The organism is Sphingobium sp. MP9-4 (assembly GCF_005281675.1).
In the GTDB taxonomy this organism is placed as follows: domain Bacteria; phylum Pseudomonadota; class Alphaproteobacteria; order Sphingomonadales; family Sphingomonadaceae; genus Sphingobium; species Sphingobium yanoikuyae.
The window spans coordinates 111628-169298 of the sequence record NZ_LUFI01000001.1; the positions used below are offsets into that span (position 1 = coordinate 111628).

45 protein-coding genes and 1 tRNA gene (2 of these 46 only partly in view) are annotated in these 57671 nt (G+C 64.4%); 24 read left to right on the forward strand and 22 right to left on the reverse strand.

Features of this window, described 5'->3' with window-relative positions:
• A protein-coding gene (gene topA, locus A0U87_RS00565; protein WP_137405174.1) for a type I DNA topoisomerase crosses the window boundary here: on the forward strand, positions 1 to 2502 show its 3' portion. It extends 81 nt beyond the left edge of the window; only the last 2502 of its 2583 coding nucleotides appear in the window; the start codon falls outside the window, past its left edge; it ends in the stop codon at positions 2500 to 2502.
• A 31-nt stretch (positions 2503 to 2533) separates the two neighbouring features.
• Here topA and A0U87_RS00570 read toward each other — a convergent pair whose 3' ends face one another.
• The 4 genes from A0U87_RS00570 to lepB form a co-directional block, all read right to left on the reverse strand.
• Positions 2534 to 4033, reverse strand: coding sequence for an AarF/UbiB family protein (locus tag A0U87_RS00570; RefSeq protein ID WP_048937134.1), 1500 nt, complete (start codon positions 4031 to 4033; stop codon positions 2534 to 2536).
• A 53-nt stretch (positions 4034 to 4086) separates the two neighbouring features.
• Positions 4087 to 4995, reverse strand: coding sequence for a GTPase Era (gene era, locus A0U87_RS00575; protein ID WP_048937133.1), 909 nt, complete (start codon positions 4993 to 4995; stop codon positions 4087 to 4089).
• A gap of 73 nt (positions 4996 to 5068) precedes the next feature.
• Positions 5069 to 5749, reverse strand: coding sequence for a ribonuclease III (rnc, locus tag A0U87_RS00580; protein ID WP_048937132.1), 681 nt, complete (start codon positions 5747 to 5749; stop codon positions 5069 to 5071).
• The gene (lepB, locus tag A0U87_RS00585) at positions 5749 to 6573 is read right to left on the reverse strand and encodes a signal peptidase I (protein WP_048937131.1); all 825 of its coding nucleotides are present in this window, start codon (positions 6571 to 6573) and stop codon (positions 5749 to 5751) included. Before lepB ends, rnc begins: the two co-directional genes overlap by 1 nt.
• Before the next feature lie 189 nt (positions 6574 to 6762).
• On the opposite strand from lepB, the gene pgi reads away from it, so the two are divergent.
• Both pgi and gor read left to right on the forward strand, forming a co-directional pair.
• The gene (gene pgi, locus A0U87_RS00590) at positions 6763 to 8262 is read left to right on the forward strand and encodes a glucose-6-phosphate isomerase (protein WP_004207241.1); all 1500 of its coding nucleotides are present in this window, start codon (positions 6763 to 6765) and stop codon (positions 8260 to 8262) included.
• A 197-nt stretch (positions 8263 to 8459) separates the two neighbouring features.
• Positions 8460 to 9806, forward strand: coding sequence for a glutathione-disulfide reductase (gene gor, locus A0U87_RS00595; RefSeq protein WP_048937130.1), 1347 nt, complete (start codon positions 8460 to 8462; stop codon positions 9804 to 9806).
• Between the two features lie 94 nt (positions 9807 to 9900).
• Here gor and A0U87_RS00600 read toward each other — a convergent pair whose 3' ends face one another.
• Positions 9901 to 10614, reverse strand: a complete 714-nt coding sequence (locus A0U87_RS00600; protein WP_048937248.1) for a 2OG-Fe dioxygenase family protein — start codon at positions 10612 to 10614, stop codon at positions 9901 to 9903.
• A 151-nt stretch (positions 10615 to 10765) separates the two neighbouring features.
• The gene (locus A0U87_RS00605; protein ID WP_048937129.1) at positions 10766 to 11551 is read right to left on the reverse strand and encodes an SDR family oxidoreductase; all 786 of its coding nucleotides are present in this window, start codon (positions 11549 to 11551) and stop codon (positions 10766 to 10768) included.
• Positions 11552 to 11652: 101 nt separating this feature from the next.
• Here A0U87_RS00605 and A0U87_RS00610 point away from each other — a divergent pair, with 101 nt between their 5' ends.
• Positions 11653 to 12549, forward strand: a complete 897-nt coding sequence (locus A0U87_RS00610; RefSeq protein ID WP_137405175.1) for a LysR family transcriptional regulator — start codon at positions 11653 to 11655, stop codon at positions 12547 to 12549.
• A 36-nt stretch (positions 12550 to 12585) separates the two neighbouring features.
• Here the strand turns inward: A0U87_RS00610 and A0U87_RS00615 are convergent, their stop codons facing one another.
• Positions 12586 to 15042: a TonB-dependent receptor gene (locus A0U87_RS00615; protein ID WP_048937127.1), complete on the reverse strand. Its 2457-nt coding sequence runs from the start codon at positions 15040 to 15042 to the stop codon at positions 12586 to 12588.
• Between the two features lie 245 nt (positions 15043 to 15287).
• Positions 15288 to 16703, reverse strand: a complete 1416-nt coding sequence (locus A0U87_RS00620) for a helix-turn-helix transcriptional regulator (RefSeq protein WP_137405176.1) — start codon at positions 16701 to 16703, stop codon at positions 15288 to 15290.
• A gap of 140 nt (positions 16704 to 16843) precedes the next feature.
• Here A0U87_RS00620 and A0U87_RS00625 point away from each other — a divergent pair, with 140 nt between their 5' ends.
• The 10 genes from A0U87_RS00625 to alr all read left to right on the forward strand — a co-directional run bounded on the left by A0U87_RS00625 (position 16844) and on the right by alr (position 28455).
• Complete coding sequence (locus tag A0U87_RS00625) at positions 16844 to 18376, forward strand: acyl-CoA carboxylase subunit beta (RefSeq protein ID WP_048937126.1); 1533 nt, start codon at positions 16844 to 16846, stop codon at positions 18374 to 18376.
• A gap of 114 nt (positions 18377 to 18490) precedes the next feature.
• Positions 18491 to 18931: a methylmalonyl-CoA epimerase gene (mce, locus tag A0U87_RS00630; protein ID WP_048937125.1), complete on the forward strand. Its 441-nt coding sequence runs from the start codon at positions 18491 to 18493 to the stop codon at positions 18929 to 18931.
• 166 nt (positions 18932 to 19097) lie between these two features.
• Positions 19098 to 21251, forward strand: a complete 2154-nt coding sequence (scpA, locus tag A0U87_RS00635) for a methylmalonyl-CoA mutase (protein WP_122928060.1) — start codon at positions 19098 to 19100, stop codon at positions 21249 to 21251.
• Complete coding sequence (bioB, locus tag A0U87_RS00640) at positions 21252 to 22265, forward strand: biotin synthase BioB (protein WP_004207227.1); 1014 nt, start codon at positions 21252 to 21254, stop codon at positions 22263 to 22265.
• Positions 22262 to 22498, forward strand: a complete 237-nt coding sequence (locus A0U87_RS00645; protein WP_048937123.1) for a hypothetical protein — start codon at positions 22262 to 22264, stop codon at positions 22496 to 22498. Before bioB ends, A0U87_RS00645 begins: the two co-directional genes overlap by 4 nt.
• Positions 22499 to 22631: 133 nt before the next feature.
• Positions 22632 to 23168 (forward strand): hypothetical protein, encoded by a 537-nt coding sequence (locus A0U87_RS00650; protein ID WP_137405177.1) that lies wholly within the window; start codon positions 22632 to 22634, stop codon positions 23166 to 23168.
• Entirely contained in the window at positions 23169 to 25169 is a 2001-nt protein-coding gene (locus A0U87_RS00655) for an acetyl/propionyl/methylcrotonyl-CoA carboxylase subunit alpha (RefSeq protein WP_048937121.1), read from the forward strand.
• Between the two features lie 119 nt (positions 25170 to 25288).
• On the forward strand, positions 25289 to 25660 hold the full coding sequence (locus A0U87_RS00660; RefSeq protein WP_048937120.1) for a tRNA-binding protein: 372 nt from the start codon (positions 25289 to 25291) through the stop codon (positions 25658 to 25660).
• A 134-nt stretch (positions 25661 to 25794) separates the two neighbouring features.
• The gene (locus tag A0U87_RS00665) at positions 25795 to 27384 is read left to right on the forward strand and encodes an MFS transporter (RefSeq protein ID WP_137405178.1); all 1590 of its coding nucleotides are present in this window, start codon (positions 25795 to 25797) and stop codon (positions 27382 to 27384) included.
• Positions 27385 to 27411: 27 nt separating this feature from the next.
• Entirely contained in the window at positions 27412 to 28455 is a 1044-nt protein-coding gene (alr, locus tag A0U87_RS00670; RefSeq protein WP_048937118.1) for an alanine racemase, read from the forward strand.
• Between the two features lie 201 nt (positions 28456 to 28656).
• On the opposite strand, the gene A0U87_RS00680 is transcribed toward alr, so the two are convergent.
• A complete protein-coding gene (locus A0U87_RS00680; RefSeq protein ID WP_048937117.1) occupies positions 28657 to 29829 on the reverse strand; it encodes an acetyl-CoA C-acetyltransferase in 1173 nt (390 codons plus the stop codon).
• Positions 29830 to 29879: 50 nt separating this feature from the next.
• Entirely contained in the window at positions 29880 to 30854 is a 975-nt protein-coding gene (locus A0U87_RS00685) for an alpha/beta fold hydrolase (RefSeq protein ID WP_048937116.1), read from the reverse strand.
• A gap of 124 nt (positions 30855 to 30978) precedes the next feature.
• On the opposite strand from A0U87_RS00685, the gene phaR reads away from it, so the two are divergent.
• From phaR to proS, 3 genes are all read left to right on the forward strand, one after another.
• Positions 30979 to 31557, forward strand: coding sequence for a polyhydroxyalkanoate synthesis repressor PhaR (phaR, locus tag A0U87_RS00690; RefSeq protein ID WP_017502180.1), 579 nt, complete (start codon positions 30979 to 30981; stop codon positions 31555 to 31557).
• Between the two features lie 6 nt (positions 31558 to 31563).
• Entirely contained in the window at positions 31564 to 31908 is a 345-nt protein-coding gene (locus tag A0U87_RS00695) for a hypothetical protein (RefSeq protein ID WP_010338802.1), read from the forward strand.
• 89 nt (positions 31909 to 31997) lie between these two features.
• A complete protein-coding gene (proS, locus tag A0U87_RS00700; RefSeq protein WP_048937115.1) occupies positions 31998 to 33524 on the forward strand; it encodes a proline--tRNA ligase in 1527 nt (508 codons plus the stop codon).
• Positions 33525 to 33596: 72 nt separating this feature from the next.
• On the opposite strand, the gene A0U87_RS00705 is transcribed toward proS, so the two are convergent.
• The 3 genes from A0U87_RS00705 to hslV all read right to left on the reverse strand — a co-directional run bounded on the left by A0U87_RS00705 (position 33597) and on the right by hslV (position 37703).
• Positions 33597 to 35705: a S9 family peptidase gene (locus A0U87_RS00705; RefSeq protein WP_240700487.1), complete on the reverse strand. Its 2109-nt coding sequence runs from the start codon at positions 35703 to 35705 to the stop codon at positions 33597 to 33599.
• A 112-nt stretch (positions 35706 to 35817) separates the two neighbouring features.
• Positions 35818 to 37119 (reverse strand): ATP-dependent protease ATPase subunit HslU, encoded by a 1302-nt coding sequence (gene hslU, locus A0U87_RS00710; RefSeq protein WP_004207215.1) that lies wholly within the window; start codon positions 37117 to 37119, stop codon positions 35818 to 35820.
• Positions 37120 to 37136: 17 nt separating this feature from the next.
• Complete coding sequence (gene hslV / locus A0U87_RS00715) at positions 37137 to 37703, reverse strand: ATP-dependent protease subunit HslV (protein WP_004207214.1); 567 nt, start codon at positions 37701 to 37703, stop codon at positions 37137 to 37139.
• A gap of 183 nt (positions 37704 to 37886) precedes the next feature.
• Here hslV and A0U87_RS00720 point away from each other — a divergent pair, with 183 nt between their 5' ends.
• Complete coding sequence (locus tag A0U87_RS00720; RefSeq protein ID WP_004207213.1) at positions 37887 to 38072, forward strand: hypothetical protein; 186 nt, start codon at positions 37887 to 37889, stop codon at positions 38070 to 38072.
• Between the two features lie 34 nt (positions 38073 to 38106).
• Here the strand turns inward: A0U87_RS00720 and A0U87_RS00725 are convergent, their stop codons facing one another.
• Positions 38107 to 38235, reverse strand: coding sequence for an entericidin A/B family lipoprotein (locus A0U87_RS00725; protein WP_004207212.1), 129 nt, complete (start codon positions 38233 to 38235; stop codon positions 38107 to 38109).
• Between the two features lie 142 nt (positions 38236 to 38377).
• On the opposite strand from A0U87_RS00725, the gene A0U87_RS00730 reads away from it, so the two are divergent.
• Positions 38378 to 38452 (forward strand) — tRNA-Val (locus A0U87_RS00730).
• Positions 38453 to 38625: 173 nt separating this feature from the next.
• Here the strand turns inward: A0U87_RS00730 and A0U87_RS00735 are convergent.
• From A0U87_RS00735 to A0U87_RS00745, 3 genes are read right to left on the reverse strand one after another with little or no spacing between them, the layout of a single operon-like run.
• Complete coding sequence (locus tag A0U87_RS00735; protein WP_048937113.1) at positions 38626 to 39879, reverse strand: DUF3526 domain-containing protein; 1254 nt, start codon at positions 39877 to 39879, stop codon at positions 38626 to 38628.
• On the reverse strand, positions 39876 to 41318 hold the full coding sequence (locus A0U87_RS00740) for a DUF3526 domain-containing protein (RefSeq protein ID WP_048937112.1): 1443 nt from the start codon (positions 41316 to 41318) through the stop codon (positions 39876 to 39878). The genes A0U87_RS00735 and A0U87_RS00740 overlap by 4 nt, the downstream gene beginning before the upstream one ends.
• On the reverse strand, positions 41315 to 42052 hold the full coding sequence (locus tag A0U87_RS00745; protein ID WP_048937111.1) for an ABC transporter ATP-binding protein: 738 nt from the start codon (positions 42050 to 42052) through the stop codon (positions 41315 to 41317). Before A0U87_RS00745 ends, A0U87_RS00740 begins: the two co-directional genes overlap by 4 nt.
• 153 nt (positions 42053 to 42205) lie before the next feature.
• On the opposite strand from A0U87_RS00745, the gene A0U87_RS00750 reads away from it, so the two are divergent.
• Both A0U87_RS00750 and A0U87_RS00755 read left to right on the forward strand, forming a co-directional pair.
• A complete protein-coding gene (locus tag A0U87_RS00750; RefSeq protein WP_048937110.1) occupies positions 42206 to 44410 on the forward strand; it encodes a TonB-dependent receptor in 2205 nt (734 codons plus the stop codon).
• Positions 44411 to 44426: 16 nt separating this feature from the next.
• Positions 44427 to 46235, forward strand: coding sequence for a M14 family metallopeptidase (locus tag A0U87_RS00755; RefSeq protein WP_048937109.1), 1809 nt, complete (start codon positions 44427 to 44429; stop codon positions 46233 to 46235).
• Here the strand turns inward: A0U87_RS00755 and A0U87_RS00760 are convergent.
• From A0U87_RS00760 to A0U87_RS00775, 4 genes are all read right to left on the reverse strand, one after another.
• Entirely contained in the window at positions 46222 to 46680 is a 459-nt protein-coding gene (locus A0U87_RS00760) for a transcriptional repressor (RefSeq protein ID WP_137405179.1), read from the reverse strand. The genes A0U87_RS00755 and A0U87_RS00760 overlap by 14 nt on opposite strands.
• A gap of 19 nt (positions 46681 to 46699) precedes the next feature.
• Entirely contained in the window at positions 46700 to 48811 is a 2112-nt protein-coding gene (locus A0U87_RS00765; protein WP_137405180.1) for a TonB-dependent receptor, read from the reverse strand.
• A 149-nt stretch (positions 48812 to 48960) separates the two neighbouring features.
• Positions 48961 to 50277: a sigma-54 dependent transcriptional regulator gene (locus tag A0U87_RS00770; protein ID WP_048937106.1), complete on the reverse strand. Its 1317-nt coding sequence runs from the start codon at positions 50275 to 50277 to the stop codon at positions 48961 to 48963.
• Complete coding sequence (locus A0U87_RS00775) at positions 50274 to 52031, reverse strand: ATP-binding protein (RefSeq protein WP_048937105.1); 1758 nt, start codon at positions 52029 to 52031, stop codon at positions 50274 to 50276. Before A0U87_RS00775 ends, A0U87_RS00770 begins: the two co-directional genes overlap by 4 nt.
• A 256-nt stretch (positions 52032 to 52287) precedes the next feature.
• On the opposite strand from A0U87_RS00775, the gene A0U87_RS00780 reads away from it, so the two are divergent.
• The 3 genes from A0U87_RS00780 to mqo all read left to right on the forward strand — a co-directional run bounded on the left by A0U87_RS00780 (position 52288) and on the right by mqo (position 56944).
• Positions 52288 to 53628: a dicarboxylate/amino acid:cation symporter gene (locus A0U87_RS00780; protein ID WP_048937104.1), complete on the forward strand. Its 1341-nt coding sequence runs from the start codon at positions 52288 to 52290 to the stop codon at positions 53626 to 53628.
• A gap of 12 nt (positions 53629 to 53640) precedes the next feature.
• Complete coding sequence (locus A0U87_RS00785) at positions 53641 to 55122, forward strand: alginate export family protein (protein WP_122928054.1); 1482 nt, start codon at positions 53641 to 53643, stop codon at positions 55120 to 55122.
• Positions 55123 to 55219: 97 nt separating this feature from the next.
• Positions 55220 to 56944: a malate dehydrogenase (quinone) gene (gene mqo / locus A0U87_RS00790; RefSeq protein ID WP_122928767.1), complete on the forward strand. Its 1725-nt coding sequence runs from the start codon at positions 55220 to 55222 to the stop codon at positions 56942 to 56944.
• 57 nt (positions 56945 to 57001) lie between these two features.
• On the opposite strand, the gene A0U87_RS00795 is transcribed toward mqo, so the two are convergent.
• Positions 57002 to 57671, reverse strand: partial view of an SDR family oxidoreductase gene (locus A0U87_RS00795; protein ID WP_048937102.1) — the 3' portion only. The gene runs 65 nt beyond the window's last position; only the last 670 of its 735 coding nucleotides appear in the window; its start codon lies beyond the right edge, outside the window; it ends in the stop codon at positions 57002 to 57004.

Sequence of the window (57671 nt, forward strand, 5' to 3'; positions counted from 1 at the left end):
AGCTACGGCCATATCCGCGACCTGCCGCCCAAGGATGGGTCGGTCGATCCCGACAATGGCTTTGCCATGTCGTGGGAAAATTATGGCGACAAGGGCAAGCAGCTCAAGGCCATCGCCGACGAGGCGAAGAAGGCCACGCGATTGATCCTGGCGACTGACCCTGATCGCGAAGGGGAAGCGATCAGCTGGCATGTGCAGGAAGTGCTGCGCGCCAAGAAGGCGCTGCCGCAGACGGTGGACCGGGTGACGTTCAACGCCATCACCAAGGCGGCGGTACTGGACGCGATGGCCAAGCCGCGCGCGCTGGACGAGGATCTGATCGACGCCTATCGCGCGCGCCGCGCGCTCGACTATCTGGTGGGCTTCACCCTGTCGCCGGTGCTGTGGCGCAAGCTGCCCGGCGCCAAGTCGGTCGGCCGCGTCCAGTCGGTCGCGCTGCGCCTGGTGGTGGAGCGCGAGCGCGAGATCGAAAGCTTCGTGCCGCAGGAATATTGGTCGATCTCGGCCGAGATGGAGCAGGGCGGGCAGGGCTTCACCGCGCGCCTGGTCCGCTGGAAGGGCGAGAAGATCGACCGCCTGACCATCGGCAAGGAAGGCGATGCCATGGCCGCCAAGGCGGACGTGGAGGCCGGCCGCTTCACCGTCGACAAGGTCGAGACGAAGCCGCTCACCCGCAATCCGCCGCCGCCCTTCACCACATCGACCCTGCAGCAGGAAGCCGCGCGCAAGCTGGGCTTTTCCGCCAGCCACACGATGCGGATCGCGCAGCAGCTCTACGAGGACGGCGCGATCACCTATATGCGTACCGATGGCGTGCAGATGGACGGCAGCGCCATCTCGGCCGCGCGCAAGGCGATCGCGGAACGCTATGACGGCGGTTATCTGCCCGAAAAGCCGCGCCAATATCAGACCAAGGCGAAGAATGCGCAGGAAGCGCACGAAGCCATTCGTCCGACCGAATTCCATCGCGACAAGGTCGGCGGCGGCGATCATGCGCGCCTCTATGACCTGATCTTCAAGCGCGCGCTGGCGAGCCAGATGGCTTCGGCCCGGCTGGAACGCACCACCATCGACATGGTCGACGGCAGCGGCAGCCATACGCTGCGCGCCACCGGCCAGGTGGTGATCTTCCCCGGTTTCCTCGCCCTCTATGAGGAAGGTCGCGACGACGCCGAGGATGATGATAGCAAGCTGCTGCCGCGCCTGAGCGAAGGCGATGCGCCGGCCAAGAAGAAGGTGAGCGCCGAGCAGCATTTCACCCAGCCGCCGCCGCGCTATTCCGAAGCCTCGCTGGTCAAGAAATTGGAAGAGCTGGGCATCGGTCGCCCGTCGACCTATGCCTCGACCCTGCAGGTTCTGAAGGATCGCGACTATGTCCGCGTCGAGAAGAACCGCTTCTTTGCCGAGGAAAGCGGGCGTCTCGTCACGGCCTTCCTGGAGCGCTTCTTCGAGCGCTATGTCTCCTATGATTTCACCGCTGGTCTTGAGGACGAGCTGGACGAGATTTCCGGCGGCCGTGCCCAGTGGCAGGAAGTGCTCGAAGCCTTCTGGAAGGACTTCAAGCCCAAGACCGCCGAGATCATGGAGCAGAAGCCGTCGGACATCACGGCGGAGCTGGACAAGTTCCTGGAGCCGATGCTGTTCCCGCCCAAGGCGGACGGCAGCAATCCGCGCGCCTGCCCGCTCTGCGCCGATGGCCAATTGTCGCTGCGCGGTGGCCGTTTTGGTGCGTTCATTGCCTGCTCCAACTATCCCGAGTGCAAATATACCCGCAAGTTCGGCCAGCCGGGCGGCAGCGATGGCGCCGATACCGGTCCCGAAATCCTGGGTCAGCATCCCGAGACCGGGCAGGACATCGTCAAGAAGTCCGGCCGTTTCGGCCCCTATATCGAGATGGGCGAGGGCAAGGAGGCCAAGCGCGGGTCGATCCCCAAGGATCTGCCCGATGGCGAGATGACGCTCGACTGGGCGATCAAGCTGCTGAGCCTGCCGCGCGAGGTTGGTCTGCACCCGGAAACCGGACTGCCGATCGTTGCCAATATCGGCCGTTTCGGTCCCTATCTGCTGCATGACGGCAAATATGGCCGCCTGTCCTCGACCGCCGAGATTTTCGAGGTGGGCATGAACATGGCCGTCGCCAAGCTCGCCGATGCGGCGAACAAGGGCGGGCGTGGCGGTTCGTCGCGCGAGCCGCTCAAGGTGTTGGGCAAGCATCCGCGCACCGAGGCGGAGATCAAGCTGATGGCGGGCCGCTATGGCCCCTATGTCACTGACGGCACCACCAACGCGACCCTGCCCAAGACGATCGAGCAGGACGCGCTGACCTTGGAGGAAGCGGCCCAACTGATCGACGCGCGCGCGGCGGCGGCCCCGGCCAAGAAGGGCAAGAAGGCGCCGGCGAAGAAGGCGGCCGCCAAGAAGCCGGCGGCAAAGAAGGAAGCGGGGGAGAAGAAGCCCGCCGCCAAGAAGGCACCGGCCAAGAAGAAGGCGGCGGCGGAATAATACGCCATCGCCCTGGTCGCTTGCTGCGGGGTTAGCCCCAATAATGTGCGGCAGCGATCAGGGCGCCGGCGGCGAGGATGGCCGCGGCGATCCAGTCACTGCCTTGGTATGATGGGGACGGCGTGGCTTGTGTTGCGTCTGCCTCCAGCCGCCGCGTCAGCGCGCGCAACAGGCGCGGGGCGTCGTCGGCGATGCGCGAGAGTTCGAGCAGCAGCGCGACGGTCTTTTCCGGGGCATGGGCCGCCGCGACCTGGCTCATCACCAGCCGGCCGCGCGCCTTTTGCAGCGCCTGCGACAGGTCGAAGCCGGGCTGGATCGCGCCCAGCACCCCGTCCATCGTGATCAGCGCCTTGAAGATGAGGGCGAGGTCGGGCGGCAGCACCAGCCCCTCCTTGCGCAGCAGCGGAAAGAAGTCGGCGACCATGCGGGTGAGGACCAGCGGGCCGCTGCCATGGCGCGCGACCAGTTGCTCGGCGGCGTCCAGCACCCGGCCGGGATCGGGCGCGCTGGCCTTTGACCAGAGCAGCAGCGTGTCGGCCAGGGTGCGCGCGTCGCCGGAGCGGAGCGAGAGGATGAAGGAAAGAAATTCCTGCCGCCGCCGCGCACTGACATGCCCGATCAGGCCCAGGTCGAGCAAGGCGAGCCGGTCACCGGGCAGGCAGAGAAGGTTGCCGGGATGGGGATCGCCATGGAAGCGACCATGGACCAGCACCATGTCGAGCACCAGCGCAGCGCCAAGGTCGGCGATCGCGACCGGATCGATGCCGGCAGCGCGCAAGGTGTCGCCGTCGCGCGGCGGCACACCGTCGATATAGTCCATGACCAGCACGGTTTCCGCGCAATAGGTCCAGTGGATCGCCGGAATGACCACGGCCGGGTTGTCGGCCAGGTCTTCGCGCAGCCGGTCGGCATTGCGACCTTCCTGGGTGAAATCCAGTTCCTCCAGCAAGGTATCGAGCAATTGCTGCACCAGCGCCTGCGGCTGGAAACGGCGCGCCTCGCGACTGCTGGCCTCGACGATGCCGGCCAGATGGGTGATGAGGCGCAGGTCCGCCTCCATCGCCTTGCGGATGCCCGGCCGGCGGATCTTGACCACCACCTCCTGCCCGTCGGTCAGCGTGGCGCGATGGACCTGTGCCATGGAGGCGGCTGCGAGCGGGGCCGTATCGAAGCGGGCAAAGGCGGTCTCGACCGGTTCGCCCAGCACCGCTTCGAGGCGCGGGCGAAGCTGGTCGAAGGGCAATGTGGGCGCGTCGCTGTGCAGCTTGCCGAATTCGGCGATCCACGCTTCGGGCAGCAGATCCTGCCGCGTGGCGAGGATCTGGCCGAGCTTCACATAGGTCGGGCCGAGCGCCTCCATCGCCTGCCGGGTGCGGCGGGGCAGGTCGGGCGGATCGGCGGCGGCGCTGTCATCGCCTTTCGCCAGTCCCAGCCGGGCGAGCAGCATGTCGAGGCCGAAGCGGGTCGCGACGCTGGTAATCTCGGCCAGTCGTGCGCGATCCCGCGTGGCCACCATGATGGTCTTGAGCATGAAGGCTCAACGACCGGGGTGGCGATTATGTTTCGCTTGTGCAGCGAAGTGGATCAGTCGACCCAGTCGAGGCCGATGTCGCGATAGATGAAGCGGTCTTCTTCCCAGTCTTCCTTCACCTTGACGTGGAGGTAGAGATGGACCTTGACGCCCAGGAGGTTGGCCAGTTCGGCGCGCGCCTTGGACCCGATTTCCTTGAGGCGCTGGCCACCCTTGCCCAGCACGATCGCGCGCTGGCTGGAGCGGCCGACCAGGATCTGCTGGTGGATTTCGACCGAACCGTCGTCGCGTTCCTTATACTGCTCGGTATCGACCGCGGCGGCATAGGGCAGTTCGGCGTGGAGCTGGTGATAAAGCTGCTCGCGGGTGATTTCGGCCGCCAGCATGCGGTCGGTCGCATCCGACACCTGATCCTCGGGGAAATGCCAGGGGCCTTGGGGCATGGCGTTCGCAAAGGCGGTCTTGAGTTCGGGCAAGCCATCGCCGGTCGCGGCGGAAACGAAGAAGGTCTCCTCGAACTCCAGTTCCTCATAGAGGCGCTGGGTATGGACCAGCAGCTTCTCCTTGACCGCGATGTCGACCTTGTTGAGCACCAGCCATTTGCGTTCCGGCCGGGCCTTCAGCGCAGCGATGATCGGCTCCATCTTGGCGCCAAGGCCCGCTTTGCCATCGACCAGCAGGACGATCAGGTCGGCGCCCTGCGCGCCGCCCCAGGCGGCCTGCACCATCGCGCGATCGAGGCGGCGGCGCGGCGCGAAGATGCCGGGCGTGTCGACCAGCACCATCTGCGCATCGCCCTCGATCGCGACGCCCATGACGCGGGTGCGCGTGGTCTGCGCCTTGGGGCTGGTGATCGCCACCTTCTGCCCGACAAGTGCATTGACCAGCGTCGACTTGCCGGCATTGGGGGCGCCGACGATGGCGATGACGCCACAGCGCTGATTTTCAAACTCGATGGTCAATCACATGCTCCGTTCGCTCCACGCCAATGCGCGGAGACGTCTTCCTAAACCAAAATGAATGTTGGGGACAGGCTTAGCCCGCCAATTGCTCCAGCAGGGCTTTCGCCGCGGCCGTCTCGGCTTCCTGCTTGGAGCCGCCGGTGGCGCTCGCCTCGCCCGCGCCCTTGATCGAGACGGTGACGGTGAAGCGCAGCGCATGGTGCGGCCCCGACCGGTCCGTCATCACATATTCGGGTGGCTTGCGCTTGTTCGACGCGGCCCATTCCTGCAGCGCCGACTTGGGGTGGCGCGGCGCGGCGGTCTGGGTGTCGACCCGGTCGCCCCACAGGCGACGGACCAATGTGCGTGCCTCGTCCAGCCCGGCCTCCAGATAGAGGGCGCCGATCAGCGCCTCCATCACGTCGCCCAGCACATTGTCGCTGTCGGCGGCGCCATCGTCGCGCGCCTGCTTGCCCAGCACCAGATGGGTGGGCACGCCGGCGGCGCGGGCCACCTGCGCACAGGTTTCGCCCGAGACCAGCGCGTTGAAACGGCGCGACAGCTTGCCTTCCGGTTCGGTCGGGAAGCGGGCATAGAGCCATTCGGCGATCAGCAGCCCCAGGATGCGGTCGCCCAGAAATTCCAGCCGCTCGTAATTTTCCGCCTTGGCGCTGCCATGGGTCAGCGCCTGTTCGAAGGCGGCGGGGTTGATCGGCGCGCGGCCGATCAGCGCGATCAGCCAGGCTGCGGTATCAGGCCTGTGCGAAGCCACCATCAAAAGCCTTCCCCGATCCGGCTCCAGCGTGCGGCGGTGAACCAGGTCCAGGGCAGCAGCCAGTTGGCGCTGCCGTCGGTCGAGAAGACCGAAACAAGTGCCTTGCCGACCAGATTTTCCTCGGGGACGAGGCCGATGCCGCCGCCTTCGACCGCCGGGAAGCGGCTGTCGGCGCTGCGATCGCGATTGTCGCCCATCATGAAGAGATGGCCTTGCGGCACCAGCACGGTGTCACGGTCGTCGGCGGCGCCATCGGGCACCAGGTCGAGGACGTTATAGCTCTTGCCGCCCGGAAGCGTCTCACGATACTGGGGATAGCGGCACTGCTTGCCACCGCCCGGCGCGGCCTGTTCGAATTCGGGGCGATAGCAGGGGGAGGGGCTGCCTTCCTTCTGCGCGGCATCTTCCATGTTGGGCGTCACCGGAATGACGAGGTCGGCGACTTTCTGCTTCGGGATCGCCTGGCCATTCAGATAGACGGTGCCGCCGCGAACCGAGATCATGTCGCCCGGCAGGCCGATCACCCGCTTGATATAGTCGTTCTTCTGGCTCGGCGGCGCCTTGAACACCACCACGTCGCCGCGCTGCGGCGTCGAGGGGAAGATGCGGCCGGGGATCAGCGGCACCGAGAAGGGCAGCGAATAGCGCGAATAGCCATAGGGCCATTTGGCGACCAGCAGATAGTCGCCGATCAGCAGCCGCGGCTGCATCGATTCCGAAGGGATGTTGAAGGGCGAGACGATGAAGCTGCGCAGGACGAAGACGAACACCGCCAGCTTGGCGAGGAACCAGATGAAGTCCCGCGTTTCCGATTTTGCGCTCATGTCTGCCTAATGTTCCTTCAAGATCGTGCCGCGCTGCGACGTATCACTGCGGCCTGTCGCGGCTTTTGCGGGGTCGCCCGCGCCGCGTCAAGCGCGTGGACGATGCAATGCGTGCCGCTTTTGGATAAGGAGAGGAAGAATCGACCGGTACAGCGTCGATATCGACCAACGACCAAGAGGATCTCCCGCATGTCCAGTCCCGCACTGGCGGCCCTTGCCGCCCTGCCTCAAGCTGAACTCAAGACCATCTTCGAGAGTGATCCCGACCGCCTGTCCAAGCTGGTGCTGAGCCATGGGCCGCTGCGCTTCGACTGGTCCAAGACGCATCTGACCGACGATCTGGTCGACGGCTTCCTGAAGCTGGCGCAGGAACAGGATTTCACCGGACGTCGCGAAGCACTGTTCGCCGGCGAGGCGGTGAACAATACTGAAGGACGCGCCGCCGAGCACACCGCGCAGCGCGGCGTCGGCAATGCCGACAGCGTGGCGCTGGCCAAGGCGCTGCATAATCGCACCCGCGCGCTGATCGACGCGATCGAGGCGGAAGCGCTCGGCCCGATCCGCCATATCCTGCATATCGGCATCGGCGGGTCGGCGCTCGGCCCCGACCTGATCGTCGATGCGCTGGGCGGCGACGGCATGCGCTATGATGTCGCGATCGTCTCCAATGTCGACGGCACGGCGCTCGAAAAGGCGATGGATGCGTTCGATCCCGACGCCACGCTGATCGCGATCGCGTCCAAGACCTTCACCACCAGCGAAACCATGCTGAACGCGGCGAGCGCGATCAACTGGATGGTCGAGGCGGGTGTCGAAGACCCTTATGGCAAGGTGATTGCGCTGACCGCCGCGCCAGAAAAGGCGATGGAATGGGGCGTCGACGAGACCCGCATCCTGCCCTTCCCCGAAAGCGTCGGCGGCCGCTATTCGCTCTGGTCGTCGATCGGCTTCCCCGCCGCACTGGCGCTGGGCTGGGACGCGTTCGAAAGCCTGCTGGAGGGCGCTGCGGCGATGGACCGCCATTTCCAGCTGACCGATCCGCGCGAGAATATCCCGCTGATCGCCGCCTTCGTCGATCAATATTATGCTCGTGTGCTGGGCTGCGAGACGCGCGCCCTGTTCGCCTATGACGAGCGGCTGGCGCTGCTGCCCTCCTATCTCCAGCAGTTGGAGATGGAGAGCAATGGCAAGTCGGTGAAGCTGGACGGATCGCCAGTCGATGGGCCGACCGCGCCGATCACCTGGGGCGGCGTCGGCACCGATGCGCAGCATGCGGTGTTCCAGCTGCTGCACCAGGGCACGATCCTGACCCCGGTGGAGTTCATCGCCTCGATCGAACCGGGCAATGCGCTCGACCCGGCGCATCATCGCGCACTGCTGGTCAACTGCTTCGCCCAAGGCGCGGCGCTGATGCGCGGCAAGGACAATGAAGATCCGGCCCGTGCCTATGCCGGCAACCGCCCGTCGACCACCATCCTGATGGATGATGTGAACCCAGAGGCGCTGGGCGCGCTGATCGCCTTCTACGAGCATCGCACCTTCGCCAATGCCGTGCTGATGGGGATCAACCCCTATGACCAGTTCGGTGTCGAGCTGGGCAAGGAGATCGCCAAGTCGATCGAGGCCAATGGCCCGACCGGTTTCGACCCCTCGACCATGGCGCTGATCGAGATCGCGCTGGGCGAATAAACCTCCCCGCAGGGGGAGGGGGACCGGCCGCAGGCCGGTGGAGGGGGCTATCCTTCTCCGCCGGGCTGGCGGCACACCCCCTCCATCATGCTGCGCATGGTCCCCCTCCCCACATGCGGGGAGGAAATTCCCATTTGTAACTGCGCCGTCCAGCCGCCATATCCGCCGCCAAGATAGTGCGCCGAGCGGAGACTGGCATGAGCGATTATGATTTCGACCTTTTCGTCATCGGCGCAGGATCGGGCGGGGTGCGCGCGTCGCGCGTCGCCGCCGCGCATGGCGCAAAGGTCGCGGTGGCCGAGGAATTTCGCGTCGGCGGCACCTGCGTCATCCGCGGCTGCGTGCCCAAGAAGCTGCTCATCTATGGCGCCCATTTCGCCGAGGATCTGAAGGACGCCCGCCGTTTCGGCTGGAATGTGCCGGACTGCGGCTTTGAATGGGCGACGCTGCGCGACAATGTGCTGGCCGATGTCGACCGGCTGGAAGGACTCTACACCAACACGCTCAACAGCCATAAGGTCGAGCTGATCGCCGAGCGGGTGACGGTGACCGGACCGCATAGCGTGAAGCTCGCCAGCGGACGCGAGGTGACGGCCAAGGTCATCCTGGTCGCGACCGGCGCCTGGCCGCTGATCCCCGAGGTGGAGGGCGCAGAACATGGCATCACCTCCAACGAGGTGTTCCACCTGGACGAATGCCCCAAGCGCATCGTCATCGTCGGGGGCGGCTATATCGCGAATGAATTTGCCGGCATCTTCCACCAGTTCGGCAGCCATGTGACGATGGTCAACCGGGGTGGCACGCTGCTGCGCGGCTATGACGAGCAGATCCGCGACCGGCTGCTCCAGATTTCGACGATGAAGGGGATTAATTTCCGCTTCAACGCGCAGATGGAGAAGATCGAGAAGAAGGAGGATGGCACCTTGTGCGTCCACTTCAAGAATGGCGATCCGGTCGCGGCCGATATCGTGCTGTTCGCCACCGGTCGCCAACCGCACACCGACGGTCTGGGTCTGGAGAATGCCGGCGTCGAGATCGACGACAAGGGCGCGATCAAGGTCGACGAATATAGCCGCACCAGTTGCGAGAGCATCTACGCCGTGGGCGACGTCACCGATCGGCTGCAACTGACCCCGGTGGCGATCCGCGAGGGCCATGCCTTTGCCGACACCGTGTTCGGCAACAATCCGCGCACCGTCGACTATAGCTGCGTGCCGTCGGCCGTGTTCAGCCATCCGCCGCTGGCCGGCGTCGGCCTGACCGAAGCGCAGGCCAAGAACAAATATGGCACGGTGAAGGTCTATACCTCCGACTTCCGGCCGATGAAGAATGTGCTGGCCGGGCGCGACGAGCGGGCGCTCTACAAGATGGTCGTGGATGCGACCACCAACAAGGTGGTGGGCCTGCACATGATCGGCCCGGATGCGCCGGAAATCCTGCAGGCGGCGGCCGTCGCGGTGAAGGCGGGCCTCACCAAGCAGGATTTCGATGATACGGTCGCGCTGCACCCCAGCATGGCTGAAGAGCTGGTGCTGCTGAAGTAAAGGCGGAGAACCAAAAATCCGTTCGCTTCGAGCGTGTCGAGAAGCGCAGAGCGCTGCGCTTGCCGTTTCTCGACTTCGCTCGAAACGAACGGGCTTAGTTGTTGGCTACAAAGGTAATCACCAGCGCGTCGCGCCAGGCGGGCTGGGCGGGATCGACGGCGTGGATTTCGGTTACGCCGTGGAAGATGCGGTGGTCATCGATCAGCATCGCGTCGCCCGGTTGGGCCAGGGTGAATTCGCCCATCGGCGTGCCGTCAGCGGCGCCGATGCGGGTGACGCCCTCGCGCACGTTACGGCGTTCGACCAGCATCACGAAGACCCGATCAACGCCGTCGCGGTGCATGCCCTCGGGCGTGGGGCGGCCAAGCTCCCCCGGCTTCGCCTCGATGCGGAACTGGTGCATCTCGACATGCCAGTCGCCCGATGATGCCGGATCGAAATGGCCGACGCAAAAGGCGAGCAGCGCCTGCGTCACCGGCAGCGCGATCGTAGCGTCTTCGACGGGATCGAACCAGCGCTGCACGTCGCCGTTCAGCGGATTATAGTCGCGGCTCTGATAATGGGGCTGGTGCGGCTGGCGGATGAACTGGCCGGCGGCGCAGCGAAAGGTCGCGTGGCGGCGGCGGCGATAACGGCCGCCATCAGCCATGAAGAGGTCGGGGCCAAGATCGTCCCAGCTGCGGGCAAAGGGCGCCCAGTCGGCCGCGCCGATTTCCAGCTGGTGCAGCAGGCCGGCGCCGGCCAGGCGGGCATAGCCATCCTGTTCCAGCGCCTGGTCGATGGTGGGCAGGCAGTCCGTATCGCTCATTTCCATCCTCATAGGCAGAGGAGGAAACGAGCGACAGGGCCAGTTGCCACAAGCAGGATGCTAACTCCCGTTCGCTTCGAGCGAAGTCGAGAAGCGGCAAGCGCCGTGCTGCCGTTTCCCGACAAGCTCGAAACGAACGGACGTGGGTTTTTTAGTAGATGGTGGGCACCATGCCGCCTTCGACCTTGACCGCAGCGCCGTTGGTGGCGGCGGCCAGCGGGCTGGCGAGATAGGCGGTCATCGCACCGACCTCATCGGCTTCGATCAGCCGCTTGATCAGCGAAAGCGGGCGCAGCTTGGTGAAGAATTCAGCCTCGCGTTCGGTTTCGGACGCGTCCTTGTTCTCGACCACCGAGCGGATGAACTCGACAATGCCCTCCGAGCGGGTCGGGCCGGGCAGCACCGAATTGACGGTGACGCCGGTACCGCGCGTATGTTCGGCCAGGCCGCGTGAAATGGCGAGCTGGGCCGACTTGGTCATGCCATAATGGATCATCTCGGCGGGCGGCAGCAGGCCGCTTTCGCTGGCGATGAAGAGGATGCGGCCCCAGTTCTTTTCGAGCATCTTCGGAAAATAATGGCGGGCGAGGCGGGCGCCGCTCACCACATTGACCTCGAACAGATGATGCCAGTCCGCGTCCGTGATGTCGGTGAAGTCCTTGGCCTCATAGATGCCGAGATTATTGACCAGGATGTCGATGTCCGGGACGGCGGCGATCAGCGCGTCGGCACCCGCGGCGGTCGCGGGATCGGCCAGTACCGGGCGGATGGTGCCGGCCTGCGACAATTCGGCGGCGGCAGCGTCCAGCTTGGCCTGGTTGCGGCCGGTGATGACGACCTCGACCCCTTCCTCAGCCAGGCGCTTGGCGATGGCGAAGCCGATGCCGGCAGTCGATCCGGTGACGAGGGCGGTCTTGCCCGAAAGCTGAAGATCCACGATGAATTCCTCTGAAAGTGACAGCGAAGTTGACAGCAAGATAGAGCATTTTGCATTGATGATTAGATTGCACTTTCGCATTTCAGAAGTGATTTGAAATCATGGATAACCGGTTCGGCGACATCGAAACCTTCCTGATGGTGGCGGGTGAAGGCAGTCTGGCGGCGGCGGCCAAGGCTTTGCGCCTGACGCCATCGGCGGTCAGCCGGTCGGTCGCGCGGCTGGAACAAAGGCTGGGCGTCACCCTGCTGCGGCGGACGACGCGGGCGCTGGCGCTCACGCCGGAAGGCGTCACCTATCGCGACCGTATGGCGGTGCTGCTGGGCGACATGATGGCGCTGGAGGCGGGGCTGGGCGAGGATCGCACGACGCCGCGCGGGCTGTTGCGGATCAACGCTTCGCCCTCCTTCGGCATCGAATGCCTGATCCCGATCCTGCCCGGCTTCCGTGACCTCTATCCGGCGGTGACGGTGGACCTGACCCTGTCCGACACGATCGTCGATCTGGTCGAGGAGCGGGCCGATATCGCCATCCGTATCGGCCCGCTGCGCGACACCAGCCTGCGCGCGAAGAAGCTGGGCCATAGCGCGATGGTGCTGGTGGCCAGCCCCGCCTATCTCGCCCGGCGCGGCACGCCGCAGACGCCGGACGATCTGGACGATCATGACTGCCTGCGCTTCAGCTTCCGCCGCTCGATCGACGGCTGGCCGTTCCGCATCCGCGGAAAGCTGGTGCAGCGGCCGGTGCAGGGCAGCTTCTACGGCAATTCAGGCGAAGTGGTGCGGCAGATGGCGGTCGCTGGCGGTGGCATCGCCCGGCACGGCCATTTCCATGTCGCGAGCGACATCAGGGCGGGGCGATTGGTCGAAGTGCTGGCCGACTATAATCCCGGCGATGGCGAGGATATCCATGCGCTCTATGCGGCGGAAGATCGCACGGCGGCGCGGGTGCGTGCGTTTCTCGACTATCTGGACGGGGCGATGCCCGTGGTGGGTTGAAGGGGCGCCCGCGGGTGCCGGCGCCCCTTCGTCCGGTCAAAAGGCCACGACCATCGACCCGCTGATCGCGCGGGGCGAGCCGAGATAGGCGGTGGTGGCGGTGCTGGTGAGGCCGGTGCCCGAATAGCCGATATAGACCTTGTCGAACAGGTTGGTGACGTTGAGCTGGAAGAAGGTCTTCTTGAGGCCCCATCGCTCCAGCGAGAAGCGGGCATCGAGATCGACCAGCGTATAGCCGGGCAGTTTCACCGTGTTGATGTCGTTGACATAGCGTTCGCCGGTCCGCTTGATCTGGAGGCCGAGGTCGACCGGGCCGAGCGTGCCCTGGATGCGGCTGCCCAGCGTGTAGACCGGCGCGCCGGCCTCGCGCTTGCCGGCGGTTGCGGCATAGGTGCTGGCGCCGGTCTGGACATCGTCCTTGATCTCCGACTTGAGGTAGGAGCCGAAGACGTAGAGCATCAGATCCTTGACCGGACGCACCGCGACGCTGCCGTCGACGCCATATTTGTCGACGCGGCCGAGGTTGCGGGTCACGCTGCAATCGCAATCGGCGTCATAGGCGGTCGCCAGGCGGTTGTTGTAGCGGGTGTACCAGCCCGAGAGCTGCGCCTGAACGATGCCGGACTGATAGCGCAGGCCAAGGTCGAACGCGTCGGAGGTTTCCGGCTTGGGATTGCCCGAGCTGGAGCCTTCGTCGAAATAGAGCGCGCCATAGAGCGCGTCGGTGCCGGGTACGGACAGGTTCTTGGCATAGCTGGTGAAGACGCTGGCCTTGCTGGTGAACTTGTAGGTGACGCCAAGGTTCGGCAGCAGCTTGTTATAGTCGAACTTGCGCGACTGCGGCGCGGCATAGGCGCTGTTGGCGGCAAGCTGGGCATCGATGCCGGCTTGGGTCGCCGGGCAGTTGACGTTGCCCGATGCGTCGGTGGTGACGCAATATTGATTGAGGTCGCGGCTGAAGAAGGGCATGCGCGCGCCCAGCAGCAGGATGACCTGATCGTCGAGATAGGAACCGCGATATTCGCCCGAAATCTGGTTCAGCGTGGCATAGGATAGCCGGTTGCGCTTCTGCACGACATTGCCGTCGGCATCGACGATCGGATTGTTGATCGGGAAGACATCGACCGGATCGCCATTGGCCTCCAGATAGCCGGCCTCGCCGGTCTGGCGATGGCGGGCGCGGTCATAGGTGTAGGACAGGCGCAGGCGATTGTCGGGGTCGATATCGTAGGACAGGTTGGCGATCACGCCATAGCGTTTGGTCACGGTCTGGCTGGGTGACAGGACGCGCACGAAATCCTGCGTGTCGCCATCGCCATTCAGGTCCACGCCGCCGACATAATAATATTGGGTCGAGCTGCTGGTGGCGGTGTTGCGGCTGTCCTTGAGATAATGGCCGCCCGTGTTGCCGTCGGCACTGGCGCCTTCATAGGCATAGGATGTGCCGCCGCCATTGGCCTTGGTATATTGGAAGCTGGGATCGACCGTCAGCGTGAGGCCATTCGCCAGGGTGAAGCGCGAATTGAGCCGGACATTGCCGGTGTTGGACGGGTTGTAGCGCCGCTCGAACGCCGAACCGCAGCTATTGGCATAGTCGGTGACGCCGGTCTGCGGCGTGTCCACGGTGCAGGTCGCGGTGTCGTAGAAGCGGCCGTCGGTCGTGCCGGGGAAGGTCGCGGTGGTATAGGTCGAACCGTTGAAGGTGTTGCGGTTCTGGTTGTAATGGCCCGCCAGTGCGATGAAGTCGCCATTGCTGCCGATCGGCTGGTAGATCTTGCCATTATATTGCTGTTTATCAACGCCGCCATAATTGGTGTAGGTCGACTTGTTGGTCGCGCGCGAGGCGGAGAACCAGGCCTTGGTGCCGAACGGCGTGAACACGCCGGTCTGGAACATGCCGAAGATGCGGTGATAGGCGCGATCATCGTCATTGCCGCGGGCGACGATATTGCCATAGCTGGCGCTGATCATCGCGCCCATCTCGTCCGATGGCATCAGCGAGCGGATGTTGATCGTGCCGCCGGCGGCCGAAGCGGTCGGGCTGTCGACGTCGGTGGAGCCCAGGCTGACGGTTGCCGCCTCGATGATTTCCGGGTCGAGCTGCTGGTTGGTGTAGAGCGCGTAATTGCCCGAGTCATTGAGCGGTATGCCGTCGATCGTCTGCGACACGCGGTCGGAGCTGAATCCGCGCACGGTGAAGCTGCCGCCCAGCGATCCCCAGGGGTCCTGGTTGGAGAAGCTGACGCCGGGCACCAGGTTCAGCGTTTCGTTGATCGCCTGGCCGGGGCGCTGGCGGGCGATGATCTCCTGGTCGAGCATGACCTTGGCCTTGGGCGTTTCGGGAATCTTGACGCCGCCCACGCTCTGGTCGCCCTGCGCACCGGTGACGATGATGCTGTCCTCGAAATCCTGCGAGCCGGTCGATTGCGCGAGCGCGATCGTCGGCGCAGCCGCCACGACCAGCGCGGCGCTGCACATCAATAGCTGTTTCATTGACCCGAAATCCCTTTTTACCATGTGCGACAAGGGTGCCGATTATCTGTTCTGGCACCGAGCTGTCCGTGACAGTCCCGCCCTGCAACTGGGATTTCGCTATGACAATTTTGTTAAAAGTGACACGACATATAAGTGAATTATATTTCAATATACTGCACGATCTTCATGGTTGAAGATGAGTATTGAAATGTAAAAGTAATGTCGGATTTTATTTCGGATTTTCGTGTAATTATTACTTCGTGTCAGCCGATCCAGTAGGGCACGATCTGGCGATTGTCGGGGTCGACATGGATCGGGCGGTCGGCGGGCGGGAAGGCGCGCTGGTCGCAGCTCTGGCGCGAGCAGAGGCGGCAGGTGATGCCGATCGGCGTCGCGGCGCCTTCCTCCTGCAGATGCAGGCCGTCGGCATAGACGAAATTGGCCGCATGGGCGACCTCGCAGCCCAGCACTACGGCGAAACGGCGCGGGGTGCGCTTGTAGCTGCCGGACGGCTTCACCAGCCCCTTGGCCATCGAGACATAGCGCACGCCGTCGGGGGTCTCGCCAAGCTGCACATTGATGCGGTCGGGCACGGCCACCGCCTCATGCACGTTCCACAGCGGGCAGGCGCCGCCGAAGCGCGCGAATTGCAGCCGGGTGGCGCTGTGGCGCTTGGTGATGTTGCCGGCCATGTCGACCCGGCAGAAGAAGAAGGGGATGCCGCGCAGGCCCGGCCGCTGCAGTGTGGACAGGCGGTGGCAGGCCTGTTCGAAACTGACGCCGAAGGTGCGGGCCAGCCGGTCGATATCATGGCGCATCGTCCGTGCCGCCTCGCGGAAGGGGGCGTAGGGCATGAGCAGTGCGCCGGCGGCATAATTGCCAAGGCCGATGGCGAGCAGCCGGTCGACGCCGGTGACCGGCAGCCCGGCCTTGCGCACCACATCGGCGATCACCGCCTGCCCCTCCAGCATCATCAGCTGGTGCGCCAGCATGAACTTGCGGCTTTCGGTCGGCAGGGCGGCGTTGATGAACAATTGCCGGTCGGCGGCGCGATAGGCGCGCAGCGCGCTGTCGGGTGTCTCGGCGATCAGCGTCTCGATGCCGTGGCGGCGGGCGAGCGCCTCGACCAGCATCCCTTCGTCCAGCACCTGGCCCTGGGCAAAGCTTTCGGCCATCTCCTCGGCCAGGCAGTCGAGGCTATGGACATAATTGCCCGCCTCGTGAAACCAGTCGCGCGCCGCTTCCCAGGGCAGGCGGGCCTGCACCTCATGATCGTTGGCGATCGCCTCCTCGATCATGTTGATCCGCTCATTGGCGCGCATATGGGCGTTGTAGAGATCGACATAGCGGGCCGCGAACTCGGGGAATTGCAAATGCAGCTTCTCGATCCGTTCCGGCTCCAGCGCCGGGCCGGGCAGTTCGGGATGGGACAGGGCAAAGGCGAAGGCGCCCAGCAATTGCTCGTCCTCGCGGCTGTCGAAACTGGCCCAGTCGGTGGGAAAGGCATTGGCGAGCGCGGCCTTGACCTTGGCGGTCAGCGGGCGATCGTCATTTTCCATTTGGCTGAGATAGGATACGGATATGCCCAGTGCCTGCGCCATGGTCGCCTGGTCCATGCGATGGTCCAGGCGCAGCTGGCGCAGGCGTGGACCTGCGAATATACGATTGCCGCGTGCCATAATCCTTACCCTAATTTGCGAAGTCGCGATTTGCAAATTGGCAAATTTACATTTGCGAACTTTGTGTGCGGCTGGGTAGGGGAAGGGCAAGGCGGCGTCGGCCAAGCTATGGACGCCACGAATTTGGAGAGAAGCCTTTCATGTCGAAGCTCGCCATCATCGAACAGCTGGAAGCCAAGCGCGAGGGCGCCCGCATGGGCGGCGGCCAGCGCCGCATCGACGCGCAGCATGGCAAGGGCAAGCTGACCGCGCGGGAGCGGATCGAAGTGCTGCTGGACGAGGACAGCTTTGAAGAGCTGGACATGTATGTCGAGCATAACTGCATCGATTTCGGCATGGACGAACAGCATATTCCGGGCGACGGCGTCGTCACCGGATCGGGCACGATCAACGGCCGGCTCGTCTATGTCTTCAGCCAGGACTTCACCGTTTATGGCGGTGCGGTGTCGGAACGGCACGCGATGAAGATCTGCAAGATCATGGATATCGCGATGAAGGTCGGGGCGCCGGTGATTGGCCTCAACGACAGCGGCGGCGCGCGCATCCAGGAGGGTGTCGCCTCGCTCGCCGGCTATGCCGAGATTTTCCAGCGCAATGTGCTGGCGTCGGGCGTGGTGCCGCAGATCAGCGTCATCATGGGGCCGTGCGCGGGCGGCGCGGTCTATTCGCCGGCGATGACCGACTTCATCTTCATGGTGAAGGACAGCAGCTTCATGTTCGTAACCGGGCCGGACGTGGTCAAGACCGTTACCAACGAGGTGGTGACCCAGGAGGAACTGGGCGGCGCGATTACCCACACGACCAAGTCGGGCGTGGCGGACGTGGCGTTCGAGAACGACATCGAAGCGTTGCTGGCGGTGCGCGATTTCGTCGACTTCCTGCCCGCGTCCAACAAGGAACCGGTGCCCGAGCGGCCGAGCGCGGACCCGTGGGACCGGCTGGAGGACAGCCTCGACACGCTGATCCCGGCCAATGCCAACCAGCCCTATGACATGCACGAACTGATCCGCAAGGTGGTGGACGAAGGCGACTTCTTCGAGGTGCAGCCGGCGCATGCGGGCAATATCCTGTGCGGTTTCGGCCGGATCGAGGGCAAGACGGTGGGCATCATCGCCAACCAGCCGATGGTGCTGGCCGGCGTGCTGGACATCAACTCGTCCAAGAAGGCCGGCCGGTTCGTGCGCTTCTGCGATGCGTTCGAGATCCCGATCGTCACCTTCGTCGACGTGCCGGGCTTCCTGCCGGGCACCGCGCAGGAGCATAGCGGCATCATCAAGCATGGCGCGAAACTGCTGTTCGCCTATGCCGAGGCGACCGTGCCGAAGATCACCGTCATCACCCGCAAGGCCTATGGCGGCGCCTATGACGTGATGAGTTCCAAGCATCTGCGCGGCGACTTGAACTATGCCTGGCCGACCGCCGAGATTGCGGTGATGGGCGCCAAGGGCGCGGTCGAGATCATCTTCCGCGGCAAGACGCCCGAAGAGATTGCCGAGAAGACCAAGGAATATGAAGACCGCTTCGCCAACCCCTTCGTGGCGGCGAGCAAGGGCTTCATCGACGAGGTGATCCAGCCCCACTCGACCCGCAAGCGGATCGCGCTGGGCCTGCGCAAGCTCAGGAACAAGAGCCTCGAAAATCCGTGGAAGAAGCACGACAATATTCCGCTCTAAATAACGACGTCATCCCCGCGAAAGCGGGGATCCATCCCCCGACATTGCTTCTTGGGGATGGGTTGGGAGATGGGTTCCCGCTTTCGCGGGAATGACGATATTGGGAATGATGTTATGAAACTCGGCCGTCTCAACCATATCGGCATCGCGACGCCTTCGCTGGCGGCGAGCCTGGCCTATTATCGCGACATCATGGGCGCGACGCTGACGCACGAACCGTTCGACCTGCCGGCGCAGGGGGTGAAGGTGTGCTTCGTCGACACGCCGGGCGAGGGCGGCACAGCGGGCACGCAGATCGAGCTGATCGAGCCGCTGGGCGAGAACAGCCCGATCCATGGCTTCATCGCCAAGAACCCGGCCGGCGGGCAGCATCATATGTGCTATGAAGTGCCCGACATCCACGAGGCCAAGGCCTGGTTCGAGGGGCTGGGCAAGAAGGTACTCGGCGAACCGCGCATCGGGGCGCATGGCACGCCGATCTTCTTCGTCCACCCCAAGGACATGAACGGGGTGCTGACCGAGATCATGGAGACGCCGAAGGACGGCGCGCACTGACATCTCCCCTCCCGCAAGCGGGAGGGGCAGCGAGACTTGGCGGCTTTGCCGCCTAGTCGCAGCGGGGTGGGCACGGGACAGCCCACTCCAACTTCGGCTAGCCAACAAGTTGGCAAGCCTGCGTATCCTCTCCCGCCTGCGGGAGAGGAATAAGGTAGGGACTAGGATGACCGAGAAGCCGACATTGGACCAGTGGGCAGCCGCTGCCGCCAAGGAAGTGAAGGGCAAGGATCTGAACTGGGATACCCCCGAAGGTATCACGGTGAAGCCGCTTTACACGGCCGATGACGTCAGCGTCGATCCCGGCCTGCCCGGCTTCGCGCCCTTCACCCGCGGCGTGCGTGCGTCCATGTATGCGGGGCGGCCCTGGACCATCCGCCAATATGCGGGCTTCTCGACCGCCGAGGAATCCAACGCCTTCTATCGCCGCAACCTGGCCGCTGGGCAGAAGGGCCTCAGCGTCGCCTTCGACCTCGCCACCCATCGCGGCTATGACAGCGACCATCCCCGCGTCGTCGGCGATGTCGGCAAGGCGGGCGTGGCGATCGACACGATCGAGGACATGAAGATCCTGTTCGACGGCATTCCGCTCGACAAGATGAGCGTATCGATGACCATGAACGGCGCGGTCATCCCGATCCTGGCCTTCTTCATCGTCGCGGGCGAGGAACAGGGGGTCGAGCGCAAATTGCTCGACGGGACCATTCAGAACGACATTCTGAAGGAGTTCATGGTCCGCAACACCTATATCTACCCGCCCGAACCCTCGATGCGGATCATCTCCGACATTTTCGGCTACACCTCGCGCGAGATGCCCAAGTTCAACAGCATCTCCATTTCCGGCTATCATATGCAGGAAGCCGGCGCGACGCAGGTGCAGGAACTGGCCTTCACCATCGCCGATGGCGCGGAATATGTGCGCTATGGCGTGGCGAGCGGCCTCGACATCGACAAGTTTGCCGGGCGCCTCAGCTTCTTCTTCGCGATCGGCATGAACTTCTTCATGGAGATCGCCAAGCTGCGCGCCGCGCGCGTGCTGTGGCATCGCGTCATGACCAAGCTCGGCGCGCAGGATGAGCGCAGCAAGATGCTGCGCACCCATTGCCAGACATCGGGCGTCTCGCTGACCGAGCAAGACCCTTATAATAACGTCATGCGCACCACGATCGAGGCGATGGCGGCGATGCTGGGCGGCACCCAGTCGCTCCACACCAATGCGCTGGACGAAGCGATTGCGCTGCCGACGGACTTTTCCGCCCGCATCGCGCGCAACACGCAGATCGTGATCCAGGAAGAGACCGGCATGTGCAATGTCGTCGATCCGCTGGGCGGCAGCTATTATATCGAGGCGCTGACCCAGCAACTGGTCGACGCCGCGCAGGAAATCATCGACCGCGTGGAAAGCGAAGGCGGCATGGCCAAGGCCGTGGGCGCAGGCTGGCCCAAGGCGATGATCGAAACAGCCGCCGCCGCCCGTCAGGCCCGCGTCGACCGGGGCGAGGACGTCATCGTCGGCGTCAACAAATATCGCCTGGCGAACGAAGACCTGCTCGAAACGCTGGAAGTCGACAACACCAAGGTCCGCGAGGCGCAGATCGCCCGCATCAACCGGGTGAAGGCGCAGCGCGACGAGGATGCCTGCCAGGCTGCGCTCCAGTCGCTGCGCGATGCCGCCGCCGCCCCGCAGTCGATCGAGACCAATCTCCTGGCCCATGCCGTCGAGTGCGCCCGCGCCCGCGCCACGCTCGGCGAAATCTCTGCCGCCATGGAGGACAGCTTCAACCGCTATGGCACGCAGCCGACGCCGGTGAAGGGTGTCTATGGCGCGCCCTACAAGGATGACAGCCGCTGGAAACAGGTTCTCGACGGGGTGCAGGCCGTCGAACGGCGCCTCGGTCGCAAGCCCAAACTCCTCGTCGCCAAGATGGGGCAGGATGGGCACGACCGGGGCGCCAACATCATCGCCTCGGCTTTCGGCGACATGGGCTTCGATGTCGTGTCCGGGCCTTTGTTCCAGACGCCGGAGGAAACGGTGGTGCTGGCGCTCGACAGCGGCGTGGACGTGGTCGGCGCGTCGTCGCTCGCCGCCGGGCACAAGACGCTGATCCCCGAACTCATCAACCGGCTGCGCGAAAAGGGACGCAGCGACATCAAGGTGATCGCCGGCGGCGTCATCCCGCCGCAGGATTATGACTATCTTCGTGACGCAGGGGTTCAGGGCATTTATGGGCCGGGTTCCAATGTCGTGGAGTGCGCCGCCGATGTGCTGCGCCTGCTCGGCCACAACATGCCCCCGGTGGGGCTAGAGGAAGCTGCGTAAATGAATACCCCCTGCACCCTGACCGCCCGCAACGACTGGACGCGGGAGGAAATCGCCGCGCTGTTCGACCTGCCGTTTGGCGACCTGATGTTCGAAGCGCAGTCGATCCACCGCGCGAACTTCCCGCGCAACGAGGTGCAGCTGTCCACCCTGTTGTCGATCAAGACCGGGGGCTGTCCGGAGGATTGCGGCTATTGCAATCAGTCGGCCTCGGCGGAAAGCGGGCTCAAAGCCGAAAAGCTGATGAGCGTGCAAGCGGTGATGCAGGCGGCGGCGCAGGCGAAGGACGCGGGCAGCTCGCGCTTCTGCATGGGTGCGGCCTGGCGCAACCCCAAGGACCGCGACATGCCCGCCATCGTCGAGATGGTGAAGGGCGTGCGCCAGATGGGCATGGAAACCTGCATGACGCTGGGGATGCTGAGCGAAAGCCAGGCGGATATGCTGGCGGAAGCCGGGCTCGATTATTACAACCATAATATCGACACCTCGCCCGAACATTATGAGAAGGTCATCACCACCCGGACCTTTGACGATCGTCTGGTGACGCTGGAAAATGTCCGCAATTCGGGCATCAATGTCTGCTCGGGCGGCATCGTCGGCATGGGCGAGGCCCGCGAGGATCGCGTCGGCTTCCTCCATGCGCTGGCCGTGCTGCCGGTCCATCCGCAGAGCGTGCCGATCAACGCCCTGGTTCCGGTCAAGGGCACGGTGCTGGGCAATATGCTGGCCGACACACCGCTCGCCAAGATTGACGAGATCGAGTTCGTGCGCACCGTCGCGGTCGCGCGGATCGTGATGCCCGAAAGCATGGTGCGCCTGTCGGCCGGCCGCGAGAGCATGTCGGATAGCTGTCAGGCGCTCTGCTTCATGGCCGGCGCGAACAGCATCTTCACCGGCGACAAGCTGCTGACCACCGCCAATGCCGGCGACAATGCCGATGCGGCGCTGTTCGCCAAGCTGGGCGTCGTGCCGATGCAGGCCGAAGTGAAGGTTGAACTGGAGGCGGCTGAGTGACGAAACCCGGCGGCCGCAAGATCATGCTCTTCGTGGTGCTCAGTATCGCATACTGGGCCATCGCGTCGATCATGATCGCGATGGCCGCCATTCGAGTGTGTGGCATAACGCCGGATGCGGCTGAAGCCTGCGATACGACGTCGATCGCCATTGTGATGGCAATCGCCTTTGCCTTGTTTGCTGGCTTGTCGATGCTTTTCTTCAAGGCGCGGTTGTCGGGAGTGGATGAATGATCGCGCGTTCGCCCACCTTCGTCACCCCGGCCTTGAGCCGGGGTCCCGCTTCTTCTTTGCCGTCGCGCGGGAAGAAAGCGGGACCCCGGCTCAAGGCCGGGGTGACGGGTGTGGGTGAGGTTGCGGTGACGAAATGAGCTATCAGTCGTCTACCGCTGTAAATGCCAGATGGGCTTTGACTTTTCTGCTGCTGGTTTGGGCTTTGGCAAATGGTGGTCCAGCCATTGCTGTTTTCGCCGAGCGCGCTTTTGATCCTTTGAACTGGCGCTTGAATGAGATGGAGCCTATTTTCCGCAATTCGCGCACTTGGGGAGGATACTGGGCACTGGGCTCTGTAGTTTCGACTGCCATAGTTGCCGTTCCAATCGCCTGCATCGCGCTCCTGCGCAAACCAGACGGTGAAACTAGGTCGCTTAGAATGAGCGCGTTTCTTACTCTGGCAATTTGGTTCGCCCTTTTTGGCATTCTCTATTTTTCGATGGAGTTTGGTGGGCAAATGCGGCCGATGAGCGATCCGCTTTGCCTTGGTGTGGAAACACCCGGACCGGACAATTGTGACGTGAACGGCGCCAACTTCTTCATGCTGGCTCTCCCAACGATCAACGCGATCGTTTCGGCGACGCTGCTCACTTTTACATGGTTTATATATAGGCGAGAGAGCGAAACCTAAATGGCAATCACCAAGATCCTGATCGCGAACCGTGGCGAAATTGCGTGCCGTGTCATGCGGACGGCCAAGAAGATGGGCATCAAGACCGTCGCGGTCTATTCCGATGCCGACGCCCGCGCGCCGCATGTGCTGATGGCCGATGAAGCCGTCCATATCGGCCCGCCGCCCGCCGCCCAGTCCTATCTGCTGGCCGACAAGATCATCGAAGCGTGCAAGGCGACCGGCGCCGATGCGGTGCATCCGGGCTATGGCTTCCTCTCCGAGCGCGAGAGCTTCCGCAAGGCGCTCGACGCCGAGGGCATCATCTTCGTCGGCCCGCCCGCCAATGCCATCGCCGCCATGGGCGACAAGATCGAATCCAAGAAGCTGGCGATGGAAGCGGGCGTCAATGTCGTCCCTGGCTTTGTCGGCGTGATCGACGACACCGAACATGCCGTCCGCATCTCCAACGAGATCGGCTATCCGGTGATGATGAAGGCATCGGCCGGCGGCGGCGGCAAGGGGATGCGCCTTGCCTATAGCGAACAGGATGTCCGCGAAGGCTTTGAGGCGACCAAGCGCGAGGGCCTCAACAGCTTTGGCGACGACCGCGTCTTCATCGAGAAGTTCATCGAAAGCCCGCGCCATATCGAAATTCAGGTGCTGGGCGACCAGCATGGCAATATCGTTTACCTCAACGAACGCGAATGCTCGATCCAGCGCCGCCATCAGAAGGTCGTCGAGGAAGCGCCGTCGCCCTTCGTCAGCCCCGAAATGCGCAAGAAGATGGGCGAGCAGTGCGTCGCCCTGGCCCGCGCGGTCGGATACTTCAGCGCCGGCACGGTCGAACTGATCGTCAGCGGCGAGGACAAGACCGGCGACGGCTTCTATTTCCTCGAAATGAACACGCGGCTTCAGGTCGAGCATCCCGTCACCGAGGAAATCACCGGCGTCGATCTGGTCGAACAGATGATCCGCGTCGCCAATGGCGAGAAGCTGAGCTTCACGCAGGCCGACGTGAAGATCAACGGCTGGTCGATCGAGAACCGTGTCTATGCCGAAGACCCTTATCGCGGCTTCCTGCCGTCGACCGGCCGCCTGATCCGCTACAACCCGCCCGAAACCGGCACGGATGAGAGCGGCGCGCTGATCCGCGTGGATGATGGCGTGCAGGAAGGCGGCGAGGTGTCGATCTTCTACGATCCGATGATCGCCAAGCTGATCACCTGGGCGCCCACGCGCCTCGAAGCCATCGACAAGCAGATCGAGGCGCTCGACAAGTTCGAGATCGAGGGGCCGGGCCACAATATCGATTTCGTGTCCGCGCTGATGCAGCATGAGCGCTTCCGCTCGGGCAATATCACCACCGGCTTCATCGCCGAGGAATATCCTGAAGGCTTCACCGGCGCGCCCGCGTCGGCGGAATTGCTCCAGCGCCTGTCCGCGATCGGCGCCTTCGCCGCCATGGCACAGGCCGACCGCGCCCGTCGATGCGACGGGCAGCTTGGCAAGCGCCTTAGCCCCCCGACTGGCTGGCAGGTGAAGATCGGCGACGCCATCCATGATGTCGTGATCGACGGCGACGAAGTGACGGTCGATGGCGAGAGCCTCGACATGGCGCTGGAATATACGCCGGGCGATCGCCTGATTGAGGCGGAGTTTGGCGAGGAACAACTGGCGGTGCGGATTGCGCCGGTGCGGTCGGGCTTCGTGCTGACGGCCCATGGCGCCAGCCACAAGCTGCGCATCCTGCCGGCCCACGCCGCGCCCTATGCCGCGCACATGATCGAAAAGATCCCGCCCGATCTGTCGAAATATCTGATCTGCCCGATGCCCGGCCTGCTGGTCGCGCTGAACGTCAAGCAGGGCGACAAGGTCGAGATCGGCCAGCCGCTCGCCGTGATCGAGGCGATGAAGATGGAAAATATCCTGCGCGCCGGCAAGGCGGGCACGGTCAAGAGCGTGTCCGCCGCCCAGGGCGAAAGCCTGCCGGTCGACGCGGTGATCCTGGAACTGGAATAAGGCTCGCTTCCACCGTCACCTTGGCGAAAGCTGGGATCTCACATCTCTTTTGCGATGGCGTTGAAAGAAAAGTGGGATTCCAGCTTTCGCTGGAATAACGGGAATGGTTTGATGGCGCCATGCACCTGACCCACGACCCCAGCGCCCCCGCCGCCGACCCGATCGGCTTCGACGATTTCCTGAAGGTGGACATCCGCGTCGGCACGATCGTCTCGGCCGAGCCCTATCCCGAGGCGCGCAAGCCCGCCTACAAGCTGCTGATCGATTTCGGCCCGACGATCGGCCAGAAGAAATCGAGCGCCCAGATCACCGAAAACCACGCGCTGGAAGACCTGCCCGGCCGCCAGGTCGCCGCCGTAGTCAATTTCCCGCTGCGCCAGATCGGCAAGTTCATGTCGGAAGTGCTGACCCTGGGCTTCGCCGACGCGGCCGGCGCCGTCATGCTGTTCGCGCCCGACAGGCCCGTGCCGAACGGTTCGCGACTGTTCTGAACCTGTCCTACAAGGGCCGAGCCATGTTAGGCAGTCGGCATGGCGGCTATGCGCGTGCTGTTGGAAATTTCCTTTCCCGTTGGCGCATGAAGATGTCAAAATATACGGGAAATATGCGAGGTTAAGGGGGCGGGATGACGCAGGCGGTCGGGGGCCACTATGTGATGGATGCGAAGCGGGACCGGTTGGTCATCACCGCTTCGGCACTCGGCACGGTGTTCGAATGGTATGATTTCTACATCTATGGCGTGCTGGCGCCGATCATCGGCCGTACCTTCTTTCCGACCGACAATCCGACCGTGGAACTGCTCTATTCGCTCGCCGGCTTCGCGATCGGCTTCGGCTTCCGACCGCTGGGCGCGATGCTGTTCGGCTATCTGGGCGATCGGCTGGGGCGCAAATATACGTTTCTGGCCACTATCGTCCTGATGGGGCTGGCAACGGCGGGCGTCGGGTTGACCCCGTCGGCGGCCAGCATCGGTGTCGCCGCACCGGTCATCCTGATCGCGTTGCGCATCGCGCAGGGGCTGGCGCTGGGCGGCGAATATGGCGGCGCGGCCATCTATGTCGCCGAACATGCGCCGGCCGGAAAGCGCGGCTTCTATACCAGCTTCATCCAGGCCGGGGTGATTGGCGGCTTCATCCTGTCGCTGATCGTCGTGGTCGGCACGCAATGGATCGTCAGCATGGAGGTCTGGGACGCCTGGGGATGGCGTATTCCCTTCATCTTCTCGCTGGCGCTGCTCGCCATTTCGCTGTGGATGCGGCTGATGCTGCGCGAAAGCCCGGTCTTCACGGCGATGAAGAAGGCGGGGCAACAGGCGAAGAACCCGCTAAAGGAAGCCTTTACCGCGCCGGGCAACAGGAAGCGGATGCTGGTGGCGATGATCGGCATCGCGGCGGGCTTCACCGTGATTGCCTATACGGTGATGTTCCAGGCGCTCTATTTCCTGCAGAGCGGCCTGCATGTCGCGCCGGGCATCGCGCAACTGCTGGTCGGCGGCAGCGCCTTTGCCGGCATGGCGAGCTTCATCTTCTTCGGCTGGCTCTCCGACCGGGTCGGGCGCAAGAAGCCGATCGTCATCGGCTATGCGCTGGTGCTGCTGCTGGTCATGCCGCTCTACCAGTATATGGGCGCGACCGCGAACCCGGCGCTGACGCAGGCAGCAGCACGGGCGCCGGTGGTGGTGAGCGGTCCAGATTGCCGTTTCGATCCCTTTGCCAAGATACAGCCGACCGCCTGCGGCAAGCTGCTCGATCATTTTTCCAAGCGCGGCATCCCCTATGACAAGCGCAGCGGCGTCGCCCCCGCGGTCAGCATCGGCGGCGTGGCCGTGGTGGACCTCAGCAGGGAGGGGATCGATGCCGCGCTGACGGCGCAGGGCTATGATTTCGGTGTCGTCCGCCCCGACTGGCCGCGTGCGCTGATGCTGTTCGCCGCGCTGCTGCTGCTCTGGACCCTGTCGGGTGCGACCTATGGCCCGGTCGCGGCGCTTCTGTCGGAATATTTCCCGGCCCGCATCCGCTACAGTTCGCTCTCCATCCCCTATCATATCGGCACCGGCTATTTCGGCGGTTTCCTGCCGCTGGTCAGCCAATATATCGTCGCGCGGACCGGCGATCCCTATGCCGGCCTATGGTACACGATCGTCGTGGTGGCGCTGGCGCTGGTCACCTGCCTCGTCGCCTTGCCGGAAACGAAAGGACGCCCCCTCGACGCCTGAGCCCCGGCGCGCTATCGGCTGCGGGCAATGACTGGCTATATCGCTCCGCTCCGCCTGCGCCTCGATGGCGATGCGCTGCTTTCCAACTGGCGCTGGCTGGCGCGGCAGGGCGGCGCCCCGGCCTGTGGCGCCGCGATCAAGGCCGATGGCTATGGCCTGGGTGCGGCCGGCGTCATGCAGCGACTGAAAAGCGCGGGCTGCCGCGATTTCTTCGTGTCCAACTGGGGCGAAGCGGCAGCGCTCGAAGCGCAGATGGACGGTGTGAACTTCGCCGTCCTGCACGGCGTGCGCGACGAGGATATGGCGCAGGCACTGACCTCGCGCGCGCGGCCGGTGCTGTGTACGCCGGGGCAGGTGGCGCGCTGGAAGGCGGCGGGCGGTGGCGCCTGCGACCTGATGATCGATACCGGCATGAACCGGCTGGGCCTCGACTGGCGGGCTGACCTTAGCGAACTGGTTGATGGGCTGGAGATCGTGACGCTGCTCAGCCATCTGGCGTCAGCCGACGAGGATAGCGATCTCAATCCGACCCAACTGGCCCGCTTCCGGGATGTCCGGGCCGCTGTGCCCGCACAGCGCTACAGCCTTGCCAACAGCGCGGGCATATGCATGGGCGCGGACTATGGCTTCGACCTGACCCGGCCGGGTATCGCCCTTTATGGCGGCGTGCCGCATCCCGATGCTGCGCCGCATCTCCGCCCGGTCGTGCAGGCACAGGCCCAGATATTGCAGCGTCGCGCGGTCATCGCCGGCGACACGATCGGCTATAACGCGACCCATCGGGCCGAGCGCGATCTGGAGATCGCGATTCTCAACATCGGCTATGCCGACGGCTATCTGCGCGGCTTTTCGGGGCGCGGCGCGGCGCTGGTCGATGGTATCTGCCTGCCGGTGCTGGGCCGGGTGTCGATGGACTTGCTGGCAGTGGATGTCGGCGCGCGCCCGGATGTCGCGGAGGGCGACTGGCTGACGATCAACTATGATCTGCCGCAGGCGTCGCAGGCATCGGGCCTGTCGCAATATGAGCTGCTGACGGGCCTGGGCAACCGGTTCGACCGGATTTGGGCATGAGAGTCTGTTTTAGAAAAACCAGTACCGGCCCGCTCCCCCGCCCAACCACCCGATCCAGTGTCATCCTGTCGGGCGGTTGGGCGGGGGAGCGGGCCGGTACCGTAACGAAAAATCGCTCTTTCGCGATTTTTCAAACAGGCTCTAACACGAAAAGGGCGCCGATCGCGAGACCGGCGCCCTTCGCTATTCAGTCGCTGCCGCTCAGCGCTCGATGCACATCGACACGCCCATGCCGCCGCCGACGCACAGGGTGGCAAGGCCCTTCTTCGCGTCGCGCTTCGCCATTTCATAGAGCAGCGTGGTCAGCACGCGCGCGCCCGATGCGCCGACCGGGTGGCCGATCGCGATCGCGCCGCCATTGACGTTGACCTTGGCCGGATCCCAGCCCAGTTCCTGACCGACGGCCAGCGCCTGCGCGGCAAAGGCTTCGTTCGCTTCGATGAGGTCGAGATCGGCGACCGACCAGCCGGCCTTTTCCAGTGCCTTGCGGCTGGCCGGGGCCGGGCCGATGCCCATGATCGAGGGATCGACGCCGCAGGTGGCGAAGCTGGCGATGCGGCCCAGGATGGTGGCGCCGCGCTTGGCGGCTTCGTCGGCGCTCATCACCACCAGCGCGGCGGCGCCGTCATTGATGCCGCTGGCATTGCCGGCGGTCACGGTGCCGTCCTTCTTGAAGGCGGGGCGCAGGCTCTGCATCGCTTCGATCGTGGCGCCGGCGCGGATATATTCGTCTGCGTCGACGATGGTGTCGCCCTTGCGGCCCTTGATGGTCACGGGCAGGATTTCGTCGGCGAAGCGGCCCGACGCGCGCGCGGCTTCCGCCTTGTTCTGGCTGGCGACGGCGAACTCGTCCTGCGCCTCGCGGCTGATCTGATATTTCTCGGCCAGGTTCTCGGCGGTGATGCCCATATGATAGCCCTGGAACGCGTCGGTCAGGCCGTCATGGATCATGGTGTCGACAAAGCTGACCGGGCCCATCTTGGTGCCGCCGCGCAGCATCTGGGCATGGGGAGCGAGCGACATGCTTTCCTGGCCACCGGCGACCATGATGCGGGCATCACCGGCCTTGATCGCCTGCGCGGCAAGCGCGACGGCGCGCAGCCCCGATCCGCACAGCTGGTTGAGGCCGATGGCGGTGCGCTCGACCGGGATGCCGGCGTTGACGGCGGCCTGGCGGGCGGGGTTCTGGCCCTGGCCGGCGGTGAGGATCTGGCCCAGGATCACTTCGTCCACTTCTTCGGGCGCGACGGCGGCCTGTGCCAGCGCGGCGAGGATGGCCTGGCGGCCCAGTTCATGTGCCGGAGTCGTGCCGAAGGCGCCCATGAAACTGCCCACGGCGGTACGCTTGGCGGCGGTAATGACGATGTCTGACAAAGGCTCGATCCTCACTTGTGGTAATGTTGTTTTCGCAGGCGCACATAACATCATCCGCCATGGCGGGAAAGCCAAAGGGACAGCGGATGCCACAGCATGTCGGGTGCCCGCTGGCTCAATATCATGCCGACATGGCCAAGGTTCAATATCCGGCTTTCCGTAAGGGGCGGGGCGGCCGTGGCGGGCACGATTCGATCCGTTGCCGAAGCGATCGACAAGCTGGGGCAGGGGAGCGAGGCCGGGTCTATGACGGTCCCATCGATGTGCCATTCGTTTTGCCCGCTCGCATTTGCCGCATAGAGCATCTCGAACAATTGCTGCCCGGCGGCATAGGTGAGGGGTGCGCCCTCATTGGCCCAGTCCTCGACCGCGAGGAAGGCGCGCTCCTCGTCGGAGCCGGGTGTCATGTCGGCGAAGGCTGCATATTTCTGCACGGTCCGCTGCGGATCGAGCGCCCAGAAGCCCGATTGCAGCGCCTCCATCGGCACATAGCCGAGCCGGTCGCACACCGGCTTCGCACCGCGCCACAGGGCGGCGATCTCGGCAAGGTCGGCGGGCGGGAAGCCGGCAAAGTCCCAGGGCGAAGCGATCGTCGCTAGAGCTGCGACCCGGTGCAATGCTGCGGCCGCGATGGCGATCGTGCCGCCCAGGCAATAGCCGACCAGGATCGGTGGGCGCCGCAATGCAGCGAGCATCGGGATGAGCCGGTCGGTGACATGCTTGTCCAGGCCGAGGCTGCGGTCGGCGGCCGTCGGCGCCCCCCAATCGACCAGATAGGCGTCATGACCCGCTGCGGCCATATGGCGCAGCATGGAGCGGCTTTGCGACAGGTCCAGCACCTGTGGCGGGTTGATCAGGGAGGGGATGAAGACGACCGGCGCCCGATCGCTTTCCGGTGCCAAATCAGCGTGATACCGCAGCAGCCGGGCACTGCCCGCCGTTGCGGCGATGGGGCATGGTGGTGGTGGGGACGGACGCTGCGTCTCCTGATAGCGACGCAGGCCGATGAAGGCGCGGCGACGCAAATCAGGATCATGCTCCGTTTCGCGCCATAAAATGTTGAGAAAAAGGGGTAAAGGACGCGGGCCATGTTGCGGCGCGGCATCGCCCTGTGCTAATGCGGGATGAGCAGGTGAGGGAGAGACAGGCATGGCCAAATCGAAGGCTGCTAATGAATCCGAACCGGTGGTTATCAAGAAGTACGCTAACAGGCGGCTCTATAACACCGAAACTTCAAGTTATATCACGCTGGACCTTTTGTCGCAGATGACCCGTGAGGGGCGCGAGTTCGTCGTCGTCGACGCGAAGACCGGCGAGGACATCACCCATAATGTCCTGACCCAGATCATCATGGAAGAAGAACAGCGCGGCAAGAACATGCTGCCGGTCAACTTCCTGCGTCAGCTGATCGCCATGTATGGCGATTCCATGCAGTCGATGGTGCCGCAATATCTCGAAGCGTCGATGGACGCCTTCCGCAAGAACCAGCAGCAGTTCCAGGAAGCCATGAAGGGCGCCTTTGGCGGTGGCCCGCTGGCCGAGATCGCCAAGCGCAACATGCAGATGTTCGAGGCCGCGGCGAGCGCGTTCGGCAATGGGGTTCCGGGCATGCCGGGCGCCACGCCCAGCCCGACCCCAGCCGCGACCGAAGAAAGCAAGGATGACGAGATCGCCGTCCTGAAGGCGCAACTGGCTGCGCTCAATGCGAAGATCGACAAGCTGAGCTGATCCACCATGGCCAAGGCGGATAGACTGGAGCGCCTGGATATCCGCCGGGCGGAGCTGGAAGAGGAATATCGCGCGGCGCTGATTGCGGCGCTGCGCGTGACCGCTGGCGGGCGCTGGGGCCTGTTCGACCATCAACAGGATCGCAGCGCCCGCGCGAAGACCGCGCCGGTGCTCGCGCAGCTGGACGAACTGGCGCAAGAGATTGATGCGATGCGCGACACGCTGGGGCTGGAACCGTTTGACCTCCATCCCGCCTTTCTGGCCGCGCGGGGCAAGCCGGCGGCTGATGCGGTGGGCGAACCCAAGCAGGCCAAGGCCTGGCTCGAGCGACTGGGCGCCGACGCCGGCTGAACCCCGCCCGGCGCGATGCTTGGGGGTCGACAGGGATGGCGGGTCTGGCCTATGGCGCGCCATCCACTTTTAGACAGGCGACAGACCCCGTGAAACACGCCCTTAACGTTACCCGCGAACAGGATTTCGCTGCCTGGTATCAGGCCGTCATCACCGAAGCCGACATGGCCGAGGAAAGCGGCGTGCGCGGCTGCATGGTGATCCGTCCCTGGGGCTATGGCATCTGGGAACGGATCCAGACCCTGCTCGATGCGCGCATCAAGCAGACCGGCCACGAAAATTGCTATTTCCCGCTGTTCATCCCGCTCTCCTATTTCGAGAAGGAAGCCGAGCATGTCGACGGCTTCGCCAAGGAAATGGCGGTCGTCACCCATCATCGCCTGATCCAGAAGGACGGCAAGATGGTGCCCGATCCCGAAGCGAAGCTGGAAGAGCCGCTGGTCGTTCGCCCGACATCAGAAACCGTGATTGGCGCAGCCTTCAGCCGCTGGGTGCAGAGCTGGCGCGACCTGCCCGTGCTGATCAACCAGTGGGCGAATGTCGTCCGCTGGGAAATGCGCACCCGCATGTTCCTGCGCACCAGCGAATTCCTGTGGCAGGAAGGGCATACTGCGCACTCGACCGTCGACGAAGCGATGGAAGAGACGATGAAGATGCTCGAAGTCTATCGCAGCTTCGCCGAGGAATGTGTCGGCTTGCCGGTGGTCGCGGGCGAGAAGCCGGAGAATGAGCGTTTCCCCGGCGCCGTCGCGACCTATTCGATCGAGGCGATGATGCAGGACGGCAAGGCGCTGCAGGCCGGCACCTCGCACTTCCTGGGCACGACCTTCAGCCAGGCGCAGAATATCAAGTTCCAGAATGCCGAAGGGCAGCAGGAACTGGCCCAGACCACCAGCTGGGGCATGTCGACCAGGATGATCGGTGGCCTGATCATGGTGCATGGCGACGATGACGGCCTGCGCGTGCCGCCGCGCGTCGCGCCCTATCAGGTCGTGGTCGTGCCGATGCTGCGCGATACCGAGGAAGACGCCGCGATCGTCGATTATTGCACCGACCTGGTGAACCAGCTGAACGGGCTGGACGTGTTCCGCGAGCCGGTCCGCGCATTGCTCGACAAGCGTCCGTCCAAGGCCGCGACCAAGCGCTGGGGCTGGGTCAAGAAGGGCGCGCCGATCGTGATCGAGGTTGGCGGTCGTGACGTTGCCGGTGGCAATGTCTCGGTCATCCGCCGCGATCGCCTCTATCGCGAGGATGGCAAGCTCGACAGCCAGATCGTCGCCAAGGGCGATTTCGTCGCTGGCGCAACTGCGATGCTGGAGGATATCCAGACGTCGCTGTTCGCTGATGCGAAGGCGCGTCTGGACGGCAATATCGACAAGTCGATCACCGATCTCGACGCGCTCAAGGCCTATTTCAAGGCCAGCAAGAACCCCGGCTGGGCGCTGGTCCAGTGGGCCAAGCCGACCGGCGCGGAACTGGAGAAGGTCGTGCAGTGGCTGAAGGGCGAGAAGCTCACCCTGCGCAACGTGCCGACCGATGCCGAAGCGGCGGATGGCGCCTGCATCTTCACCGGCGGCACGGCGGTGGAGCGGGTGCTAGTGGGCCGCAGCTACTGAACATTATTTCCCCTCCCTTCCAGGGAGGGGATTAAGGGGTGGGTAGCGAGCGAAGCGAGCCTTTCGCTGCCGCTACGCGGCAGACCCACCCCCGGCCCCTCCCTGGAAGGGAGGGGGGCAAGCTTTACTCCACCCCCAGTTGCTCCAGCGCAAAGGCGCTATATTCGGCCTGGTCGCGATAGCGGCGGAAGTGGTCGCGCGCAGCTTCGCCACCCATTTGGTCGGCTCATAATATTGGACCTGGCTGTCCCATAGGCCGGTGCCGACGAACAAGCTGGGATAGGGCTTCGCCTCGACATGGTCGTAGGGCGAATAGGCCAGCATCACGTCATACCAGGACTGCTGCTCGGGATTGCCCCATTCGTCATATTCGCCGGTGGTGAGCGGGATGGTCGGGTCGAGCATGGTGGTCACGACGTCGACGAACGGCACCTGCGCGATGATGACCTTGTAATCCTGCGGCGCCATGTTCGCGACCGCGCCCATCAGCAAGCCTCCGGCACTGCCACCCATCGCGGCGACACGGCCCTTCTTCGCATAACCCTGATCCACCAGCGCGCGGGTCACGTCGATGAAGTCGGTGAAGCTGTTCATCTTGTTCTTGAGATGGCCGTCATCATACCATTGGCGACCCATTTCCTGGCCGCCACGAATATGGGCGATGGCATAGACGACGCCGCGATCGAGCAGGCTGGGGAGCAGGGGCGAGAAGGTCGGATCGGTCGAATAGCCATAGCTGCCATAGGCATATTGGTAGAGTGGGGCGCTGCCGTTCTTCTGAAAACCCTTGGCGTAGATGAGCGAGACCGGCACCTTCGTCCCGTCGCGCGCGGTCGCCCATACCCGTTCGGTCACATATTTGGCGGGATCATAGCCCTTAACCTCCTGGATCTTCAGTATCTTGCGTTCGCCCGTGTCGACATTCACCTCATAGGTGGTTTCGGGCGTGCGCAGGCTGTCATAGGTGTAGCGGACCCAGGGCGTGCCGCTTTCGGCATTGACGTCCAGCGCCATGGCATAGGCGGGCTCATCGGCATTGACGAAGCTGCTCTTGCCGGCCTTGGTCAGCAGGCGCAGGCGCTTATTGCCTTCGGAGCGTTCCTCGATCGCGAGGAAGCTGTCGAAGGGCTGGAAATTCTCGATGAAGACGCTGGCGCTGGTCGGCACGATGTCCTTCCAGGCGGCGCGGCCCTTGGCGGCATCGGCGTCCGATATGGTCATCAGCCGGTAATTGGGGGCCTGCCAGTTGGTGCGGATCGTCCATTGGCCGCCCACATTGTCGCTGCTGTAGAGGAAGTCGCGTTCGCGCGGGGCGAGCGGCGTGAAACTGACCGGATTGGCGGACGGGACGCAGCGCTCCTCATTGCTGACGGTCGATTGCAGGACGATGCAGATGAACTTGTCCGACGTCGTCTTCTTGAGGCCCATGTAGAAGGTATCGTCCTTCTCCTCATAGACCAGCCGATCGGCGCCGACGGGCGTGCCCAGCACATGCGCCTTCACGCGCTTGCCGAGCAGGGTGGTCGGATCCTTCTCGACATAGAAGATCGTCTTGCTGTCGTCGGCCCAGGCGAAATCGGGTTCGGCGTTGGGGATTTCATCGGCCAGCAGCTTGCCGTCGGCGAGTCCCTTGACCCGGATCACATATTGGCGGCGGCCGACCAGATCCTCGGCATAGGCGAGCAATTTGTCGTCGGGGCTGACGTCCTTGCCGCCGATCGCGAAATAGCCCTTGCCCGCGCCCATCTTGGGTTCGTCGAGCAATATCTGTTCGGGCGCATCCATGCTGCCCTTGCGCCGGGCGACGATTGGATAGTCGCCGCCGGTCTCGAAGCGGCTGTAATAATAATAGCCCTTCTTGCGATAGGGGACGCTGCTGTCGTCCTGCTTTATGCGGCCGGTGATCTCGCCGTAGAGCTTGTCCTGCAACGGTTTGGTCGTTGCCAGCAGCGCGTCGGCATAGGCATTTTCGGCCGCCAGATAGGCGAGCATCTCGGGGTTCTTGCGGCTGTCGTCGCGCAGCCAATAATAGGGATCCTGCCGCGTCGCGCCGAAGGGCGCCTTCACCTCATGCGGCTTCTTTGCCGCGACCGGTGGTTTGGGGACGGTCTGCGCCTCGGCAGCGGCGGACAGTGCAGCAATGCTGAGGCTCGCCAAGAGCCAGGCCGAAGTGCGGATCATATTCCCTCCCTGCGAATCGCATGGCGGAGGCTGGCATGATGGCGGGCAGGGGGGAAGATGATCCGGGCCTGCCACAAGAAACGGCAGGCCCGGACTGAAGCTATGCGCTCAGTTACAGTACATATTTGCTGAGGTCGGTGTCATGGGCGACCGCCGACAATTGCTTGTCGACATAGGCCTGATCGATCACCAGCGTCTCGCCGCGGCGGTCCTCCGCCTCGAAGCTCACATCCTCCAGCAGCTTTTCCATCACGGTCTGCAGGCGGCGGGCGCCGATATTCTCGACCTCGCTGTTCACCTCGGCCGCGATCTTGGCGACGGCGCGGATGCCTTCGGGCGTCAGGTCGATCGTCACTTCTTCTGTCGCCAGCAGCGCGCGATATTGCGCGACAAGGCTGGCCTTGGTGTCGGACAGGATCGCGACGAAATCCTCCTCGGTCAGCGCCTTCAGCTCCACGCGGATCGGCAGGCGGCCCTGAAGCTCCGGCAGCAGGTCGCTGGGCTTCGCCACATGGAAGGCGCCCGAAGCGATGAAGAGAATATGGTCCGTCTTGAGCGGGCCATATTTGGTCGAGACGGTCGTGCCCTCGATCAGCGGCAGCAGGTCGCGCTGCACGCCTTCACGGCTGACCGACCCGCCGCGCACGTCGCTGACGGCGATCTTGTCGATCTCGTCGAGGAAGACGATGCCATTCTGCTCGGCGCTGGTGATGGCGACGCGGGCGACATCATCCTGGTCGAGGCGCTTGTCCTGCTCTTCCTCGACTAGCTTGTCCCAGGCGTCGGCAACACGCATCTTGCGGCGCTTCTTCTGCTGCTGACCAAAGGCCTTGGACATCATGTCGCTGAGGTTGATCATGCCGACCTGGCCGCCCATGCCGGGAATTTCCATCGGCATCGACGGAGTGTCGGCGACTTCCACCTCCACCTCGACATCGTTCATCTGGTTGCCCTCGATCTTCTGACGGAAGGAGAGGCGGGTGGCTTCGCTGGCATCCTTGCCGGTCAGCGCATCGAGCAGGCGGGCCATGGCGGCCTCCGATGCGGCTTCGCGCACGGCTTCGCGGCGGCGGTCCTTCTCCAGCCGCACGGCTTCCTCGACCAGGTCGCGAACGATCTGCTCCACGTCGCGACCGACATAGCCGACCTCGGTGAACTTGGTGGCTTCCACCTTGACGAAGGGCGCGTCGGCCAGCTTGGCGAGGCGGCGGCTGATCTCGGTCTTGCCGCAGCCCGTCGGCCCGATCATCAGGATATTCTTGGGTGTCACCTCGTCGCGTAAATCGGCGGGCAGGTGCTGGCGGCGCCAGCGGTTGCGCAGCGCGACGGCGACGGCGCGCTTGGCATCATGCTGGCCGATGATATGCGCGTCGAGCGCGGCGACGATGGCTTTGGGGGTCAGATTATCGTTCATGGTCTTTTCTTGGGATCTCAGGCTGCGCTGTCGAGCGTTTCGATGGTGAGCTGGTCGTTGGTGTAGACGCAGATATCCGCCGCGACACCCATCGCCTTGCGGGCCAGGGTTTCGGCATCTTCCTCATATTCCACCAGCGCGCGGGCGGCGGCGAGGGCATAATTGCCGCCCGAACCGATCGCGGCCACGCCGCCGAGCGGCTCCAGAACGTCGCCATTGCCGGTCAGGATCAGCGTGACGTCTTTGTCGGCGACGATCATCATCGCTTCCAGGTTGCGGAGATATTTGTCGGTGCGCCAGTCCTTGGCGAGTTCGACGGCCGCGCGCATCAATTGGCCATTATGGCGTTCCAGCTTGGCTTCGAGCCGTTCGAACAGGGTGAAGGCGTCGGCGGTAGCGCCGGCAAAGCCGCCGATGACGCTGCCGTCATGCAGGCGGCGTACCTTGCGCGCATTGGGCTTCATCACCGTCTGGCCCATCGAAACCTGGCCATCGCCGGCAACGACGACCTTTCCATTCTTGCGGACCGACATGATGGTGGTGCCATGCCAGACCGGCATGGACGAGCGGTTATGGTCATTCATGACCGCGCATATGGGAGCGGCAGTCAAGCGCTGCAAGCGTCTATGTAGAAACACGAGGCCGCCGCCGAAACGTGCGATTTGCGGGACGATTTCTGACGGTCGGTTAAGGAACCAATGTCGATGAATTGACATTGTGCAACGCAGCAATCATTGTCGGTCGTCCCAAATGGAGGGAAGCTACTCATGACTCTCAAGGCCAGAGCACAAGAAAAGGTCGAGCGCGCGGGTATTGCCAACTATTCGTTCGACCAGGATGTTCTGGTAATGTGTGGCGTGCGCTATGCGATCGAGGCGTGCGAATGCGGCGAGCCGGATTGCGACGGTGTGCGCCTGCGCAAGAAGTCGGCCTTTCCGCGCATCCTGCAGTGATGCAGGGCGGCAGGACGCCGCCCCGTCCCCGTTATCAGTGAATGACTTCCTTGCCGGCAGTGCCGACCGATTCGATGTCGCGGCCGACGCCCTGCACCGTGTTGCAGGCGGCGAGCGCGGACAGGAGCATGGAGGCGAGGACGAGAGCGACGGTCTGACGCATGGATGATGCACTTTCTGATCTATGTTGGTCGGGCCTGTATAATGCGGCCAAACGCGCTGGACAGAGATAATTTCCAAAAAGCTGCAAGGCGGCGCTTGACAGGTCAGGCATCGGATGCGAAAGGCCGCCTCCTCCTTACAGGGGGCGCGTAGCTCAGCGGTAGAGCACACCCTTCACACGGGTGGGGTCACAGGTTCAATCCCTGTCGCGCCCACCATGATTTCAACGATTTGCGTTGAAGCATGGCTGGAGATATCCAACATCGGTAGTTGACCGTTGCAGGCACAGACCAGCACCGGCGTTTCTGCGTGCCCTCGGCAAGTCGATGGTTGCCGCCGAGGATGAAGCGAAGCGGGCAATTTCGCCCTCATCCCCGGCCATCACAGCCTCTCACATATCGTCGAAGCGCGGAGCGCCTTCGAAATCGGCCTGCCCGAACGGCTTGTCGGTGAAGAGATAGGCATAATAATAATTGCGCAGCCGGGCGTGGAAGGCGCGGATGCGGTCCTGATAAGCCAGTTGCGCCCGCATGTCGGTGTCAGCGAGGCGGGCGAGCAGCGCCTGTACGCCGACCGAGGGCAGCAGCCAGCCGACCGAACGGGCGGCGGCGTCGCGCGCCTCGATCCCGTGGCGATAGGCAGTCGCCTTGGGCGCGACGCTTTCATCGCCGACCTGGTGGAAGGCGAAATACCATTTCCAGTGGAATGCGTGGCCTAGCGGCGGGCTGTCCTTCCATTCGGGATGGCCGGCATAGAAGGCCCGCATCGTCTGTTCGCGCGGAATGTCCCAGGCACGGTTGACCGCCTCGCGCTGGGCGAGCGTCAGTTCCACGCCCTGGCCGACCGGGATGGCACGGTTGATCGCGACATGGGCGATGGTCGGCAGCAGCAGGGTAAGCAGCAGCCACAGGCCGGCGAGCGACGCGGCATTGGTGACCGAACTCCAGCGCAGCCGCCCTACCAGCAGCGTGACGCCGATCCAGAAGGCGAGATAGAGGGCGACCAGGCCCAGCACCGCAAGCAGCGGCAGGAGCGGCACATGCGACAGGGTTGCGCCGATCGCCAGCGGCACGGCGAGGGCGAGGAACAGAAGTCCGCCGCGCAGCAGCACGCGCCGCGCCCAGAGACGCCGTCCCGATCCTGCAAGCGCATCAAGCATCCGCAGTCGCCCGGCTTCCCGCTCGCCCGAGACCAGGTCGTGGAACAGGGCAATCACGAACAAAGGCGTCAGATAGACCAGCACGAAGGCGAAATCGAAACGACCGGGCAGGGCGAGTTCGGGATTGAACGCCTCGCCATCGTAAAGCTGTGCTTCCAGCCCCAGTGCGCGGACACGCAGGATGTAAGGTGCGACGTCCCGCAGGCCGAGCGCCACGAAGGCGAGCGGCGCGGGCGCATCCCAGGTGGCATGGAAGCTGTAATAGGCGGCATTGCCGGGATCCTTCGTCTTGCCGGCCCATTGCGCGACGGCCGCGATATCCTGTGCCTGTTTCGGCTGGATGCGGGCGATGACGGCGCGCTGCCGGGCTACTTCGGCCATGCCGGCAGCGACCGAGGCGATGGCGAGCAGGGCGACGAGCAGCAGCGCCAGCAGCGCCATGCGCGAGCGCAGCAGCAGGCGCAGTTCATGGGTGAGGAGGGTCATGGACGGGCTTTCTGAAGATGGCGGGCGACGGGCAGCAGCGCCAGCAGCGCGAGTACCAGCCAGGCGAGCAGCAGGCCCAGGCCGGGCAGGCTGGCCGTCACCAAGTCGCCGGCGGTCGGCGCGATGAAGCGGAATTGGGGAATCGCCTGCCAATGGTCGGCGGAGATGCGCTTGCGCTGATCGGCGCCGGCATCCTTGGCCTTGTCATCGGCATAGCTGACGGCATCGGCCTGCAACTGGTTCAGATGCTGGACCATGGCGTAGCGATAGGATTCGGCCTGGGCGAGGAAGCGGCGATGGCCCGCAAGATCGGTGCCCGCGGCTGCCATCGACAATTGCCGCAGCGAGATGGCCGGGCTGATGATGCCGAAGCCGTCGGTCAGCCGGCTCTGCGCCTGCTGGATCGCGAAGCTGCGATCGGCATAGTCGTCGAACAGACCCGACGTCAGCTTCTCGCCCTCGACCGCGAGCAGGCCGTTATAATTGACCGGCAGATCCTCCACCTTGTCGACGCCATAGCGGCGCAGCACCTTCTGCTTGAAGGCGTTGAAGAAAGGATCGTCAGGATTATGCGCGTCGCCAAGGCGATGCAAATCCTGCTGGATGGCGATGTCGGTTTCCAGGCGGGTGGGCAGGCTATGGGCCTGCGCCGCGATGTCGGGCGCCACGCGCGGCAGCAGGATGACCAGCACCGCCCAGAGCGCGAGCAGCGCGAGTAGCGCGTCGCGCCCGCGACGCACGAGCGCGGAGACGAGGATCACGATGATCGACCAGAGCGCCAGATAGGCGCCATAGCCAAGCGCGATCACCGCCATCGGCCCGGCCAGCGCGCCCGGCTGACCCGCGATCAGCAGGAAGGCGATGAGCGCGGGCAGACCGACCAGCGCGGCGACCACGGCCAGCGCCAGCAGCTTGCCCATGACCAGTGCGCGGGCGGACACGCCCTGCACCAGAATCTGGCGCAGCGTGCCGCGTTCGCGTTCGCGCGCGACCGCGCCATAGCCAAGGAAGATCAGCAGCAGTGGCGCAATCACCTGCAGCACGAAGGCCGGGGTCAGCTGGCCGAAGCGGACCAGCAGCGAGGATTGGCGGACATCGCCAAAATTGGCGCTGTTCTGGCGATGCCCTTCCAGGAAGATGCTGTTGCCGGTGAACGCATCGACGCCGGGATCGAAGGCGGCGAGCGGTGGCAGCGGGCGGAAGATGAAATTGCCGAAATGGACCATGCGATGGGGGTGGCGGTCGGGCTGCGCCTCGAACGCCCCGGCGGCCTGGGCCTGGAACCGGGCGCGGGTTTCGGCAATGCCGCTCTGGTGCGACCAACTGATGAGCGCGGCGGCGAGCGTCAGCAGGACGAGCAGCGCGAAGGCGATGACGGCGACGCGGTTGCGCCGCATCAGCCGCAATTCGTCGCGCGCGATCAGGGTGATGGCGCTCATGCGGCAACGGCCTCCCGCGCGAACTTGCGATGCAGGTCGCGCACGTCGAAGCGGTCCGTGCCCTGCGCCGATGCCTCGTCGACGATCCGGCCGGATTCGAGGAAGCCGATCCGGTCGGCAATGTCGGCGGCCGACAGCAGGTCATGGGTGACCATCAGCACGGCCGCGCCCTTGCGTGCGACATCATGGACCAGCCGGTTGAAGTCGGCGGTCGCGCGCGGGTCAAGGCCGGAAGAGGGCTCGTCGAGCAGCAATACCGGCACTTCGCGCAGCAAGGCGATGGCGATCGCCACCTTCTGCCGCATCCCCTTGGAAAAGCCGCCGAGCCGCTTGTCCCAGGCCGATGCCTGCAGGCCCGTGGCGTCGAACGCGCCGTCAATCTCCTGCGGGGCCGGGTGGCGGCCGGCCAGCGCCAGCAGATAGGCGGCATTTTCCCGCGCTGTCAGATGCTCGTAAAGGGCGACATTTTCGGGGACATAGGCGATCTGCTCACGCGCCTTGTCGGGCTGCGCCGCCGGGTCATGGCCGGCCACCAGCACCGTGCCGCTGTCGGGCCGGGCAAAGCCCAGCAGGGTCGACATGGTGGTCGATTTGCCCGCGCCATTGCCGCCGAGCAGCGCATAGATTTCGCCGGCATCGACATGCAGGGTCAGGCCGCGCAGCACAGGCTGGCTGCCATAGGACAGGTGGACGTCGGACAATATTATGGGCTGGCCGGTGGCGGTCAGGGACATGAGGGCAAGGCTCCTTGGCTGTTGCGCCGGACCATTTCGGCGATGCAGTAATCTGTCAATGAAATAATATAACATTTCCATTGACGGGTGTGGCGAGCCTACCCTAGGGGCAGCGGCGAATGAGATTCCGTCTCATTTCATTCAGGGGAAATTATGTCGATCCAGTTCCTGCCGCGCGCCCGCGCTGCGTCCGTCCGTTCCCGCCGCTTCCGCCATATTGCACGTGCGTTGCCGCTGGCTGCTGTCCTGGCTTGGCTTCCAGCGCAGGCGCAGACCGGCGACGCGGTTCATCATGCGCCGGAGGGCGAGGGCGCCATCACGGTCGACGGCGTGCGTCAGGCCTATCGCGGCGATTTCTCCGTGAAGGAGATTCCCCAGGCGATCACGACGATCGATGCGGAAACGCTGCAGCAGAATAATATCCTTCGCCTGACCGATGCGCTGGACCTGAATGCATCTGTCGTGCGCCAGAACACATTGGGCGGGTTGTGGGACAGTTTCGCCGTGCGCGGTTTTGCCGGCGATGAAAATCTGCCGAGCGGCTATCTGGTCAACGGCTTCAACGCCGGCCGGGGTTTTGGCGGCCAGCGCGACGTGGCCGGGATCGAGCGGGTGGACGTGCTCAAGGGACCGTCGGCTGCGCTGATGGGTCGGGGCGAGCCGGGCGGCACGATCAACCTGGTGACCAAGCAGGCGGAAATCGGCCGGACCTTCGGCAGCGGATCGCTGCAATATGGCAGCTATGACCGGTTCCGCGCCGACGCCGACGCCAACCTGGCGCTGACCGACGGCATCACCGCGCGACTGATCGGCTATTATGAGAAGGGCGACACGTTCCGCGACTATGTGTCGCAGAAACGCTGGGGCTTCCTGCCCTCGATCGGCGTTGCGCTGGGCGACCGGACGCGCCTGACCTATGATTTCGAATGGACCCGCGTGGAAGTGCCGTTCGATCGCGGCATCGTCGTCCTGAACAATGATTTCGACACCGTGCCGCGGTCGCGCTTCCTGGGCGAACCGGGCGATGGCGATACGGTGGCACGCGCCACCGGCCACCAGTTGCGGCTCGACCATCAGTTCAATGACGACTGGAGCCTGCTGGTCGGGGCCAGCCATCGCGACACGCTGCTGACCGGTTTCTCGTCCGACGCGGAGCAGACCGCATCGCGCCAGAAACTCTATGTCGACGGCCATTCCCTGTCGCGCCAGCGCCGCTCGCGCCGTTATGATGCGGAACATAGTGTGGTCCGCGCCGAACTGGCGGGCCATTTCGAGACCGGATCGCTGCGCCATCGCGTGCTGATCGGCGGCGATTTCGACCAGTTCGAATATGATAATTACTTCACCCGGTTCCGCCCGCCGGCCGTCAGCACCAACCCCAGCGACCAGGCCGGCTATGTCATCGACATCGACAATCCGATCTATGGCCAATATCCGCTGCCCGCGACGTCGGTGCTGACCAATCGTCTGGATGCGCAGCGCAGCTTCGGCTTCTATGTGCAGGACCAGATCGAACTGACCGAACGGCTCCAGATCCGCATCGGCGGCCGCTACGACAATCTGACGCTGAAGGTCGACAATCGCCTGCTTGCAGCAGCCAGCCGCTACAATAGCCGCAAATATGAGCGGTTCAGCCCGCAGGCCGGCATCGTCTATGAACTGAGCGATCCGATCTCACTTTATGCCGCTTATGGTCAGGGCTATCGCGCCAATATTGGCGCCGATTTCAACAATAATATCTTCGACCCGGAAACCAGCGAATCCATCGAGGCTGGCGTCAAGCTGACCGCGCTGGGCGGCGCGCTTACCGGCACCCTGTCCGTCTATCAGCTGACCAAGGACAATGTGCTGGCCAGCGACAATAATAATCCCGGCTTTTCCGTCGCGATCGGCAAGGCTCGGAGCCGCGGCATCGAGCTGGACGTGAACGGCCATCTGCCCGGCGACATCGATATCCTGCTGAGCTACGCCTATACCGATGCCGAGGCGCGTTCGGGAGTGAATGACCCCAATTTCGGCTATCAGATCCTGCCGGGTGACAAGCTCATCAACATTCCCGACCACAATCTCAACATCCAGGTCGCGAAGCATTTCGAAATGGCCGGGCGCGCGGCGCAACTGGGCGCGGGCATGCAATATGTCGGCGAACGGCTGGGCGAGACGGGCACGGACTTCACCCTGCCGTCGCACACCTTGTTCCGCCTGTTCGGCAGCGTCGATGTGATCGAGGGTGTCGAGCTGTTCGGGACGATCAGTAACCTGTTCGACGAGACATGGTATGCCAGCAGCTACAGCTCAGTCTGGGTGCAGCCCGGCACGCCGCGCACCGCCACCGTCGGCGTGCGCGCCCGCTTCTGAGCCGGAGGATAGAGACATGAACAAGAGGATGTCGCGCCTTCTGGGCGCCGCCGCTTTGTGTGTTGCTGGCACTGCCATCGCGCAGCAGCCGACTGAGGCGCCGCTGCCGGGGCTGCCTGCTTCGGTACTGCCGCCAACACTGCCCTGGTCGGGTGCGAGCGAAAAGCTGGTCGTCGGCAAGGATGATCCTTGGATCACGCCGGCCGAGCAGGCGCGTTTTGCCACCACGCCGCGCTATGCCGAGGTAGAGGCGTGGTTGAAACGTCTGGATGCGGCCTCGCCCCTCATCAGTTTGGAAAGCTTCGGCCGCACGGGCGAAGGGCGCGACATGCTGTTCGTCCGCGCGAGCAAGGGCGGCACGGGCAAGCCGGTCGTGCTGGTGCAGGCGGGCATCCATGCGGGCGAGATCGACGGCAAGGATGCCGGCCTGATGCTGCTGCGCGACATCGCCCTGCGCGGCAAGGGCAGCCTGCTCGACAAGGTCGATCTGGTGTTCGTGCCGGTCTATAATATCGACGGGCATGAGAAGATGAGCCGCTGGAACTTCCCGGCGCTGCGCGGCCCGGCGCAGAAGGGCTATGTCGGCAACAGCCGCAACATCAACCTGAACCGCGACTATTCGAAGGCGGATGCGCCCGAAAGCCGGGCGATGATCGGCCTGCTGCGCCGGCTCGACCCGATCCTCTATGTCGATTGCCATGTCAGCGACGGCTTCGACATGCAATATGACATCACCTTCACCTATGCCGGCTGGGGCCGCTATGCCTATCATCGCGCCACCGCCGACTGGCTGCAGGGCCGTTTCGGACCAAGCGTGACGGCGGCGCTGGAAAAGGCCGGGCATATCCCCACCATCTATCCCAGCCCGATCGACACGCGGGAGCCGACAAAGGGTATTCGCCAGGCGCCCGAAGGGCCGCGCTATTCGACCGGCTATGGCGATTTCATCGGCGTCCCGACCGTGCTGGTCGAAAACCATATGATGAAGCCCTATCGCCAGCGGGTGCTGGGCACCTATGTGCTGCTGGAGGCAGCGCTGAAGCTAGCCGGACAGGATGCCGGAGCGATTGCGCAGGCGAAGGCCAGCGACAGGGCAGCGCGCCCGACGCAAATGCTGACGCGCTGGAAGCCCGCCGCGCAGCCGATCGGCTGGGTCGAACGGTTCAAGGGCATCGCCTTTGACACCTATGTCTCGCCGGCGAGCGGGCGCAAGGAACAGAAATGGCTGGGGCGACCGGTCGACTGGCGGATGCCGATCATCGGCCAGGAACCGGTCGAGACGGTGCGCCTGCCCAAGGCATGGTGGGTGCCGGCCGGGCAGGCCGAGGTGATCGACCGGCTGACCCTGCACGGCATCCGCTACGAGGTGCTGGATGCGCCGCGCACGCTGACGCTCGATCGGGCGCGGCTGGTCGACCCGCAATCGATGCCGGTGCGCGATGCGCGCATCCCGCTGGACACGAAGTTACGGCACGAAGCGGTGACCGAAACGCTGCCCGCTGGGACGATCCGCGTGCCTGCCGATCAGCCGCTGGGCCTTTTGGCGGCGGCGCTGCTGGAGCCGGAAAGCCAGGACAGTTTCCTTGCCTGGGGCTTCTTCCCGGAGATATTGGCGGCGCCTTCTGGGGCGGAGGTTTTTGTCCGGGCGCCGATCGCCGAGGCGCTCCTCGCCGCTGATGCGCAGCTTCGCGCAGAGTTCGAGGCGAAATTGGCCGCTGATGCCACATTTGCGGCCGATGGCGACGCGCGGCTTGACTGGCTGTCGGCCCGGCTGCCCGATCGCAGCCCCTATCATCATCTCTATCCGGTGCTCAGGGAGCGCTGATCGCCCCCTTGTCGTCGGAAGGAAGTGGGCATTGGCAACAATGGCCACTTCCTTCCACCACCAGCCGGTCGATTAGGAAGCCCCGCTGCGCGAACAAGTGGCCAAGGGCCAATTTGATGTCGCCCATATCGATCTGTTCGACCTGACCACAATGCTGGCAGATGCCGACGGCAGCAGGGCCTTGCCGAATGGCGCAGAAAGCGTTCAACGTCTCGATCCGCAGGACTTTGCCCTGGGCGATCAGTTCATTGAGTGCGCGATAGACCTGGGGTGCGTAGAGCCGCTCATGCCGCTCGGCGGACAGGCTTCGCAGGTCATAGGCCGACAGGGGGGGGCGGGCCTGTTCCAGCAGCGTAGCCACCAGGCGCCGCACTTCGCCGGGGCGACGGGTTGGCCTGACGGATTTGCCTGTATTGCGCATCGTGGCAGATGCCGGGGCGACCAAGCCGCCCCGGCATTCCGGATCAGAAGCTGACCCGCGCGGTCACGCGGATGTCGCGGCCGGTGAGCGGGGCATAGTCCTTGAGGAAGGACGAGGCCCGGCGGGCGACCACATCGAAGATGTTGTTGGCCGACAGGGCAAAGCTGAGCGGACGTTCCTTACCCCACGGGCGGACATTCAACTCGGCATTGACCATGGTGTAGCCGGGCGTCGTGGTCTCGAACTCGGCGACCCGGTCCTGCTTGCTGACACGCTCGACTTCGCCGCGCAGGTCGAACTTGGTCGCCTGATAAGCGAGGCCACCGAGCAGGCGGAGCGGAGGAATGCGCGGCGCCGGCCCGACGCTCTTCACATTGGCATGGACATAGTCGGCCAGGCCATCAGCGACAATCTTGCCGTCGCCCAGCTTGGCCAGGGTCAACGATCCCTGCACCTCGAAGCCATAATAGCGGGCGTCCGCCTGGTTGAAGGCATAGACGGGCAGGCCATCTTCTTCCTCGCCGGTCAGATCCTCATAGATGAAGTTCGAGAACCAGGTGTGATAGGCCGACGCCTCGAAGCTGTAATTGTCGCCGCTGCCGCGCAGGATCGCCTCGACGCTGTTGGCCTTTTCCAGGTTGAAGTCGGGATTGCCGACTTCGTAGGCCTGGGTGCCGGCATGGGGGCCGTTGGCGAACAATTCTTCAGCCGCCGGCGCGCGTTCGGTGTGCGACAGGTTGAGGCCGATGCGCCAGCTGTCGGTCAGGCCATAGGAGGCGCCGACCGAGCCGGAGAAGGCGTCGAAGCTGCGCTTGCCGGCGAAGAACTGTTCCTGATCCTCCAGCGGATTGGCGGTCAGGCTGGTATGTTCGTAGCGGCCGCCCAGCTCGAACTTGAGCGCGCCATAATCGAGCTGCTGCAGGGTGAAGACGCCGATCTGCGTGGTCGAGTTTTTGGGCAGGAAGGCCTCTTCGCCGATCACGTTGAAGTCGCGGTTGAAGAGCTGCACGCCGGTCGCGCCGCGCCAGGCGCCATGCTTGGCCTGGGTCAGTTCCAGCCGGGCTTCCATGCCCTTGCTGAAGAAGGCGGTGCCGACCGAACCATCTTCTTCCAGCTCGGCATGGGTATAGTCGGCATAGCCCAGGCGCAGCGAAACCTTGTCCAGCACATTGCCGTCGCCATTCACTTCGGCGCGCAGGTTGACGCTGTCCTGCTTCATGCTGAGGCGAGGGGCTTCCTGCTCGTCGCCCGGCTGGGTTGCGAAGCGGATCGGCACGCCATAGAGGCTGTCATAATGGTCGTAGGAAATACCGATATTGCCGGTGTCGCCGATATAGGCGATGCCGCCGCCGGCGGTCCAGGTCTTGGCCGCCGAATTGGGCAGCTTGCCCTTGACCGCGGCATTGCCGGCGAAGTCGATCGCTTCCTCGCTGTCGTCGGCGGGGAGCAGGCTCGATGCCAGCGCCTGATCGCGCAGGGCAGGGGTGAGGGCATGGCCGCCGATGCGGACATCGTCGCTCTTGAGATAGCTGCCATCGGCATGAGCGACCCAGCCGCCCGATAGCGGCACGTCGACCGAGGCCGCGCCCGAACGCTCGTCCGCGGCCGAACCATAGGTGCCGATCGCATCGACATGGACCGGCTCATCCGGGATGGCCGTGGGGATACGCTTGTCGATCACGTTGACGACGCCGCCGATCGCCGAGGAGCCGTAGAGCAGCGACTGCGGACCGCGCAGCACCTCGATACGCTCGGCGAGCAGCGGATTGACGACCACGGCATGATCGACCGAGGTGTTGGACACGTCCACGGTCGACAGGCTGTTGGTCAGCATCTTGACGCGTTCACCCTGCAGGCCGCGCAATACCGGGCGCGAGGCGCTGGGGCCGAAGGAGGTGGCGGACACGCCCGGCTGATGTTCCAGCGTCTCGCCGATCGATGGGCGGATCGCCTGGGTCAGATCCTTGCCTTCGACCACGGCGACACTGGACAGCATGTCCTGGCGGCGGGTCGGCAATATGCCGGTGACGATGATGTCGGAACGGGCTGCTTGGTGATAGCCGTCGGCGGCGTCATCCGATGCGGTTTGCGCATGGGCGGCTGTCGAAACGCCGAGAACGGCAAGCGCGCAGCCGGCGAGAAACTGGAATTGCATGGACTTGGATCCCCCGAGGTGGATGGAGCGACATTATTCTGACCTCCACGCCCTGCTCGGTCGCGCTGGAGGCTGCCTCGCCTCTCTAAAAACATGTCCATGATGTTACAACATATCAAACATTACATTTCTGTCATGTGGCTGGCGCCCTATCCATCCAGCCCGCGAAGCTTCCGCAAATCGATGCCCAGCCGCCGGACCCGGTAATAGAAGGTCTTTCGCGGCAGGCCGAGGCGCTCGATGGCCTGCCCCATGTCGCCACCGGTCGCCTGGATCGCCTCGATGATCGCCATGCGCTCGAACGCATCCATGCGCGCGTCGAGCGGCAGCATCGCGCCATCGGCAACGGGTTCCTGCTCCAGGCCCAGCGCCAGCCGTTCGGCCAGCCGCCCCAGTTCATGGACATTGCCGGGCCAGTCATGGTCCAGCAGATGGGCCAGTACCGCCCGGCTGACCGGCGGCACCGCGCGGCGAAAGCGGCGGGCGGCGGCATCGAGCAGATGGGCGAAGATCAGCGGAATATCCTCGCGCCGTTCGCGCAGCGGCGGGATGTGCAGCCGCACCGCCGCCAGCCGATAGAGCAGGGCCGGCTGGATCGTCGCCGCCTGGCCCTGCTGCGTCATGCAGCCGATCACGCGCAGGTCCACCGGCTGGGGTTCGCGCGCTCCGACCGGGCGAACCAGCCGATCTTCCAGAAACTGGATCAAATGCGCCTGCAGCGCCGGCCCCGACTGGTCGACATCGTCCAGGAACAAGGTGCCCTGATGGGCGCGGGCCAGCCGCCCTTCGAGCGGCGCGCGTCCGGCCAGGCTTTCGCCATGCAGGCTGGTCTCGGCGATCGAATCCGGCACCGCGGCGCAGGCGATGCTGACGAACTGGGCGCTGGCGCGGCGGCTGCGCTGATGGACCATGCGCGCAACCAGTTCCTTGCCGGTGCCGGTCTCGCCCTCGACCAAAATGTCGATATTGGTGTCGGCCAGGGTTGCCACCATGTCGCGCAACCGCTCGATCGCCGGGGAATGGCCGATCAGCGGGGAGGCGACGGCGGTGTCGACCATCGCGCGCAGGCGGCGATTTTCGATCACCAGCAGCCTCTTCTCGCTCGCCCGCGCGACCGATGCCAGCAGGGCGTCGGGATTGAAGGGCTTTGTCAGGAAGTCCCAGGCGCCGGCCTTCAGCGCATCCACCGCCATCGGCACATCGCCATGGCCGGTGACCAGGATCACCGGCAGTTCCGCGTCGCGGGCATGGAGCGCCCGGAACAGGTCGATGCCCGACATGTGCGGCATTCGCACGTCGCTGACCACCACGCCGGGAAAATCCGCCTCGATCGCAGCTAGCGCATCGGCGGCGCTGGCGAAGGCGCGCACCTCATGGCCCGCCAGCGTCAGCGTCTGCGCCATGGCAGCGCGCAAATCATCATCATCGTCGATCAGGGCGATCGGACGCGGGGGCATGTCGGTCATGCGCGTTTCAAACTCAGCTGGAAATGGGCGCCGGCCTCGCTGGGCAGCAGGCGCAGCGACCCGCCCATGTCAGCCATGATGTCGCTGGCGATGACAAGGCCGAGCCCCAGGCCCGACGGGCGGCTGGTGACGAAGGGCGTGAAAAGCTGGCCCTGCACCGACGGATCGATGCCCGGCCCATTGTCGATCACCGAGAGCAATATCGTCTCCGCATCGAGCGCGACCGACAGGCGAATGGTCGGCGCGACCACGCCCTCCAGCGCTTCGAGCGCATTTTGCAGCAGGTTGACCAGCACCTGCTCCAGCCGGATCATGTCGGCCATGACGCGCAGAGCGTCCGGCAGGTCCGGCAGGTGCAGATCGACACGCGCCAGCCGCGATTTGAGGATCAGCACGCTGCCCTCGATCGGCCCGGCGAGCGGAATAGCGTCGATCACGCCGGTCGCCTTGCGGGAAAAACCGCGCAGTTCGGCCGTGACCTTGCCGATCCGGTCGGTCAGCCGCTCGATTGCCGCCATATTTTCGGCCGCAGCCTCGCTATCGCCACGCTCGATCAGCAGCCGGCCATTGGCGGCATAGCTGCGGATCGCGGCGACAGGCTGGGCGGTTTCATGCGCGATGCCGGCGGTGATCTGGCCCAGCGAGGCCAGGCGATTGGCCTGACGCAACCCTTCGCGCAGCGTGTCGGCGCGCGTCTCGCTGGCGGCGCGTTCCTCCATCTCGCGGCGTAATTCATGGGTGCGGGCGGTGACCATCGCCTCCAGTTCGCTGGTGCGGGCGGCGACCATGGCGGCCCGTTCGGCGCGACGATGGCCGCGTTCGCGCAATATCCAGATGCCGCCGGCGAGCAGCAGCAGCAGCAACAGGGTCGCCAGCCGCACCGTCCGCACGAAGCTTTCCACGCCATGCAGCGGCGTCAGCATGTTGAGCTGCCAGCCCGGTTCGCCGGCCGCGACCGATTGCCACAGCAGGCGGCGGCGCGGTTCGTCGGCGGGGCTGATGATCTGCCGGCCATCGGCATCGCCCATGCCCTTGAGCGGCACCGGCAGCAGCGAGCCGCGGCCGGACTGCAATTCGGCGCGGAAGCGCTGCTTAGCCTGCGCCGACAACGAATGGATGGTGGTGAAGCGCCAGTCGGGGCGGCTGGTGATCAGGATGATGCCCTCTCGACTGGTGATGAAGGTGATCTCGCCGAGCCGCGCCCATTGCTGCTCGATCCCGTCAAACTCCAGCTTCACCACGACATAGCCGCCGCCGCGCGATCGCCGCGACAGATACATGCCGGGCCGTTCGCTGATCGTGCCGAGGGCGAATTGCGCGCCCGATCCATGCGCGGCGGCCAGCTTGAAATAATTGCGGAAGGAATAGTCCTGGCCGACGAAGCTGCGCTCGCTGCCCCAGTTGCTCGATGCGACGGTGCGGCCGGATGCGTCGAGCACATAGATTTGCGCCGCGCCGGTGGTGCGGGCGAGCGCCTGCAGCTTGCGATCGAGCGCCCGCAGGGCGGTCTGCGATCCGGTGAGGCCGGCGACCAGATCGCTGTCGTCGGACAGTGCGATCGGCAACAACCGGAACCGCTCGATCTCGCTCTTGAGATAGGCCTGGCGCAGGATCGCCGCGCCGCGCGTCTCCGCACTCAGCCGGGCGATGGCATTGCGCTCGGCAACCTCGCCCGACAGCCAGAGCAGGCCGCTAGCGACGCCCAGGAACAGGGCGATCCACAGAATGCGATTCGGGAAGCGGGCGCTGTCCATAGCCCTGCATATCGCGCCAACCAGTGATGTGCAAATTTCTGCACATCGTGCGATACTGGTGAGCAATTATATGCACTAAATGAACTGGCTGCAGGCATGAAAATAATATTAATATGTTGAATTATAACGATTTAACTTCATTTCTCCTACAATTTGTCGCGCATGGCTGACAGCTCGATACTGGCCCCCTCAATTCCCGACCCGCCCAACCAAGAAGGCGGGAAGGCTTTTGGCGAGGGCCAGAAAGACAACTGTCATGCAGATTTCCGATTTCCCCGACACGCCGGTCACCCGGCGTCCCTGGTATCTTCATCTCTATGCGCAGGTGCTGCTGGCGATCATCGCCGGCGTGGCGCTCGGCCATTTCGCGCCGCATCTGGGGGAGGCGATGAAGCCGGTCGGCGACGCCTTCATCAAGGCGGTGAAGATGGTCATCGCCCCGGTCATTTTCCTGACGATCGTCACCGGCATTGCCGGCATGCGCGACATTGCCAGCGTCGGCCGGGTCGCGGGCAAGGCCTTTGCCTATTTCCTCTTCTTCTCCACCCTGGCGCTGGTCGTCGGCATGATCGTCGCCAATGTGGTGCGGCCGGGCGCGGGCCTCGACATCGATCCCGCCACGCTCGACGCCAGCAAGGTCAGCGAATATGCGGAAAAGGCGCATGACAGCACGCTGACCGGCTTCCTGACCGGCATCATCCCCGACAGTTTCCTGTCCGCCTTCGTCAGCGGCAATATCCTTCAGGTGCTGTTCGTTGCGATCCTGTTCGGGGTTGCGCTGGCACTGATCGGCGATCGCGGCGCGCGCGTGCTCGACCTGCTCGAAGATGTCTCGACCGCCGTGTTCAAGCTGGTCGCGATCGTCATGAAGGCCGCGCCCGTCGGTGCCTTCGGCGCCATGGCCTTCACCATTGGCAAATATGGCGTCGGCACGCTCGCCAATCTCGCCTTCCTGGTCGGCACCTTCTACCTCACCTCGGCGCTGTTCGTGGTCGTGATCCTGGGCCTGGTCGCCCGCGCCGCCGGTTTCTCGATCTTCGGCCTGATCCGTTACCTGAAGACCGAATTGCTTCTGGTGCTCGGCACCTCCTCGTCGGAAAGCGCGCTGCCGGCCCTCATCGAAAAGATGGAGCGGGCGGGCTGCCCCAAGTCGATCGTCGGCCTGGTCGTGCCGACCGGCTACAGCTTCAACCTCGACGGCACCAATATCTACATGACGCTGGCCGCGCTGTTCATCGCGCAGGCCACCGGCGTCGACCTGTCGATCGGCGACCAGATCCTGTTGCTGGGCGTCGCTATGCTCTCGTCCAAGGGCGCGGCGGGCGTGACCGGTGCCGGCTTCATCACGCTGGCGGCGACCCTCTCCATCGTCCCCTCCGTGCCGGTCGCCGGCATGGCCCTGATCCTGGGCGTCGACCGCTTCATGAGCGAATGCCGCAGCCTGACCAACTTCATCGGCAATGCGGTGGCGACGATCGTCGTGTCGCGCTGGGAAGGGAAGCTGGACCGGGCGCAGTTGCAAGCCGCGATGCGGGGCGAGGGCGGGGCGCCATCCCTGGCGGCTCCGGCGCTCGCCAGCGCCGTCCCGGCGGAATGAGGCGCAGCCACCATGGTTCGTTTCTCCTGCGCGGCCGCGCGCCGCCCCGTCGCCGTCTCCGCTCTCACCCTTGCCACCCTGCTCGCCACGCCAGCATGGGCCGACGACATGCCCGCTGAGCCTGCCAGCCTCTATCCAGCCGATGCCGTTGGCGAAGGATCGGTATCGGGCGGCTATGCCCTGTCTCGCTGGGCGGAGGACTGGCGCAGCAAGGCCGATCCCGCGCAGCGCGATGACCTGTTCGATCGCCTCAAATATCTGCCGCTGGATAAGGATGGCGACATCTATCTGACGCTCAGCGGCGAGGCGCGGGTGCGGGTCAACTACACCACCAACCTCAACCTGCGGAATGCCGGCAGCCAGCGGCAGGACATCAACCGGCTGGTCGGCGGCGCCGACCTGCATGTCGGGCCGCATCTGCGCTTCTATGGCGAGATCGCCCATGGCGGCATGTCCGGCGACAATATCGGCACGCCGTCTGGTTCACTGCGCAATGATCTGGTGCTGCTCCAGTCCTTCGCCGAACTGAAGGGGCGGGTTGCCGGCATGGACCTGGGTCTGCGCTATGGGCGGCAGGAATTTACCGATGGCCCCAATCTGCTGACGTCGCAGCGCGACAATAACACGATCCGCTATGCGCTGAACGGCGTGCGGGCCTGGGCACGGACGGGATCGCTGCGCATCGATGCCTTCGATTTCAAGCCGACCGCGCTGGGCAATGGCGGGACGGGCGATGACAAGGTCGAGCAGGGCCGGCGCTTTTCCGGCTTCACCGCCGGAATCCGCATTCCCGAAAAGGCGCTGGGCGGATCGGAGCTCTATCTCGATCCCTTTTTCTGGCGGTTGCGCACCAGCGAAGCGCTGTGGGGCGGCGTGACTGGCCGGGTCGAGCGCTTCTATGCCGGCGCGCGCCTGTGGGGGGAAGTTGGCCCGGTCAATCTCGACTGGACCATCAATCACCAGTTCGGCGATTTCGACGGGCGCGATATCAGCGCCTGGCAGCTTTTCTTCAACCAGAGCTACAAGCTGCCCGGCGACCTGCCGATGGGGCCGCGCATCGGCTTCCACGCCGATTATGCCAGCGGCGGCGGCACGTTCGAGGGCGGCACGCTGAAGGCTGCCTATGCCCCCTTCGGCAACAATATCTATTACAGCTACCAGCTGTGCATGACGCCGACCAACCTCAAGACGCTGGCGCCCAGCCTGACCCTGTCGCCGCTCAAGGGCGTGAAGGCGACGATGGAATATCAGTTCGCCTGGCGCGCCGATGAAAATGATGCGGTCTATCGCGCCAACAAGTCGATCTTCGCCGGCACCCAATCGGTCCCCGGCCACAAGATCGGCGAATCCATCCGCGCTCAGATCACATGGTCGATCACGCCGCGCCTGTCCTTTGTCGGGCGCTACGAGCATCTGGATGCAGGGCCGGTGCTTAGCCGTGCCGGTTATGGCAACAGCGATTATCTGGCCGGCTGGCTGAGCTTCCGTTTCTGAAGGTGGATGGGGTGGTGCGCATGACCTGACGGACAAGATTGGCGAACGCGCATCCGGCCGCCCGGCCCCTTTCCACGCAGATTTGGAATCCACGATCATGACATCCTCCTCCAGTCCGGCGGCACCGCGCCGCCGGTCCTTGTTCAAGAAGATCCTCCTTACCCTCGCCATCCTCATCCTGGTGTTGGCGATCGCCGCCACCGCCTTCCTGTTCCGTCCGATGGCCTCGCCCGCCGGCAAGGCGGCCGCCAATGACAAGCCGGTCGACGTGCTGGTGATCGGCGGCGGCATCATGGGTGTGACGCTGGCCACCTATCTCCAGGAAATGGAGCCGGACTGGCGGATCGACATCTATGAGCGGATGGACAAGGTCGCGCAGGAAAGCTCCAACGGCTGGAACAATGCCGGCACCGGCCATTCGGGCTTTGCCGAGTTGAACTATACGCCGGAGAAGGATGACGGATCGATCGCGACCGAAAAGGCCGTCGATATCGCCGAGCAGTTCGAGATTTCGCGCCAGTTCTGGTCGCATGAGGTCAAGCAGGGCCGTCTGCCCAAGCCGACCGATTTCATCAACGCGACGCCGCATATGAGCTTCGTCTGGGGCGACGACAATATCGCCTATCTGCACAAGCGCCGCGATGCGCTGGTCAAGAACCCGCTCTTCTATGGCATGCAATATTCGCAGGATCCCGCACAGATCCGCCGCTGGGCGCCGCTGGTGATGGAGGGACGCGACCCGAAGCAGAAGGTTGCGGCGACGTTCATGCCGCTTGGCACCGATGTCAATTTCGGTGTCATCACCACCCAGCTGACCCAGGCGCTGACCCGCAATCCCAATTTCAACCTGCAGCTTGGCCATGAGGTGCGCGGCCTGCATCAGAATGCGGACAAGACGTGGAACGTCACCGTCCATGACCTCAAGAAGAACAGCGATGCCGTGGTGAAGGCGAAGTTCGTCTTCATCGGCGCGGGCGGTGCCTCGCTCAAGCTGCTGCAGATGTCGGGCATTCCGGAATCGAAAAACTATGCCGGCTTCCCGGTCGGCGGCCAGTTCCTGGCGTTCGAGGGGCCGGCCGCGACCAGCCGTCACAATGTGAAGGTCTATGGCAAGGCGGAGGCCGGATCGCCGCCCATGTCGGTGCCGCATCTCGACGCGCGCAAGCTGGACGGCAAGTCGGTGACCCTGTTCGGTCCCTTCGCGCTGCAGAGCACGAAATTCCTGAAAAATGGCTCGCCGCTCGATCTGTTCGCCTCCATCTACAAGAATAATGTCGGCGGCATGATGAAGGTTGGCGCGGAAAATCTGGATCTGGTCCGCTATCTGGCGCAGCAGGCGACGCTGACCGATGCTCAGCGTCAGGCCGAATTGGTCAAATATTATCCCAATGCCAAGCGCGGCGACTGGAAGCTGATCACCGCGGGCCAGCGCGTGCAGGTGATCAAATATGATCCCAAGAAGGGCACGGTGCTGCAGTTCGGGACCGAGATCGTCACCGACAAGGATGCCAGCATCGCCGCGCTGCTCGGCGCTTCGCCTGGCGCCTCGACCTCGCCGGCGATCATGCTCGAAGTCATGCGTCGTGCCTTCCCGCAGCAGATGGCGACCAGCTGGAAGCCCAAAGTGGCGGCGATGGTGCCCTCCTATGGGCAGAAACTCAACGCCAGCCCGGATCTCACCAACCGCATCCGCCGCATGACCAGCCAGACGCTGGGCCTGCCCTATATAGAGGTGCCGGCGGGCCTGAATGGTGCGACGCTTAATGCCGGTGCCAAGCTGCCAGCCAAGCGCAACCTCAATTCGGAGCAGCAGGCGCTGTAACGACCGGACAGGGGAGGGGCTGGTGCGCGATCGCCAGCCTGTTCCCTGTTCCTCAGCCTATCGCCGGGTGATGCCGGCGCCGCCATCCACCGGGAACACGCCACCGGTGATCCAGGCGGCTTCATCCGACGCCAGGAACAGCACCAGATTGGCGACATCCTCGACCGTGCCGAGCCGGCCGAGCGGATGGCGCAGGATGTTGGCTGCCAGCGCGGCCGCCGGATCGGGCTGACGGTCGAAGGAGGCGCGCAGCATTGCCGTGTCGATTGAGGCCGGGGCGACGCAATTGGCGCGCAGACCGTCGGCCGCGACCTCCAGCGCAAAGCCCTTCATGAAGGTCTCGAGGCCACCCTTCGATGCGGCATAGGCCGCCAGGCTGGGCGCGCCCATGCGGGCATTGATCGAGGAAATGAAGACGAAATTGCCCCGGCCCGCGTCCTGCATGGCGGGGGCGAAGGCCTGGACCAGGCGGACCGCGCCACCGACATTCACGTCATAGATCGCATTGAAGGCTTGCGGCGAGGAGGCGAAGATGTCCGCCTGTTCGGTTGCGGCGCCGGCATGGACGATGATGTCCGGCGGCCCAAGCCGTGCCAGCAGGTCGTCCGCGCCCTGCGCAATGCCGGCGTCGTCCGCCAGGTCGCAGACCCATGCCTCGTCCCCCGCATCGGAGGCGATCCGGTCCATCGCGACGACATGGGCGCCCTCCGCCTTGAAGCGGGCGCAA

Excerpts from the sequence above, each read along its gene's own strand:
- A0U87_RS00570 (WP_048937134.1), bottom strand. The coding sequence starts at position 4,033 with ATGCTCAAGACCATCATGGTGGCCACGCGGGATCGCGCACGACTGGCC.
- rnc (WP_048937132.1), bottom strand. The coding sequence starts at position 5,749 with ATGGTGGCTTCGCACAGGCCTGATACCGCAGCCTGGCTGATCGCGCTG.
- lepB (WP_048937131.1), bottom strand. The coding sequence starts at position 6,573 with ATGAGCGCAAAATCGGAAACGCGGGACTTCATCTGGTTCCTCGCCAAG.
- pgi (WP_004207241.1), top strand. The coding sequence starts at position 6,763 with ATGTCCAGTCCCGCACTGGCGGCCCTTGCCGCCCTGCCTCAAGCTGAA.
- gor (WP_048937130.1), top strand. The coding sequence starts at position 8,460 with ATGAGCGATTATGATTTCGACCTTTTCGTCATCGGCGCAGGATCGGGC.
- A0U87_RS00600 (WP_048937248.1), bottom strand. The coding sequence starts at position 10,614 with ATGAGCGATACGGACTGCCTGCCCACCATCGACCAGGCGCTGGAACAG.
- A0U87_RS00610 (WP_137405175.1), top strand. The coding sequence starts at position 11,653 with ATGGATAACCGGTTCGGCGACATCGAAACCTTCCTGATGGTGGCGGGT.
- A0U87_RS00615 (WP_048937127.1), bottom strand. The coding sequence starts at position 15,042 with ATGAAACAGCTATTGATGTGCAGCGCCGCGCTGGTCGTGGCGGCTGCG.
- A0U87_RS00620 (WP_137405176.1), bottom strand. The coding sequence starts at position 16,703 with ATGGCACGCGGCAATCGTATATTCGCAGGTCCACGCCTGCGCCAGCTG.
- A0U87_RS00625 (WP_048937126.1), top strand. The coding sequence starts at position 16,844 with ATGTCGAAGCTCGCCATCATCGAACAGCTGGAAGCCAAGCGCGAGGGC.
- mce (WP_048937125.1), top strand. The coding sequence starts at position 18,491 with ATGAAACTCGGCCGTCTCAACCATATCGGCATCGCGACGCCTTCGCTG.
- scpA (WP_122928060.1), top strand. The coding sequence starts at position 19,098 with ATGACCGAGAAGCCGACATTGGACCAGTGGGCAGCCGCTGCCGCCAAG.
- bioB (WP_004207227.1), top strand. The coding sequence starts at position 21,252 with ATGAATACCCCCTGCACCCTGACCGCCCGCAACGACTGGACGCGGGAG.
- A0U87_RS00650 (WP_137405177.1), top strand. The coding sequence starts at position 22,632 with ATGAGCTATCAGTCGTCTACCGCTGTAAATGCCAGATGGGCTTTGACT.
- A0U87_RS00655 (WP_048937121.1), top strand. The coding sequence starts at position 23,169 with ATGGCAATCACCAAGATCCTGATCGCGAACCGTGGCGAAATTGCGTGC.
- A0U87_RS00660 (WP_048937120.1), top strand. The coding sequence starts at position 25,289 with ATGCACCTGACCCACGACCCCAGCGCCCCCGCCGCCGACCCGATCGGC.
- A0U87_RS00665 (WP_137405178.1), top strand. The coding sequence starts at position 25,795 with ATGACGCAGGCGGTCGGGGGCCACTATGTGATGGATGCGAAGCGGGAC.
- alr (WP_048937118.1), top strand. The coding sequence starts at position 27,412 with ATGACTGGCTATATCGCTCCGCTCCGCCTGCGCCTCGATGGCGATGCG.
- phaR (WP_017502180.1), top strand. The coding sequence starts at position 30,979 with ATGGCCAAATCGAAGGCTGCTAATGAATCCGAACCGGTGGTTATCAAG.
- A0U87_RS00695 (WP_010338802.1), top strand. The coding sequence starts at position 31,564 with ATGGCCAAGGCGGATAGACTGGAGCGCCTGGATATCCGCCGGGCGGAG.
- A0U87_RS00705 (WP_240700487.1), bottom strand. The coding sequence starts at position 35,705 with ATGATCCGCACTTCGGCCTGGCTCTTGGCGAGCCTCAGCATTGCTGCA.
- hslU (WP_004207215.1), bottom strand. The coding sequence starts at position 37,119 with ATGAACGATAATCTGACCCCCAAAGCCATCGTCGCCGCGCTCGACGCG.
- hslV (WP_004207214.1), bottom strand. The coding sequence starts at position 37,703 with ATGAATGACCATAACCGCTCGTCCATGCCGGTCTGGCATGGCACCACC.
- A0U87_RS00720 (WP_004207213.1), top strand. The coding sequence starts at position 37,887 with ATGACTCTCAAGGCCAGAGCACAAGAAAAGGTCGAGCGCGCGGGTATT.
- A0U87_RS00725 (WP_004207212.1), bottom strand. The coding sequence starts at position 38,235 with ATGCGTCAGACCGTCGCTCTCGTCCTCGCCTCCATGCTCCTGTCCGCG.
- A0U87_RS00735 (WP_048937113.1), bottom strand. The coding sequence starts at position 39,879 with ATGACCCTCCTCACCCATGAACTGCGCCTGCTGCTGCGCTCGCGCATG.
- A0U87_RS00740 (WP_048937112.1), bottom strand. The coding sequence starts at position 41,318 with ATGAGCGCCATCACCCTGATCGCGCGCGACGAATTGCGGCTGATGCGG.
- A0U87_RS00745 (WP_048937111.1), bottom strand. The coding sequence starts at position 42,052 with ATGTCCCTGACCGCCACCGGCCAGCCCATAATATTGTCCGACGTCCAC.
- A0U87_RS00750 (WP_048937110.1), top strand. The coding sequence starts at position 42,206 with ATGTCGATCCAGTTCCTGCCGCGCGCCCGCGCTGCGTCCGTCCGTTCC.
- A0U87_RS00755 (WP_048937109.1), top strand. The coding sequence starts at position 44,427 with ATGAACAAGAGGATGTCGCGCCTTCTGGGCGCCGCCGCTTTGTGTGTT.
- A0U87_RS00765 (WP_137405180.1), bottom strand. The coding sequence starts at position 48,811 with ATGCAATTCCAGTTTCTCGCCGGCTGCGCGCTTGCCGTTCTCGGCGTT.
- A0U87_RS00770 (WP_048937106.1), bottom strand. The coding sequence starts at position 50,277 with ATGACCGACATGCCCCCGCGTCCGATCGCCCTGATCGACGATGATGAT.
- A0U87_RS00775 (WP_048937105.1), bottom strand. The coding sequence starts at position 52,031 with ATGGACAGCGCCCGCTTCCCGAATCGCATTCTGTGGATCGCCCTGTTC.
- A0U87_RS00780 (WP_048937104.1), top strand. The coding sequence starts at position 52,288 with ATGCAGATTTCCGATTTCCCCGACACGCCGGTCACCCGGCGTCCCTGG.
- A0U87_RS00785 (WP_122928054.1), top strand. The coding sequence starts at position 53,641 with ATGGTTCGTTTCTCCTGCGCGGCCGCGCGCCGCCCCGTCGCCGTCTCC.
- mqo (WP_122928767.1), top strand. The coding sequence starts at position 55,220 with ATGACATCCTCCTCCAGTCCGGCGGCACCGCGCCGCCGGTCCTTGTTC.